This is a genomic window from Bacillus sp. CDB3 (assembly GCF_002081505.1).
Lineage (GTDB): Bacteria > Bacillota > Bacilli > Bacillales > Bacillaceae_G > Bacillus_A > Bacillus_A cereus_AT.
The window spans coordinates 1-57,671 of sequence record NZ_ALBR01000102.1 but is presented as its reverse complement, the minus strand read 5'-3'; the positions used below and the strand labels follow the sequence as shown (position 1 = coordinate 57,671).

Here is a 57,671-nt window from a genome sequence, read left to right as displayed (position 1 = left end):
CAATAAACAAAATGCCTCCATGTGCATCTGTTACAGCCCCTTTTTTCGGTTGCGGGATACCCGCTTGCCCCATTGCACCCGCTCCTTGATAAATTGGATCATGGACTGAACCAATTAAAGGATCTGCAATACCACGTTCATCAAACCTAGCTGTCGTCGCATCAAGTTCAATAAATGTTGCATTCGTACGAAATGGCGATTTCGGGTTTCGTTTCGCTTCTTCTAATACAAGGCGTGCTGCCGCTGTCTTTCCGACACCTGGCGGACCATATATGATCACATGTTGCGGATTAGGACCACAAAGAGCCGCTTTTAACGACTTAATCCCGTCTTCTTGCCCTACAATGTCTAAAAAGGATGTAGGACGCACCTTTTCCGCAAGTGGCTCTGTTAAAGAAATCTCACGCATTTTACGAAGCTGCTCCAATTCTTTTTTCGATTCTCGATCAATTGAAACTTTTTGTGTTCGCTGATTTCGAAGTAAATGCCAAAAGTACAATCCGACAATTACACCAAAAACAAGTTGAACAAGTAAAAATATATTTGTCCAGCTCATAATTCATTTCCTCCCGCTATGTTTTATCATTTAGTATTTCCTGGGAGGAATAGTGCTAAACATAAAGAAAAACAGCAATTATAAAAATTGCTGTTTCTTCTTCGCATTATGCAGATGTTTTTGTATCAAGTACAGTACCGTCTTGTAACACCAATTTTGGCGGTGCATTATCAGCTACTGTTTCTTTTGTAAGAACACACTTCTCGATATCTTTGCGAGATGGAAGTTCGAACATTACATCAAGCATTAAGCCTTCAATAATAGAACGAAGTCCACGAGCACCTGTCTTACGTTCAATTGCTTTTTTCGCAATCTCAACTAGTGCACCTTCTTCAAACTCTAACTCAACATCGTCAAGCTCCAATAATTTTTGGAATTGCTTAACAAGTGCATTTTTCGGTTTAGTTAAAATATCTACAAGAGCATCTTCATCAAGCGGCTCTAGATTCGCAATAACTGGAAGACGACCGATAAACTCCGGAATTAAACCGAATCTTAAAAGATCCTCTGGTAAAACGTGAGATAAAACATGCTTCTCATTTACATCAGCATTTTTCTTCTCAGCACCAAATCCAATTACTTTCTCACCAAGGCGACGTTTAATAATAGGCTCGATGCCATCAAACGCTCCACCACAAATGAATAAGATGTTCGTTGTATCAATTTGAATAAACTCTTGATGCGGGTGCTTACGACCACCTTGAGGTGGAACGCTTGCTACAGTACCTTCTAGAATTTTCAGAAGTGCCTGCTGTACGCCTTCACCAGATACATCACGTGTAATTGATGGATTTTCGGACTTACGTGCCACTTTATCAATCTCATCAATATAAATAATTCCTTTTTCCGCTTTCTCTACATCATAATCAGCCGCTTGAATTAGTTTTAGTAAGATGTTTTCTACATCTTCCCCAACGTATCCAGCTTCAGTTAAAGATGTTGCATCCGCGATTGCAAATGGAACATTTAAAATACGTGCTAATGTTTGTGCCAATAATGTTTTACCACTACCAGTTGGCCCAATAAGTGAAATATTACTCTTCGCTAATTCTACATCATCAATTTTGCTGTTAGAATTAATACGTTTGTAATGATTATATACCGCTACCGCTAGTGCTTTTTTCGCGTTATCTTGTCCGATGACATACTCATCTAAGATTTCACGAATTTCTACCGGTTTCGGTACATCTTTGAATTCTACTTCTTCGTCCTTCGCAAGCTCCTCTTGTACAATTTCAGTACAAAGCTCGATACACTCGTCACAAATGTAAACACCTGGACCTGCAACTAACTTTCGAACTTGCGTTTGTGTTTTACCACAGAAAGAACATTTTAATTGACCTTTTTCATCATTAAATTTAAACATATTTTCACACCCCTTACAAAGTGCTAACCTCTTGCCTTCGTATGTACACGATAAATGTATCGTATGTAAATACATATTATGTCACTACGTGGCGAGAAATACAAATAATATGACTAGTTATGTACAAATAAAAAATTTTAAAACTTTTGAAGTATGTATATTCGACTTATGAAGAAACTTTTCCTTCTTCATCGAAAAGTTTTATAAATATATTTCTATATTTATAAAACAAGGCACGATTAAAATCGCGCCTTGTTATTTTATTATGCAGCGTTGTCTACTAAGAAGTCTACAGCTTTACGCACTTTAAGATCTTCAGATAAAGCGTCTACGCTTCCAAGAGCTTGCTTGATAGCGTCTACTGGCATACCGTACATTTCAGCCATTTTTTCAACTTCTGCAGTTACTTCTTCTTCAGTAACTTCGATGTTTTCAGCTTCAATGATAGCTTCAAGAACAAGATTGATTCTTACACGTTTTTGTGCATCCTCTTTCATTTGCTCTTTTAACTTGTCAGCGTCAGTACCTGTGAATTGGTAGTAAAGCTCAAGGTTCATACCTTGTTGGCTTAAACGTTGCTCGAATTCACGAACCATACGATCTAACTCAGTGTCGATCATAGCTTCTGGAATGTCGATTTCAGCGTTAGCAGCAGCTAATTCTACTACTTCGTCACGTACTTTGTGCTCAGCTTCGTGCTTTTTGCCTTCTTCTAAGTTTGTGCGAAGTTTTGTTTTTAATTCATCAAGAGTTGCAACTTCTTCGTCAGCATCTTTAGCGAACTCGTCGTTTAACTCAGGAAGTTCTTTTGTTTTGATTTCGTGAATTGTTACTTTGAATGTTGCTGGTTTGCCAGCTAATTCAGCAGCATGGTACTCTTCTGGGAATGATACTTCAACGTCTTTAGAATCACCAGATTTAAGACCAATTACTTGCTCTTCGAAACCTGGGATGAAAGTACCAGAACCGATTGCAAGAGAGTAGTTTTCGCCTTTTCCGCCTTCAAATGCTTCGCCATCAACGAAACCTTCGAAGTCGATTACAGCTGTATCACCGTTTTCAATAGTTCCTTCTTCTTTAACAACTAGTTCAGCTTGACGCTCTTGTAAAGCTTTTACTTCGTTCTCTACATCTTCGTCAGTTACAGTTGTTTCAACTTTTTCTACTGCTAAACCTTTGTACTCACCTAATTTAACTTCAGGTTTCACTGTAACTTTTGCAGTGAAGATAAGGTTAGCATTTTTTTCGAACTTCTCGATGTCGATTTCAGGATGATCAACTGGGAAGATACCAGCTTCATCGATTGCTTCACCGTATGCTTTTGGTAAGATGATATCTAAAGCATCTTGGTATAAAGATTCAATACCAAAGCGTTGTTCGAATAATGGACGAGGCATTTTTCCTTTACGGAAACCTGGTACATTAATTGTTTTTACTACTTTTTTGAACGCAGCGTCGATAGAGTTGTTTACTTCTTTAGCATCAACTTCGATTGTTAAAACGCCAACGTTACCTTCTAATTTTTCCCATTTTGTAGACATTTATTCTTTCCCTCCAACTATAATAATGTATGCACATACCTCTATAGATTAAGACCTTCATTATCTCTTTTTTGAAATAACAAATGTACAAATAATCCTCTAGCAAAAGCTTTCAGATATAATGTTCCAATCTACTAATTGTCTAAAAGACAATTACGGTATATTTTGTTCGAGAATAATATGAAACATATTAAGTAAGAGAATTATACTTCTCTTCTCTTACAAACAGGCAGATTTCTGCCTTTTGCAACCCTTACATTATAACATAGAATATGCTCGTTTCAATAACTGAACGATTCTTTTTCATAATTATACGGGCAAATACCCTTCTCTTTCAATGCGTAATAACCATTGATAAGCAATATGAAATTCCTCAAATTCAATATTGTATGCTGTCATAAGTTCTTCTTCATCAATAGCCAATCCGAAACGCTTTCTTCCAATTCTCTCTAAGACGGCAGCCCAAATTTCTACTTTATCCATTAATAGAGGGAATGGGAAGGTGCTAATTTGTAATTCTTTCCAGTATGTAACCATTGCATCAAATATATCCGGATAATTTTGCTCTAATCGGCTTGATAATTTATGTATTATTTTATCGGATTGCTCCTCATTATGACCTGTAAATGCCGGGATTACCTTTATCGTATTTCCAAACTTCTCTACTTCTATCTCTTCTTCTATTTGATTTTCTACCATCTTATACAAAATAGAAGTTTTCAAATAAGGGTGTTGCTTTTCCTCTATTAAAAATTTCTTTAAAGCAGGAAGTGCAAGATCTAGGTCTTTTAATGAAAGTTTCTGGATCACTCTTAGCTTTTGACCAAAGTTCCCTCCAAAAAGTTCATTAGTAAACTCGTCTAATTCAAAATTTGAATCAACTAGCGACGCGTCTTCCTCATTTAGCATACCTTCTGCAAATAAAGCGAGCTGCGCTAATTTTTCCTTTTGCTCGGGCATTATGTCTTTCGTTTGCAAAACTTTTTCGACAGTTTCAATAACACCTTCATAATCATTTGTTTGAACTAAAATCGTCACATACGTTTCAAGAATGTCACCAAATAATACAGCTCCCGTTTCAAGCAGCTGCTCACATTTTTCTTTCGCTTCTTCCATATGCTTTAATTCTAACAAACAAATAACTGAAGCTAATTCTGTTTGTTCCGTTTCCGCATTATACTGACGTAATATTTCAAAGCAGCGCAATGCATCTTCGAATTTCCGCTCTTTCAACGCTAAAAAACCTTCATCAATATAGCGTTCTGATAGTTGCGGAAACAATACGACCGTATTTTCTTTTTTATCCATACGTTCGCCTCTTTTTCTAGATTTTAATTATCTTCAAAGTAAATATATCAAATGCGTAATGAGAACACAACATTCCAAAACCATTCGTTTGAAATATGAGAATATTTAATTTTTATATCAGGAAATCAACAACATTTTAAATGAAATTCATTTTTCACAAACAAAAATCCTCAGCAACAGAAGCAGAGGATTCATCATTAATGGAAAGCATTTATAATTGTGGGGTATATAACAAGGGTAATAATTTGGAGAACAATAATTGCCATAACAATCATGCTAAAGTAGAAGATTGGTTTACTTCGCTTCATTAAAAACATAATAATAAGCATCGTACAAGCAAACAAACTTAAGAAGAACAAACTCGTTGTCGAACTAAGTATACCACTCGGGACAAAGAACAATAATACTACACTACAAGTACCTATAATTCCGAATAACCATTCCATTCATTCACTCATTCCCTTTCCCTCTCATGGTAGTTTTTTCTAAGCGATTAAATGTTTTACAACATCAACTACATACGTTAATTTCTCATACGCTACAAATCCAAAAGCAACTGTTAAACCCGTTACGATTAATCCCTTCATCATTTCTTCCTCCTCGTTTTATCGTTGTTACCTTCATTATAGAGGATTAGTAATTTGTTACCATCGAACTTCCTTACACTTACCTTACAGAATTGTAAGATTTCCAAAAATGAAAAAAACACCTGATATAACTCGAGGCGTTTTCCGGAATTTCTCTATATTCATTTACAATTGATGCATTTTTATAGTCTTTTATTTCACGCTATTAATTAACTCACTCATGCTGCGTGAATGAACCATCATTATTCAAATCGGTAACTTTTACCACCTTTGATCTCGGATTATATATAGAATGAATCGCAGAGTACAGTTTCCCATCGATATAATTAACAGTCACACTCGTAATTGACGCAGAATATTCATACCGAACAGCTTCTTTTCCATCTACTGTAGCCCACGAACTAGACTCCGCATTCTTTTGCAACTTTCCCGTGACTTCTTCCGCCGTCATACCTACGGATAAAGCATTAAAACTTCCAATGTTTAGCATACCACGATCACAGTACTTCCCGTTCGAATCACACGTATTGAACGTTTGAAGTTCAGGCTTTAGTTTCACCGATTCCTCGGAATTTTTTACATTTTTTTCTTCATCCACCTTTTTATCAGTAGACTTCCCCTTCTTTTCAACCTGTTCACTCTTCTTTGGCGTTTCCTTTCCCATAGAAGTGTTATCTTGTGCGCATCCGACCAATAAACTTAACATCAGCACCCCTACTACAAAATACTTTTTCATATTCATTTCTCCTGTTTATGTTGTTAATTATGTAATAATAGCTATTTACTCCTAATAGCACCTTAATTTCTATATAGTAGTATAAAAATATATATCCAAACAATCACTATAGCTACAGCGATTCCAAATGTTTTTATTACGACTCATAGTTTAGTTATTTCCAATTTTTATTTACACACATCACTTTTAGACAAACAAAAAACCTTGTTATCAAAAGATAACAAGGTTTTTTTAGCGTCCCAGGAGAGATTCTAACTCCCGACCCGTCAATTACCTACGATATATAAACGATTCTTTCATCACTTGCTAAACGTTCATTTGTGCGGTCAACTGACCGTTTTTGTTAATTACTATTATACGCTATATAGTAGTCCTACGCCAATGTTGAATGCCTTTTTGTTCTATCGATTCCCTATTGAAAATTCTGACGTATTTAGATGATATTCCCTATCCACGGAATAAAAAATAATCGTCTTAAAATGCGAATCTCGGCGTACCTTTCCGCACTATTTTATATATTTTGATCGCAGTCTTAATATATCTTCCTCTTCGCGAATGCCTGCCGATCCCTTCCTTACATTTTTTACGACAGTCCAACTCGGGTTAGTTTCATCACCGATGTTCTGTACTGTAAAGTTGCCGTCACCATATTTTCGTTGACCTTCTGCCAATTTCTCCGTTAAATCATTTTCTTTTGATCTCGCCATATTTGCGCCATCTCCCTTTTTTATACAACCTTCTTAAACTGTCCAATCAATCACACGTCCAGTCAATTGGAGATCCTCGCTTTCCACTTCTATTAATTGTAACACACTGTCGGGGATAAGTTCCGATAACGGCTGTTCAATCGTACTAAAAACGTTATTTTCTTTGAATTTGAATGATCTGACGCCAGTTACGCTAAATGATGCGATTCCTTGCCGCTGCATTTTGTTTGTATCGTTATAAACAATTACTAAGTATGCGTTGAATTCATATATCGCAGTAAGATCCGCAGCTGCCGCAGCCATTGCAAATACTACCGCGAGCCCACCTAGTATTGGATTTCCTACAATACCTGTATCAACAGTACAATTGTCATTAGAATGACGGTACCCTCTGCCTAGACCCTCTCACCATACCTCTAGCCGAATCAAATATGTAACTTAATCACGCGTCTTATTCTACGGAAATAAAGACGCACAATTGTATTTCATTATTTATCTCATAACAACTATCGTCGGCTAAGCCGTTTAATCAACGATATGTAGTTTATTATTTTTTCTATATAATTATTATCGTATATTCTATTGTAATAACCTTCCACTATTTACACACAAATCAATTTTTAGACAAACAAAAAACCTTGTTATCAAAAGATAACAAGGTTTTGTTAGCGTCCCAGGAGAGATTCGAACTCCCGACCGACGGCTTAGAAGGCCGTTGCTCTATCCTGCTGAGCTACTGGGACATGGAGCGGGTGAAGAGAATCGAACTCTCGACCAGAGCTTGGAAGGCTCTTGTTTTACCACTAAACTACACCCGCATATGTTATTTTATTTTTCTTCGTTAGCGCCGTTGCCCTATCGACAATATTTATTATATTCATAACCACTTATAAAGTCAACACTTTTTTAAAAGAGGATAATTTTTATTATCCTCTTTTAAAAATTGCTTGTTCAACTAGCTGCCCGTCTAATGTTTCAAAACGAACTTCTATATGATTTTCATCCATTGCTAATAAAGCGAATGTCTTTTCCACACGAGAGCGCGGGAGCAAAATACTTCCTGGATTAATAAATAAAATCCCATCAAGTAATTCTGCCCCTAATACATGAGAATGTCCAAAGCACGCTACTTGTGCTCCTACTTCTTCTGCATGATACGCTAAAGTTTGTAACGTCATTTTCACATTATGACGATGACCGTGTACAACTAAGAAACGAATTCCATCTACATCAGTTACAATTTCATCTTGAAAGTTAGCATAATCACAATTCCCTTTTACAACATGGAAACCTTGTAGCTCTTCGTGAGCAGGCGTTAGCTCTGAATCACCACAATGAATCATGACATCTACTTTCCCTTCATATTTCTCTTTTAACTGCTGTAATTCCTTCACAGAGCTATGACTATCGCTTACGATTAAAGCTTTCATCAATTTCTCTCCCTTATTCTTCTAAAAACCATTCTGGGATTTTCTCTTCTAATTTACGAAGAGCGCGTCCGCGGTGGCTAATGGTATTTTTCTCATCTGAGCTTAGCTCCGCCATCGCTTTTTTATATTCTTCTACATAAAAAATCGGATCGTATCCAAAACCATTTTCCCCGCGGCGCTGTTCTAAGATTTTTCCTTCACACGTTCCGTTTACAATAACAGGCTCTTTATCTGCTTCAGGGAAAGCAACCGCTAGCGCACAGTAAAAACGAGCTGTACGTTTTTCTAAATCGATGTCAGTTAACTCTTGCAACACTTTATCGATATTCGCTTGGTCATCTTTCGGCTCTCCAGCAAAACGAGCTGAATATACACCTGGCTTCCCGTTTAAGGCATCTACAATAAGACCAGAGTCATCCGCAATTACGATGGAATTCAACTGTCTACTAAGATTGTCCGCCTTCAAAATTGCATTTTCTTCAAATGTTTCACCAGTTTCTTCGACTTCTTCAATATGAGGAAAATCGTGTAAAGATTTCACTTCTAAGTCAAATCTCTCAAATAACTCAGCAAACTCACGTACTTTCCCAAGATTTTTCGTCGCTACAACAACTTGCTTCATATTTTCCACCTCTACTCTATATGAGATACGATGTCACCTAACGCTTCTTTTTGCTTTTCAACAAGTTGGAAGATCCCTTGTTCCGCAGCATCAAGTAGTTCATTTAATTCTGCTCTGCTAAACGTCGCTTCTTCTCCAGTTCCTTGCACTTCAACAAACTGACCTTTTCCAGTCATAATAACGTTCATATCAACGTCTGCTTTAGAATCTTCGGCATAATTTAAATCTAAAACGACACCTTGTTCTTCAACAACACCTACTGACGTTGCCGCTAAATAATCTTTTACAGGAATTTTAGATACTTTGTCTGCTTGCAATAATTTTTCAAAAGCTAATACCATCGCTACATAAGCACCTGTAATTGAAGCTGTTCTCGTTCCGCCATCCGCTTGAATTACATCACAGTCAATCCAAACCGTTCTTTCGCCAAGCGCTTCTAAATCAACAACCGCACGTAATGCTCGTCCAATTAAACGCTGGATTTCCATTGTACGCCCTGTTACTTTCCCTTTGCTTGACTCCCTGATTGTACGTTGCTCTGTCGCACGTGGAATCATTGAGTATTCTGCTGTTACCCAGCCTTTTCCTTCTCCACGCATAAACGGCGGTACACGCTCTTCAATTGTTGCTGAACAAATTACCTTTGTATCCCCAACTTCAATTAGTACCGATCCCTCTGGATGTTTTAAATAATTTGTATGAATATGTATATGGCGTAGCTCTGCTTGTCCTCTACCATCTACTCGCATAAAAATAACCCCCTCATAACTACTCTTATTAGTATAGCCAAATTTAAATGTACGATATGTATAACAATAAAAGAAGGGGAACTCAAAAAGCAATTCCCCTTTCTTACATAAGTATATCAAATTATTCGCGATTAAAAACTACCTGTATTCACGTTTTGTGGACGATTAACAGGTTTTGTTAACTTTTCACCTTTTTCATCCATCAGATTCGCTTTCCCATTCACTTCAATAGAAACATTTTTCACACCTTGTTTTTCCGTTAAAGATAAGACTAACGACTTCAATACGTAATTTGAAATCACACTCTTGTCTTGGTTCGCAAATATATTTTCATTAAAGTTTAATGTAATATTTCCGTTCTCCACTTTCGGGTTCGTAATAAGCTTAGCTCCCGGATTAAAATCATTTAGTAACGAACTGTGAATCGGACCTTTTACAAGCTCATCCACAATTGTCGCGTAATCATTTTCTTTTCCTTCTGCAACGCGTCTTGTTACCGGTACGTAATATTGCTGCTTATTATTATTTTGCGCCATAAAGTAAAGTGTAACCGGTTTTGTATGCGTTACATCTGCTACTTGTTCATCATCAAAGTTAATTCCATTCGCACGACTTACACCTTCACCAAGCGGTGTACCCGCAACAGGCATCTTCGCTAACTTTTCACCATTTATTTGGAACTGCACTTGTTTTATTTCTGTAAATTGAGTCAAAGTCCACGCTACTGATTCAACAATTTGACGCTCTTCTTCCTTTGAATAATTTTTCATTTCTTTAGAGAAATCAATTACTGCTGTCCCACCTTTTTTCAAATCCAAGGTCATCGTCGTATTCGCTGGAAGGACTGCTTGAAATCCATTTGGCAATAAATTTGTGACTGGTCCATCTTTCACAAGATACTCTAACGTTTGCTTTACAACTTCATTCGCTTTCGGAGTAGGCATTGCAATAGTTTGCGGTACGACATATCCATTTTTATCAACGAGGTATAACTCTCTATTTACTGTTTGCCCTTGTTTATCTTTTTTAGCTGTTTCTTTCTTTTCACCATCTGTATACGTAACTTTTTTCGGTGGATCAATTTGTTCTGTTGCTTTCTCTTGATTTAATAAGCCACACCCTGATAATAAAATCGCACTCACAGTAGCACCAACAACCCATTTAAAAGTGGATTTAGGCATGCCATTCCCCCCTAAAATCTAAGTTTGTACTATTATGTATACGAGCTGTTTCATATTTTAGAACAAGCTATAGCTACTTACACAGAAAAAACCCCTGATTTCTCAGGAGTCCTCTTATATGAATCTACTATTATTCTGTTTCTAAATTAATATGCTTCACATTTTCAATCGGCTGACCGAACCACTTTGATGCAATTTCTTTAAACAGACCTATTTTACCAGTCGTTAAGAAGAGGTGATCACTTTGTTCCTCTCCCTCATTCAACATTTTACTATGGTATAAAATTGTACTTACCTCACGCGCTGTTTCATCACCCGAACTAATTAATTGTACTTGATCTCCCATTACCTTTTTTATAACAGGACCTAAAATAGGATAATGTGTACACCCTAAAATAAGTGTATCAATGTCAGTACTTTTCAACGGTTGCAATGTTTCTCTTACAACTTCATACGCCATTTCACTTTCGAAATTCCCACTCTCTACAAGCTCAACGAAAGGTGGGCACGCTAAACTTTCTACCATCACACGGTTATTAATAGATTTTAGCGCCTCTTCATAGGCACCACTTTTTACTGTTCCAATCGTTCCAATAATCCCAACATGGTACGTATTTGTCACTTTTAAAGCTGTACGTGATCCTGGATGAATAACTCCTACCACTGGAATTGGTAATTGTTTCTGCATCTCTTCTAATACAACCGCAGTTGCTGTATTACACGCAATCACTAACATTTTGATATTTAAATCTAATAAATGCTCCGTCATTTCCCACGTAAATTGACGCACTTCTTCACGAGAACGCGGACCATAAGGGCAACGTGCTGTATCCCCTAAATATATAATACGCTCTTTCGGCAACTGACGAATTAATTCCTTCGCTACTGTTAAACCGCCCACTCCTGAATCAATAACACCGATCGCTCTATTCAACTTAATCACCCGTTTTCTCATTCATCATCTTATTTTATCCCGCGTTAACGGGCAGTAAAACTCCCACCTCAAAATTCGGCTGCAGCAAAGAAGTTAGGCGGGAGATCCACTGCCCGTAAACGCCCGATTGGTGAAGGCTAATAATCAGCGGGGGATGAGCAAAACCCCCACTGATTAAAGTTTCACTTTATGTTTATCATTATATTTTACACACTTTAAGTTCGCTAACTTAAAATGCCCCTGTATAAAATTTTTCATTTGTACCTGTATAGATCAGGACCTTTTTTATTTTGCTCCTTTTTTTCATAATTTGCAAGACAGAAAAACAACCGACCTTCTATATGAAAGTCGGTTTCTTCTATATAAAATGCATATTCATTACGCCACTTTTCTCTGAATAGAAGACATTCCTATTAAATAAGAAGAAATGTGCAGAAATTAAAAAGACGATAATTTATTTACAGCTCTTTTTATAGCCTTACCTATTTCCACGCTAGACTGCGGATTCTGTCCTGTAATCAAACGCCCATCTACTACGACATGCGGCGTGAAATTAGGAGCTACATAAAATAAAGCTCCTTCTTCTTTCAATTTACTTTCTAGCAAAAACGGAACTCGCTTTTCTAAATGTACAGCTTTTTCCTCATCATTTGTATAACCTGTTATACGCTTACCCGCAATAAAAAAAGAGCCATCTTTATTTTTCACACCGACTAAGGAGCTTACTCCATGACAAACAGCCGCTACAATCCGGTTATTGTTATACATATTTACAATCAAATTTGCTACATATGGATTCCCCGGAAAATCTACAATCGCCCCGTGCCCACCACCAAATAAAACCGCATCATACTCCGAAAAATGAACAGTTGAGATCGGCTTCGTATTTTGCAATAAGGAAGCGACATGCTTAAATTCACGGGGGATCCCGTTTGGAATAGACACTCTATCAATAGGTACTCTACCGCCCTTTATCGACACAATATCAACATCGAACTTAGCTTCTTTAAATAAATTATAAGGAGCCGCGAGCTCTTCAAGCCACAAACCAGTCGGGTGTCCATTCATATCATGAGCGCTTGTTGAAACTAACAATATCCTTTTCAACATATCCCCTCCTTACTACCTATTTATGTATGAGACATTATTATCATTCATATAGAGCATGAAACAAACAGAAAAATAGCCGACTCTTTGTATAAAAGTCGGCTTTCTTTTTTACTCTTATTTTAATTTTCCCACTTCAGTTAACACAGTATCTAAATCTTCTGCTGCTTTATTTAGAGTTTGTGCATCAAGCGGTTCAGCTTTTGCACCTGCTTCAATTGTATGAAGCGGTGTTTCTAATTTTTCATATAAATCAGCATTCTTTTCTTTTACTGTATCTTCAAACATTTGCCATGTTTTCTCTAATTGTTCTGCATCGTCTTTTACTTTAGCAGCATCTTTTGCCTGTAATTGAGCTTTCAAATCGCTCACTGTTTTTTTCATGCTAGCTGCCCCATCGGCAATGGAGACTGTTTTTTTCTCAGATGCCTGCTCCGTAATTTTCGTGCTTTCAGCTTTCTTTTCTCCTTGCGTTCCGCAAGCACCCAATGCTAGGGATGTTGCTACTATAACTGGAAAAATTAATTTACGAGATTTCATATCGTTGCCTCCTATTATGCCTGTTTTTTTTGTTGTTGTGGTTCTAATTTTGTATCTTTTTTCTTATTCCATACTGCCAGTATTACTGCAACCACAAGAAGAATGACTTGTGGAATCGTACTTTCCCATGATGGATAAATCGCGAAAAAGTCTATAGTTGGAATTGAAAGGTGCGTAGCTGGCAATAATCCAGCAAGTTGCAAGCCATGAATCCCCATTCCCGTGAATTTAAAGCACAAGTAAAACATGAGAACACTTGAAACTAGGAAAAATGGACGCATCGGAATTTTCAAGCCTACCTTTAAAATTAAATACGATAGGATGATGAGTATAAAGACTCCAATTATAATGCCTATTAGCAGGCTCGATATCTCAATGGAAGATGCCATACCAATGAAAAATAATACGGTTTCTGTTCCTTCACGAAATACCGCAAGGAATGACAAAATCGCTAATGACCACAAACTTCCTGTATCCAATGCTTTTGTACTTTGGGTACGAATATACCGTTGCCACTCCGCGATACTGGATTTACTATGAAGCCAATAACTCATGTACATCAGCATCACTGCAGCAAATATCCCCGTCCATCCAGCAATGAGAAAGTTATTATTTCCAAATGCCCCTGCGGAGAAAAGCATATTTACAATCACACCGAGAATGATACTAACACCAAGCCCTGTTCCAACACCAATCCAAATCCATTTACTTTTTTCTTCATGTCCAGCCTTTTTCAAGAATCCGAGTAGCGCTACAACAACCAATAGCCCTTCCAATCCTTCTCGTAACAGAATAGTAGTTGCATCTAACATGTTGTAGCTCGTTTTCTCAACAAGCGGTGTTAAGTAATTACGCATGTTTTCGATTGTTTTTTTAGCTCCTGTTATATCAGGAGACTCAGAAGAAAGCATAGCATACGAAGTAACCATGTCACGCTCAGCATCTCCATATATTTTGGAAGACTGTGTCAGCACCACGCCTTCTACATCCAACCATGAGGATCGGAATGTCTCAATATTCTTTTTCGCTCCTTCAATATCATGATTGTCAATTTTAGAAAGCGAATCATCTAAAAGGGCAATCAAGCTAGCCACATCCGCTTTTTTTGTATTTCCCTCGTCTTTTTGAGTAGATGTAGCAGAGAACTTACCAGCAATAAATTTTTCATCTACGTCCTTTAAATTTTGAAGTGCTGTCTCTACTTTTTCTTTATTTGCTGGTTGTTGAGCAAACGCAAATTGCACCTGCCCCATTGCATCTTCAATATCGCGATACGCTTGTGAAGATTGTTTTTTGATTCCCTCCTCAACGGAAAGCCAAGTGGACCTAAAAGCTTCATATTGTTTGGAAGCTCCATTTATATCCCCTTCTTGTACAAGCTGAAGTGCTTGTATAACGGATTTATTTGCTTTTCCTAAATCATCTGCCGCTGTTGCAGCAAACCCACGGAATGGAAAACTTATGAAACCTAATAACATAATTAGTAAAAAGATATGTACTTTCCACCTCATGCTAACCCCTCATTTCTATATATCAACAATTTCCCATAAAATGAAATATAATCAATATTGAAAATCATTATCATTGAAATCGCTAACAAAAGTATAGGTCTTTACATTTTAGATGTCAATAAACAATTATCACTTGTCAGAATTTACCGTAAATTGATACAGAATCTCCTCATTGGCAACGTATATGTAATTTTATTTCCTTCAAAATAAGCATTTATAATATCCCCTTTTTTTTTGCTCCTTTTCTCCGCAATTTGCAAGACAGAAAAATAGCCGACTCCTTATATAAAAGTCGGCTTCTTCTATTATAGTTCGAGCTCTCCCATACGAAGAAGCTCTACAACTGCTTGTGAACGTCCTTTAACCCCTAGCTTTTGCATTGCGTTTGAGATGTGGTTGCGTACTGTTTTTTCACTTATAAAAAGTTCACCTGCAATTTCCTTCGTCGTTTTATCTTGAACGAGCAATTCAAATACTTCTCTTTCTCTCTTTGTGAGTAACGGTTTAGATTGATACGCTTTTTCCTTCAACTGGTATAACCCTCCTTGCTTAAGCCAGAGCCGTGTATGTGTAAGTTGGGTGTTTATTTAGTCAAGATATTGTATGAACGAAATGTGCAGGTGGTGAATGAAAATGGGCTTTATTTCTTATGTTATTTTAGACTTTTATACAGTGCGTGCACTCATTTTATCCACTTACTTTCCAATGCGCCATATTTGTTCTAGCAATATACTTGCAACTGTACCTACGAACAAACCATTGCCGAATATATATTGCATAACAGACGGCAAGGATTGGAGTGCTCCAGACGGTAAAAACATAACACCGCTGCCAAATAATACTGCTACTCCTAAAATTGTTACATTCCTTTCATTAAGCTCCACTTGTTTTATATTGTTTAACCCAATACCAATTAGCTGTACGAATGAGGCCATTAAGACTGCAGATGCAACAGCGGATGGTAACGACGCTAAGTAACGAATAATACTTGGAAAAAGCGACATAACGACTAGTAGTACACATGCAAATAAGAATGAACGCATATACTTTTGATTTGTTAAACGTATGAAACCTGCCGTTGCTGGTAAAGGAACGACACCTACAGTTGAAAATACGGAAGAAATGATGTGTGAAATCCCCCCAACCCACGTACCATCTTTCAACTGTTTTTGTTCAATAGTCGCTTTATGAATGGTAGCTTGATTAATTGCTATAATAGCTGCCACTGTATTTGAAACTAAAATACATACCATAACGAAACTTGATACAGCCATACCTGTATTCCATTTTGGAAGTCCCCAAGCAAATATATGTGGAAGTTGCACAAAATGAGTTACTTGAGACGGAATCGTCACTTTTCCTGCAATTAGAAAAATAATCCATCCACTAATTAATCCTATTAAAACTGCATAACTTTTGACAAAACCTTTTCCAAAATTAGATAGTATAATAACGAACAGAAATATACTAAACGCGATTATTGCTGTAAATCCATCGATTTGAGAAACAGTAGCTGTAATTCCTAGCATTCCTTTTAAAAACACACCGCTTAATTGTAAACATAATAAAAGTAAAAATGTGCCTGTCACAAGCGGCGTAAACAAAAATAAAATACGTCCTATAAAACCAGTTACTCCTAATCCGATTAAAATAATACCGGAAATCATCATTCCTAATTCTAAAATTTGCAACGTACTATGTAATTGATCTTGCCCGACAGTTGCATAAGCAAGTACAGTAAATACACCAACCCAAGATCCAGCTGGCCCATCCGCAATTGGTAATCTATGCCCAAGCCATCCTTGTAAAAAAGAAGATATACCAACTACAAAAAACGTGCGCTGCATTAAATAAAATACTTCTTCCGTCGTAAGATGAAATAATCCGCCAACGACAATTGGTAGTGCGATCGAATTCGCTAATAAAAAAATAAACCATTGCAAGGTTCCCATAATATGATTTTGGTTATGTTGATTGTCCAAATTTTTCATCCTTTCTAGCTTTCCTATAAGGAAGTATAGCGTTATCCTGCTTCTACTAAACAAAAAAGAAGAGTTCTATTTTCACGATTAGAACCCTTCTCAAAACATTTAAATGATTCCTCTATACAAGATTATCCGATTTTACTTTCTTTAAATCCCCTATAACAACATTCCCTTTATGCATAACTACACACTTATCGGTTTGACGTGCTACTGCTTCAGCGACACATGTTGCATTCGTCAAAACAAAGCTCGCTTCATCCCCTACATTTGGCCATACTCGCTTCCCTTCATTATTTAACGTTTCTTTTCCTCCCGTAATAAAGCGCAGCGCTTTTCCTAAAGATCTTTCGTCACTCCATCCAAAACGCTCTGCTAATCGATTTACCTTTTGAAGCATATCACCTGTTCCGAACGGTGACCAATGATCTGTAATACTATCATTTCCTAATGAAACTTTAACACCCTTTTTATCTAATAACGGAATCGGGATTACCTGCTTACCAATTGGAACGGTTGAAGTAATATCAATTTTTAAAGCTGCTAGTCTTTCTGCCACTTCTTCAGCTTCTTTATCAGTAACACCACCAAGTCCAAGCGCATGACTAATTGTTACACGACCTTGCCACCCCGCTTCTTCTGTTAGGCTTGCCAATCTTTTCATCGTAAACGTTCCAAGATTATTCGCATCATGCAGATGGATATCAACATTCGCATTAAACTCTACTGCGATATCCATAATCGTATGTAATGATTTTTCAATGTCATTATCTACTGTAGCTGGATCCACTCCGCCGACTAGATGCGCACCCATACGCATCGCATTTTTCACAAGTTGCACAGAATTACTGCGCAATAATCCATGTTGCGGAAAAGCAACGATTCTACCAGACAACCGATCTTTATATGTTTCTAAAGCCGCTAACGTTGCTTCCAAATTACGAAGTCCAATAATTGGATCAACATTACAATGTGTTCTAATATTCGTTGCACCGTTTTGGAGCAATAACTCTAACATATTTTCCGCCCTATGTTGAGCAGTTGCTAATTGCTTTGGCAAAATCGTTTCTTCTTCTTTAAAACGCGTAAAAATATTTTCTGCTGGCACACTAGCTTTCCAAGGACCACTATAATATGTTTTATCAATATGAATGTGCATCTCTTCGAAAGCAGGTAAAATTAACAAGCGATTGGCATCAAGAGTTACTATCCCTTCCTCTTGAACAACACCTGCTATAATTTTTTTAATTCGCCCACCTTCAATGAGTAAACTACATAATTCTGTTTCTGTTTGTGAAATTTCCCCTTCTTCATATGTATACCCTGATTCAAGCATTACATTAGTCAACCAATATACTGTCATCTCTATTTCCCCACCCTTTATTAAAAGTCATCTTACATCTCTTATCTATAATTTTAATATCAACTGAAAATTAAGACAATTAATACGACCGTTTCCTAAAATAAATGTAATACAACCTCATAGTCTTCTCATAAATTTCCATATAGAATAGAAGTATATAGTTTGATATAAAAAGGAGTGGATTGGACAATGTCAAAAAGATTATATAAATCCGAAACTGATAAAATGTTATTTGGTGTATGTGGTGGTTTAGGAGAATATTTTGATATTAGCTCTACTCTCATTCGCATACTTTGGGTTATTGCTATTTTATGTTTTGGAACGGGTTTTTTAGTTTATTTCATTTGTTTATTACTTATGCCACGCTCTTACTAATAACTTCATTCAATACATTTGAACAAAACGTATAAAAAATCCCCTATAGTTTTTTCTATAGGGAATTTTTTCATGAAGAGTATTTCATCGTTAAATGTAATACTGCCACTTCATCTTCTTCATTCTTATAACTATGTTTCTTATTCGCTTCAAATTGAATGGAGTCAAACTCATTTAGCTCATACACATCATTCTCCACTTGAATAGATACTTTCCCTTTCATTACCGTTACAAGCTCAATAGCACCTTCATGATGAGCTTCAGGTTCATATATACTATTCGCTCTTAAACAAGCACGGTGCATCTCCATCCCTGTTTCTTTCGTGTAACGGAACATCGTTTCTAAATGCCATGCTTGTCCTACATCTACTGCAAATCCTTCTCCGCAGCGCGCAACAGCTACAGGTTCTCCAACAACCATTAATCTCGATAAAGGAATTGATAACCCTTTTGTTATTTTCCAAATGACAGCTAACGTCGGATTCGTTTCTCCTCTTTCGATCTTTCCCAGCGTTAATTTACTCACACCTGTCTTTTGGGCTAATTCTTCTAAACTTAGTTTTTGTTCATTTCGAATTTGTCTTAATAACTGACCTACTTGCTGAATGACTTCTTTCGTTTGCATATCTTCATTTTCTTTCATCTATAAAACCACCTTAAAGTATAAAATAGTTTACTTTCATCACACTTAAGTATATTATACTATACATAATTATTCATTTCCAAAAGGAGTGTTATATTTCATGCGCGCAATATTATTAGGGCTTTTATCATCAGCCTTCTTTTCTGCAACCTTTATTATTAATAGAGCGATGAATGTATCTGGAACAAGCTGGGCTTGGACAGCTTCCTTCCGTTTTTTATTCGCTCTCCCTATTTTATTCCTTATCGTTTTATTTCGCAAAAACTTAAGAGGTTTATGGGTAGAGTTAAAAAAACATCCATTTGCATGGATCGGATGGGGTTCCGTTGCAGGGATTGGTTTCTATTCTTTATTAAGTTTCGCCGCTGTCTTCTCTCCAGCTTGGCTCGTTGCTGGAACTTGGCAAGTTACGATATTAGCAGGTTTACTTTTATCACCACTATTTTTCGTTAAAATAGAAACAAAGTCAGGTACAAAACTTGTACGCGGAAAAATTCCACTTCGTAGTTTATATGTAGCATTATTTATTTTACTTGGTGTAATTTGTATGCAAGCAACTGCAGCAGGTCATATTACAATGACGCAGTTCATTTCGGGTTTTTTACCTGTCGTATTAGCTGCATTCTTATATCCCTTCGGCAACCGAAAAATGATGGAACTTGTTGGCGGACGTCTTGATACATTCCAACGTGTATTAGGAATGGCAATTGGAAGTCTTCCTATTACAATTCTCCTTGGGATATACGGATTTTCCACTACTGGTATTCCGTCATCAACTCAAATGCTTCAAGGATTTTTGTTAGCACTATGTTCTGGAGTTATTGCGACGATGACATTTTTCTTTGCTACTGATTTAGCAAAAGACAATCTTGCTTTACTTGGAGCTGTTGAAGCAACACAAGCTGGAACGATGGTCTTTACTGTGCTTGGTGAGATTATTTTCTTAAATGGTTCATTCCCTAGTGGTCTGTCACTGATTGGGATGATTATTATCATGTTAGGAATGGTCGTAAATAGCGTTTTAAACCGTTCTGTTCCAGTTATTAAACAAAAAAATCGGCATAAAAATAGATATGGTTCTTCTTCATAGAACCATATCTATTTTTATTGTCTCCCTATTTCGCCTTATCAGAATAGTATTTCATTAGCTGTTTATACTAAAACCTATGTTATAATACGTTTCATGCGCATTAATAGGAGGTAAATTATGTTAAAAAAAGCAATCGCTGAATTTATTGGTACATTTGTACTTGTATTATTCGGAACTGGAGTAGCTGTTACTGGCGGCGGAATTGAAGGAATTGGAACACTAGGTATCGCTATGGCTTTCGGTCTATCTATTGTAGCTATGGCATATAGCATTGGAACAATTTCTGGATGTCACATTAACCCAGCAGTATCAATCGCTATGTTCATCAACAAAAGAATGAACGCTATGGAACTTTGTTATTATGTATTAGCTCAAATTTTAGGTGGTTTATTAGGAACTGCAACGTTAGTAACAATTTTACGCTCTGCTAAAACACCTTTAGATAATTTAGGACAAAATAGTTTTGGAACTCTTGGTTTATCTGGAGCATTTCTAGTTGAATTCATTTTAACTTTCGTATTTGTTTTAGTTATCGTTGCTGTAACTGGTAAAAAAGGAAGTTCTTCTTTAGCTGGACTAGTAATTGGTTTCACATTAGTATTAATTCACTTATTAGGCATTCCGTTAACTGGAACATCTGTTAACCCAGCTCGTAGTATCGCACCAGCTCTATTCGCTGGCGGAGAAGCACTTTCTCAACTATGGGTATTCATCGTTGCCCCAATTCTTGGTGGTATCGTAGCAGCTGTTGTAGGAAAGTTTATTTTAAATACTGAAAAATAGAATTTTCAATATTTCCGAATAAAAAAAAGCGAGCCCTCATTATGAGGAAGCTCGCTTTTTTATTCTTTAATTTTCGACTTTAAATTTGTAACTAACTGCTCTACCGTTACATTTGCAAGTACGTTTTCCATCGCTTCTTGCGATTGCATTAAAACAATCTCTAATACCGATTGAATATTAGCTCCTACTGGACATTCAATGTTGGGATTTTCATGGAAAGAAAATAGATGTCCTTCTTCTACAACTTCCACAGCTTTATATACATCAAGTAATGTAATTTCATCTAAATCACGAGCAAGTGTCGTACCACCTTTACCAGCTTGTACATCAACAAGTCCTGCTCTCTTCAACATTCCTGTAATGCGACGAATCACAACTGGATTTGTATTCACACTACCAGCAATCCATTCAGAGGTACAGCGAGAGTTTCGATCTATCGCAAGTAACGTTAACATATGAACACCTACTGTAAAACGACTACTAATTCCCATCTGCACACCCTCCTTTTTATTCATTCTATTAAAAGACAACTCCTATTATTATATACTATTTTTAATTTATACATAAAGAAAAAGCATGATTCCATTAGAAAATCATGCTTTTCTCCCATTATTGACGCTTTATAAATTTCGCTAAATCTTTAAACTTCACTTTGTCGGAGTAATTCATTACACCGTTTACGTAGATACGGCTTGTAACAGCGTTTAATATACCGATCGTCGCCAATAAGACTACTAATGTTATCGTAATTTCCAACATACCTGCTTCACCGGCTACAATCCGTGAAAATGTGACCATAGGGGTAAAGAACGGAACATATGAACTTACAACAACGATAGTACTATTCGGATCACTTAATGATTTAATACTAATAAAGAAGGCGGCCATGATTAAAATCATTACCGGGAAAGATACAGCTTGTAAATCCTCCGTCTTAGACACGACAGCTCCAGCAGCTGCATACATCATCGCATATAGTAAATACCCCGTAATGAAATACACAAGGAACATGCTTATAACCTTTGCATCTAATTTGGTAAAGTCAATTGGAACACCAAATAATGAGGCACTTTCTAAATCGACCCAACCTAACAAATAAGGAATAAGGTAACCACACGCCAATATTACAAGTTGCAATAACGCCGTTGAAACAACCGCTAAGATTTTCGCATACATCATCGTAAGTGGCTTTACTTTCGGAAGCATTACTTCCATTACACGTGACGCCTTTTCAGATGCAATATTCATTGCAATTGTATTTCCGAAAGCTACAATAAACATATACAAAGCAAATGTAAAGAAATACGCAATTCCGAAAGAAGATGTACGATCTTTTATCGCTTCTTGCTTCACTTGAATTTCTGCTTGTAATTGCTGCGCAATTTCTGGTGAAACATTATTTTTTGCAATCGTCACCATCGTATATTGTTGTTTTAAATAGCCTGCCATAATTGCAGAAGTTGCTTGGCTTGGAAATCCATTATACATATATGTAACCGCTGGAGCCCCATCCTTTTCCGTCACATGGAATAGACCATCTAAATCGCCTTCTTCTACTTGCTTATGCAGTTTATCAAAATCATCCTTTGAACCAACCGTTATTTTTGCTGATGGCAATAGCTTATTTAGCTCTTCTTTTTGTACTTTGTATGTGGAGCTCTCTACTACAACTGCAATTTTATCTTTATCCTTATTTTTATCATCACCTGAAGTAAAATGATTAAATGCAAAAATCCCAAATACAACTAAAAATAAAATCGCACTCGTAATTAATGATTTTTTAGATAAAAACGCTTCCCTAAAATAAAATGAAAATACATGAGAAAATTTACGCATCGTTATTTCGCCCTCTCTACAAAGATTTCGTTCAACGTTGGCTCTAACATTTTAAATTGTCGTAAGCTAACACCTTGTTCTTGCAATTGTTGTAAAATCTTTAGAGCTTCTGCATCATCTTGTACTTGCACATAAAGAAGGCCTTGTTGTTTTTCATACGATACATGAATAGCTTCTAATCCCTTCTCATTCTCTTCTGTATCTTCAATCGTTAAATTGCGGAAACCGTATTCTTTTTTAATATCACTTAACTGGCCTTTTACGACTGCTTCCCCTTTTTTCAAAATACATACATGTTGGCAAAAGGCTTCCACTTGTTCCATACGATGACTAGATAAAATAATTGTCTTTCCGCTCTGTACTTGTTCTCCAATAATACTAGCTAGCATTCCAGCATTAACTGGATCAAGTCCGCTAAAGGGTTCATCCAAAATAAGGAGTTCTGGATCGTGAAGAAGAGCAGCTATCAATTGAATTTTTTGCTGATTCCCTTTTGAAAGTTCTCCAGCCGTTTTAAATTTATATTCTGGAATTGCTAAGCGTTCTAACCAGTACTCAATTGCAAGATCCACTTCTTTTTTCGTCATTCCTTCTAATCTACCAAAATATCGCAACTGATCTATTACTCTACTTTTTGTATATAGTCCTCTTTCTTCTGGTAAATATCCAATTGTTACCCCGCTATCACCAAATGATTTTCCATCCCACGTAATAGAACCTTCATTTGGCGTTAATAAACCTAGTAACATTTTAATTGTCGTTGTTTTCCCTGCACCATTTCGGCCAAGTAACCCTAACACTTCACCTTTCGGTAACGAGATTTGCAAACCATTAACTGCTTTAGATTCTCCAAATATTTTTGTTAAGTTTTGAATTTGTAAACTCAATGTATAAAGCCTCCCCTTTAGTATCATTCGTACACTCTGTTAAAGCCTATGATTGTTCAGGATGAAATATAGTACTATATTTCATTCTCTTATATGTATCACTACTCCTAACCCATCATTTGTTTCATTTAGTTAAAATTGTAAATAAAAATCCTGTTTTTATCAATTATAATTGTCATTACGACAATAAAACTTGTCAAAACAATTATTATTATTTAACTCATCTTTCTAATATAGGACAAACTACTACATATACAAAAGACAATATGCAAATGTTCATATAAAAATATTATATTTTAATATATAATATAAAATGATTTTCTAACATCAAGGAGGATACATATGAAGATGAAGAGGGGTATTACCACTTTATTATCTGTAGCCGTTCTTTCCACATCGCTTGTAGCATGTTCAGGAACAGCTGAGAAAACAGTGGCGAAAGAAGAAAAAGTAAAATTAACAGACCAGCAATTGATGGCTGATTTATGGTATCAAACAGCTGGTGAAACGAAAGCACTTTATTACCAAGGATACAATATTGGTCAATTAAAGCTTGATGCAGCTCTTGCAAAAGGCACAGAAAAAAAACCTGCTATCGTACTTGATTTAGATGAAACTGTTTTAGATAACAGTCCTCATCAAGCTATGAGCGTAAAAACAGGAAAAGGCTATCCTTACAAATGGGACGATTGGATTAATAAGGCTGAAGCTGAAGCCCTTCCAGGCGCAATTGATTTCTTAAAATATACAGAGTCTAAAGGTGTAGATATTTACTACATCTCAAATCGTAAAACGAATCAACTAGATGCAACTATTAAAAACCTTGAGCGCGTAGGTGCTCCTCAAGCAACGAAAGAACATATATTACTACAAGACCCGAAAGAAAAAGGAAAAGAAAAACGCCGTGAACTCGTTTCTCAAACACATGATATTGTTTTATTCTTCGGTGATAACTTATCTGATTTCACTGGTTTTGATGGAAAATCTGTAAACGATCGTAATCAAGCAGTGGAAGAATCAAAAGCACAATTTGGTGAGAAATTCATCATTTTCCCTAACCCAATGTACGGTGATTGGGAAGGCGCTTTATATGACTATAATTTCAAAAAATCAGATGCAGAAAAAGATAAAATCCGTCGGGACAACTTAAAATCATTTGATGCAAAATAACAAAGAGGATGGCTTTCGCCATCCTCTTTTATTTTCCCTTCTCTGTTAAAGGCAAGATAAACACTTCCACACGTCTATTCTTTGCCTTTCCTTCTTGTGTATCGTTCGGAGCAATTGAACGATATTCTCCGTAACCAATTGCACTAAATTTTTCTGGTTGTAATTCTTTATTTTGGAGTAATACTTGCATAAAATTAACTGCACGCTGCGTACTTAATTCCCAATTCGATGCAAACTGCGCATTGGCAATCGGGACATTATCCGTATGACCAGCTACTGTAATTTCACGAGGTGACGCTGAAACAAGTAGGTTAGACATCTCTTTTGTAATCCCTAAAGATTCTAATTTCACATCTGCTTTCCCCGAATCAAATAGCACATTCTCTAGTATTGTCATCATTAATCCCTTTTCAGTTAATTCAGTTTGAAAAGCAGAGGATAATTGCTTCTTATTAATATATTGATCAATCTTTTTTTGTAATGATTTTAACTCATCCATTTCTTTTTTTTCTTCGGCTCTAGCTTCTTCTTGTTTTTTTTCTCGTTCCGCCTCAAGGCTACTTGCTGATAATTCTTTTTCATCATTTGGCTTTTGATCACTTAAAAACTCTTTATTTCCTGTTCCACCTGCTAGTTCACTGCGAAAAGCAACTGCCATCTGTTTAAACTTCGCAGCATCTATACTACTCATTGCAAATAAAACAATAAACAATGCAAACAACAGCGTTAGCATATCAGAATACGGAATTAACCACGTTTCATCAATATGTTCGTCATGCTTTTTCTTTTTATTTCTTCTATTCTTCCTACTCCGCATTCTTTTCCGCTCCTTTTTCTAGCTTTTTACGCTCAGTCGCAGAAAGCGCACCTAAAATGCGGTTTTTCATAATAAATGGATATGTACCTTCTTGTAATATTAATAAACAATCAATAATTAAACGTTTCTTCTCTAATTCAGCGGCAGACTTTTGCTTTAATTTATTTGCAAATGGATGCCATAACACGTAACCTGAAAAGATACCGAAAATCGTTGCAATAAATGCACCTGAAATAGCATGTCCTAACTTTTCAATATCAGTTAAATTTCCAAGTGCAGCTACAAGACCAATAACAGCACCTAAAACCCCTAATGTCGGTGCATATGTACCAGCTTGAGAAAAAATTGCCGCTCCTTTTGCATGCCTTTCTTCAATTGATTCTAATTCAGCTTCTAAAATTTGTTCTAAATCTTCTGCAGATACGCCATCAATCACAAATTTCATACCACGTAAAAGAAACTCATCCTCAATTTTATCTAATTGTTGTTCTAAAGACAAAATACCGTATTTTCTACTCTCGGATGTCCAATGAACAAATAACTCTAGTAACTGTTCATAGCTTAAATCTTTTTTATTTGAACCAAAAAGAACTTTAAATAATTTTGGAACTCTTTTTAGTTGATTCATCGGAAATGCAATACATACTGCAGCAAATGTACCGACAAAAATAATTAGTGCCGCGGCAGGATTCAGTAAGGCCATTACGTCAGCGCCCTTGACGACCATTCCTACTACTACCGCCAATACTCCTAAAATGATTCCAATAATTGTTGCAAAATCCATTCCCATTCACTCCTAGTCTATACAAGAAGTCCTTCACTCTCATAATCGTTATATCTTCTTATATATATATAACATAAAAAATGAATTTCGTGAAAGATAAGAAATGAATTTATATGAAAAAACACTACAATTCCACACATTTTCTGACATTTTCTTTGCATTTCTATTACGTTATGACTCTTATATTTCTTTTTCAATAAACTAGACTTATAATAACAACGATACATATTTTATTAAGAAAGGACTGTGATTACAAGGCATCATGAAAAAGATAATAATTGTTTCTGCCGCTACTATTGTAATCGGTATCACATCTTTCGCTTACTTTGGTTCTAAATCACCACTACAAGACGAGGCGAAGGCTGCCGAAAGTCAAAAACATAGTAACCATCAAAAAGAAGAGATTCCTGCTTTTCCAAAAGCTAATCATAATGCAAAGAAACTAGACAATGATTTTTCAGTTGTAACAAATCCAGATTCTGCTCTTGTATTAGTTAATAAACATCGAAAACTACCAGATGGGTACATTCCAGAAGATTTAACGAAACCGAACGTACCATTTACTAGTCCAAAAGATAAAGAGAAAACATTACTTCGTAAAGATGCTGCAGATGCGCTTGAGAAAATGTTCCAAGCAGCGAAAGACGAAGGATTAGAACTTACAGCAGTTTCAGGTTACCGTTCTTACAAACGTCAACAGTCATTACATAATACATATATTAAGCGCCAAGGAAAAACTGAGGCTAATTCGGTAAGTGCAATTCCTGGAACAAGTGAGCATCAAACTGGTCTAGCAATGGATATTAGCTCAAAATCTGCTAAATTCCAATTAGAACCAATCTTCGGAGAGACAGCAGAAGGAAAATGGGTCGCGAAACATGCTCATGAGTTCGGATTTGTCATCCGTTATTTAGAGGATAAAACAGAGACTACAGAGTATTCATATGAACCGTGGCACTTGCGCTACGTTGGTAATCCATACGCTACATACATATATAAACATCATTTAACACTAGAAGAAGCGATGGAAGGCAAAAAATAAGAGAGCAAATTGCTCTCTTATTTTTCTTTCACTCTATCACTGTAGTAATTTTCTCTTCCATTCTTCAGGCCACGGTTCGCCTCTTCCCGTTTTTTTCGATGCTTGAACCATCATACCGCGTCCAACTAAACACACTTCTCCTTCTGCATTTTTGACCATATAGTGTAAATCTAAAGAGGAATTCCCAACCGCTCCAGCCTTTACATATACTTTCAACTGCTCATCAAAATAAATTTGTTTAATAAAATTACATTGTAGATCTGCAACAACGATCATCGTTTCTGATGATTCATGTGTCCATTCTTGCATAAATCCGAGCTCTTTAAATAATGCGATACGAGCTTCTTCAAAATAAGTAAAAGCAACGACATTATTTACATGTCCAAACATATCGACTTCACCAAAACGAACTTTCACAGGATTGTAAAATGAAAAACCACTTTCCCATTGTTCAAAGTCTTCAATATAAGAAATCCTCTTCATTGCTACCTCTCCTTTTCATCTTTAAAATAACAGAATAAACAGAAAAATAAAGTTATAAATATTGCCTCTTCAACATGAAGAGGCAATATTTATTAATAGTTATTATCGCTACCAAAGAAATCTTTGAACGATTGAATTGTTGTATCACGGTTTAATGCTGCAATTGAAGTTGTTAATGGAATACCTTTCGGACATGATTGCACACAGTTTTGAGAGTTACCACAGTTGGCAAGTCCTCCATCTCCCATAATTGCACGTAAGCGATCTGCTTTATGCATTTCACCCGTTGGATGTGAGTTGAATAAACGAGCTTGTGATAACGGTGCTGGTCCAATAAAGTCAGATTTACTGTTTACGTTTGGACATGATTCTAAGCAAACACCACATGTCATACATTTTGAAAGCTCATAAGCCCATTGACGCTTTTTCTCTGGCATTCTTGGCCCTGGTCCTAAGTCATACGTACCATCAATTGGAATCCAAGCTTTAACGCGTTTTAGAGCATTAAACATGCGACTACGGTCAACTTGCAAGTCACGTACAACTGGGAATGTCTTCATCGGCTTTAAGCGAATTGGTTGTTCTAACTGGTCAATAAGAGCTGTACATGATTGACGTGGTTTTCCGTTAATCACCATCGAACAAGCACCACATACTTCCTCTAAACAGTTCATATCCCATGCAATCGGAGTCGTTTGGTTCCCTTTTGAATCAACAGGATTACGACGAATTTCCATCAACGCTGAAATAATATTCATATTTGGACGATACGGAATTTCAAACTCTTGGTCAAATTCTTGTGCATCTGGTCCATCTTGTCTCGTAATGATGAGGCGGATTGTTTTCTCAGACATGTTGCTTATCCCCCTTCTCTTCACCCTTAGCAGCTACATCGTGTTTTGAAGAATAGTCACGTTTACGTGGTTTAATTAATGAAACATCCACTTCTTCGTAATGGAATGCTGGTGCATTTCCTTCTCCTTCAAATTTCGCCATCGTAGTTTTTAAGAAGTTTGCATCATCACGATTTGGGAATTCTGGTTTGTAATGAGCTCCGCGGCTTTCATTACGGTTATATGCCCCAATTGTAATAACACGTGCTAACTCAAACATATTTGCAAGTTGGCGTGTAAACGAAGCACCTTGGTTGCTCCATCTTGCAGTATCGTTAATGTTAATACGTTTGTAACGAGCCATTAACTCTTCAATTTTCGCATCTGTTTCTAGTAATTTTTTATTTTCACGAACTACTGTAACGTTATCTGTCATCCATTCTCCAAGCTCTTTATGAAGAACATATGCATTTTCATTACCATCAAGCGTTAAAATATTGTTAAATTTCTCTGTTTCGATTAATTCATTTTGCTCATATACAGTAGATGAAACAGCATCAGATGATTTAGAAAGACCTTTCATATACTCAATTGCGTTTGGTCCTGCTACCATACCACCGTAAATTGCTGATAATAGTGAGTTCGCACCTAGACGGTTACCACCGTGCATAGAATAATCACACTCACCTGCTGCAAATAAACCTGGAATACTTGTCATCTGCTTGTAATCAACCCATAGTCCGCCCATTGAATAGTGAACCGCTGGGAAGATTTTCATTGGTAGTTTACGAGGATCATCACCTGTAAACTTCTCATAGATTTCAATAATTCCACCAAGTTTAATATCTAGTTCTTTCGGATCTTTATGAGAAAGATCTAGATATACCATATTTTCACCGTTAATACCTAGTTTTTGCTCTACGCAAACATCAAAGATTTCACGCGTTGCAATATCACGAGGTACAAGGTTTCCATAAGCAGGATATTTTTCTTCTAAGAAGTACCATGGCTTACCATCTTTATATGTCCAAACACGCCCACCTTCACCACGTGCAGATTCACTCATAAGACGTAACTTATCGTCTCCAGGAATTGCCGTTGGATGGATTTGAATGAACTCACCGTTCGCATAATATGCACCTTGTTGATATACAGCAGATGCTGCTGTACCTGTATTGATAATAGAGTTAGTTGATTTTCCAAAGATGATACCAGGGCCCCCTGTTGCCATAATCACGGCATCAGCTTGGAAACTTTTAATCTCCATAGTCTGTAAGTCTTGTGCGACGATTCCTCGGCACACACCTTCATCATCAACAACAGCTCGTAAGAAATCCCAACCTTCGTATTTCGTTACAAGTCCTGCTACTTCATGACGGCGTACTTGCTCATCTAATGCATATAGTAATTGTTGACCAGTTGTTGCGCCAGCAAATGCTGTACGGTGATGTTGTGTTCCACCAAAGCGACGGAAATCAAGAAGTCCTTCTTCCGTACGGTTGAACATAACACCCATGCGGTCCATTAAATGAATAATACCTGGTGCTGCTTCACACATTGCTTTAACTGGCGGTTGGTTCGCTAAGAAGTCCCCACCATAAATTGTATCGTCAAAGTGGATCCATGGAGAATCCCCTTCACCTTTTGTATTTACGGCACCGTTAATTCCACCTTGGGCACATACAGAATGTGAACGTTTTACTGGTACTAAAGAAAATAGTTCAACATTTACTCCTGCTTCTGCCGCTTTAATCGTTGCCATTAAGCCGGCCAAGCCACCGCCGACTACTATAAGTTTCCCTTTCATGCTCTCCCACTCCTTACTGGTTTGCTAGCTGTGGATCGATGAACGCTAATAATGCACTCACACCTACATAAGATAGACCTAAGAAAATAGCTAATGTTACATAAGTAGAGATTCTTTGTGAACGTGGAGATACTGTAATTCCCCAGCTTATGCAGAATGTCCATAGTCCATTTGCAAAGTGGAAAATCGTTGAAACAACACCAACTAAATAGAAACCAAACATAAATGGGTTGTTTAAAATATCTGCCATCATATCATAGTTTACCTCTTTACCTAACATTGCTTGAATACGAGTTTCCCAGACGTGCCAAGAAATGAAGATCAGCGTAACGATACCTGAAATTCGTTGGAAGACGAACATCCAGTTACGGAAATAACCGTAAGATACCGCATTGTTCTTAGCTGTAAATGCAATATATAAGCCATATATAGCATGGTACAGTATAGGTAAAAAGATGATGAAAATTTCTAGCGCATACCGGAATGGAAGGAGCTCCATAAAGCCTGCAGCTTTGTTAAAAGCCTCTGCTCCTCTTGTTGCAAAGTTGTTTACAATTAGATGTTGCGTCAAAAAGACACCAACCGGGATGACCCCCATTAATGAGTGCCACTTACGAAACGTATACTCGCGGCCTTTCATGTCCCCATTACCCCCTTGAATGTTTGACTGCTGTTTTCAGATTAATTTACAACAATAATGTTTTTTCACTATTGGCATAAGAAAAACTGAAAAAATTATTCGAAATATTTCAGCATAATTTGATACCAAGTTCATTTTACCCCTATTTTTGTCGAAGCGTCAAGAAAACGTATACATAATTTGCATATAATTTGCCAATTCTTTTTTTCTTCTTATATATTCAGATTTCCCTAAAGAAAAATCTGTTTTTATAAATGAAAAATGTTATATAATAATCCCTATAGAAAGAGGGGAATATTGTGAGCAAAAATACAATCGATATAACATCTTTAGAAGATGTTTCATTGAACGCCTTCGCTTATGAATTGCTACGTGAAGAATTACTACCTGATTTAATTGGTAACGATTTAGACGGTATTTTATACTGGTCCGGCAGAAACCTTGCAAGAAAATATCCGCTAGAAACAATTGAAGAAGTCATTCAGTTTTTTGAAAAAGCTGGTTGGGGCACTTTAAGCATCATTGAACATAAACGTCGTGAAATGCAATTCCAACTTAAAGGCACACTCATTGCTGAACGTCAAAAACAAAAAGACATTCTTCTTATCAATTAGAAGCTGGATTCATCGCTGAGCAAATTCAGAAGCAACGAAACGTCGTTGCAGAGTCTTATGAAGAAAAGAAAAAGCGTTCAGACTCTATTACATTTCTTGTGAAATGGGATATAAAAGATCTCATTGAAGTGTAACCTTGCCTACGGTCAACTAGACATATAAGTTTAGTTGACTTTTTTGTATTTTCATTCATATGTATTTATTTTAAATCTTCAGAAATTATACCAAAAAACAGAAGACGTTGTAAACTACAACGTCTTCTTATCTGTTAAATACGTATAAATCGTCTCTGCGACATTTTTCGGCATACCTGCTTCGACAAATTCTGCTACAGAAGCTTCTTTCATCTTTTTTAATGAGCCAAAATGTTTTAACAATACCTTTTTCCGTTTATCACCGATTCCTGGAATATCATCCAATGCTGATTGAATGACCGATTTCCCATGCAACTGGCGATGGAATGTAATTGCAAATCTATGCACTTCATCTTGAATGCGTTGCAATAAATAAAATTCTTGGCTATTCCTCTCAAGCATCACAGGTTCAGGCGGATCTCCAATAATTAAATGTGATGTTTTATGTTTGTCATCTTTTACAAGCCCTGCCATTGGAATATATAATCCTAGTTCATTCTCCAGAACATCACTTGTAGCGGCCAGATGGCCTTTTCCACCATCAATAATGATTAAATCTGGTAAAGGTAAATTCTCTTTAAGCGCCCTCGTATAACGGCGTCTTACAACTTCCCTCATAGATTCGTAATCATCAGGACCTTGAACCGTTTTAATTTTATATTTCCGATATTCTTTCTTTGCTGGTTTCCCATCGATAAAAGCAATCATTGCGGAAACGGGATTTATCCCTTGAATATTCGAGTTATCAAACGCTTCAATACGATATGGGGTTTCAATACCAAGCTGCTTCCCTAAATTATCAATAGCTTTAACCGTCCGCTCTTCATCACGTTCAATTAAGTAAAATTTCTCTTCTAGTGCAATTTTTGCGTTTTTATTTGCTAATTCTACAAGGTCTTTTTTCTTACCACGTTTCGGCTGTGTCGCTTCAACTTCTAAAAAGCGTTCTACTAATTCTGAATCTATACTTCCTGGAACGACAATTTCCTTCGGTTTAAAGTGACTACTGTTTTCATAAAATTGACCGATAAACGTTAAAAATCCCTCTTCTGGTTCATCATAGATTGGAAACATAGAAACATCACGCTCAATTAACTTTCCTTTTCTAACAAAGAAAACTTGAACACACATCCATCCTTTATCAACCGCATATCCAAACACGTCACGATCCACTAAGTCACTCATAATCATTTTTTGTTTTTCCATAATTGCATCAATATGAGCAATTTGATCGCGCAACTCTTTCGCCCGTTCAAATTCTAGTTTCTCTGAAGCCTCATACATCTTTGTTTCTAATTCTGATCGAACTTCTTTATGTCCACCATTTAAAAACTTAATAATTTCATCTACAATTTCTTTATTTTGCTCTTCCGTTACTTCTTTCACACAAGGCGCTAAACATTGGCCCATATGATAATATAAGCAAACTTTATCTGGCATATTTGAGCATTTACGAAGCGGATACATACGATCTAATAATTTCTTTGTTTCATGAGCTGATTGCGCATTTGGATAAGGACCAAAATACTTTCCTTTATCCTTTTTTACATTTCGCGTAATGAGTAAGCGCGGCTGTTTTTCAGCTGTAATTTTAATGAAAGGATATGTTTTATCATCTTTTAATTGAATATTATATTTTGGATCATATTTTTTAATTAAATTTAACTCTAAAATAAGAGCCTCCAAATTTGAGGAGGTTACGATATATTCAAAGTCAACAATTTCTCCTACAAGCCGAAGTGTTTTCCCATCATGCGAACCAGTAAAGTACGAGCGCACACGATTTTTTAGTACTTTTGCCTTACCGACATATATAACCGTTCCTTGCTTATCTTTCATTAAATAACAACCAGGTTGATCTGGTAAAATAGCCAACTTCTCTTTCAAATGTTCGTGCACTCGTCACCCTCCATTTCTACATGCTTAGCATTTTTATTTTCACATGAAAACATACTATGCCAAAACACCCAACATACGTTCTTTTATTGTAACGGAAAGGTTATAAAAAAGAAAATAAAAAAAGCTACCAAATGGTAGCTTCTTTATTTTAGAAGTGTTTAGAAACTAATTCTACTAACGCTTCTTTCGGTTTATAACCTAACGTTTGATCAACTACTTTACCGTCTTTTAATACGAAAAGAGCTGGAATACTCATTACTTCGAATTGACGAGCAGTTTCTTGGTTCTCATCAACGTCTACTTTTACTACTTTTACTTTCTCGCCTAACTCTGCATCGATTTCTTCTAATACAGGAGCGATCATTTTACAAGGTCCACACCAAGGTGCCCAGAAATCTAATAATACAACACCTTCGCCAGTTTCAGCTGCGAAGCTTTGGTCGTTTGCATTTACAATTGCCATTTTATTTCCTCCTTCAAGTATATTCTACCAAGAGTATAACATTAACTTATATACGTGGCGAATATTATGTATCGTTATGTATTGTAACAAAAAAATGTCCCTTTATACTATATAAAAATACGGATGAAATACTAAAAAGGTGAGAGACAGGGGATCCCTCACCTTTTTCTATATATAGGGGTACTTCACTTAGAACTCAAGGGTACTCAAATCATGAATGTACTTTTAACTTTTTAAATTCTTCTGTTAAAAGAGGTACAACTTCAAATAGGTCACCAACAATACCATAGTCAGCTACTTTGAAGATACTCGCTTCTGGATCTTTATTAATCGCAACAATTATTTTCGAGTTAGACATACCAGCTAAATGCTGAATCGCACCAGAGATACCGCACGCAATGTATAGGTCTGGCGTAACAACTTTACCAGTTTGACCAATTTGTAATGAGTAATCACAATACTCAGCGTCACAAGCACCACGAGATGCCCCAACAGCGCCGCCTAGCACGTCAGCTAACTCTTTTAATGGTTTAAATCCTTCTTCACTCTTCACACCGCGTCCACCTGCGATAATAACTTTCGCTTCAGAAAGATCTACACCTTCTGCAGTTTTACGGACGACATCTTGAATGATTGTACGTAAATCTTTTACATCAACTGTAATAGAAGATACATCACCGATGCGAGATTCATCTTTTTCAAGCGTTGTAATGTTATTTGGACGCACTGTCGCAAATAAGATACCATCTGTTACAATCTTCTTCTCGAACGCTTTACCAGAGTAAATTGGACGAGTGAAGATAACATTTCCACCTTCAACTTCTAAAGCAGTTACGTCAGAAACTAAACCAGCTTCAAGCTTCGCTGCTAATTTTGGTGATAAATCTTTACCAAGTGCTGTATGTCCAAATACAATACCTTCTGGATTTTCTTCAGCATATACAGCTAAAAACGCTTGCGCATAACCATCAGACGTATATGATTTTAATTTATCATTTTCAACTGTCACAACGCGATCTGCACCGTAATGAATCAATTCATTTGCAAAAGAGGCAACGCTGTCTCCAACTAGAAGACCTACCACTTCACCGCCTTCTGCAATTGTTTTTGCTGCTGCTACCGCTTCAAATGAAACGTTACGTAGCGATCCATCACGAACTTCACCCATTACTAATACTTTACGAGCCATAGATTTTCCCTCCTGCATATATAATTTCGTATTTTATTAGATTACTTTCGCTTCTGTGTGGAGCAACGATACAAGTTCTTTTACTTGATCTTGCAGCTCGCCTTGTAACACTTTTCCTGCATCTTTCTTAGGAGGCAAATAGATTTCAATTGTTTTTGTTTTTGCTTCCACATCATCTTCTTCTAGATCTAAATCATCTAATTCTACTTCTTCTAGTGGCTTTTTCTTCGCTTTCATAATACCTGGAAGTGATGGATAACGTGGTTCATTTAAACCTTGTTGCGCTGTTACTAAAACTGGTAATGATGTTTCAATTACTTCTGTATCTCCTTCAACATCACGCTCAATCTTCACATTTGTACCGTCAATTTCAAGCTTTGTAATTGTCGTTACGTATGGAATGTTTAACGCTTCAGCCACGCGTGGACCAACTTGTCCAGATGCGCCGTCAATCGCAACGTTCCCGCCTAAAATTAAATCTACTTCTTTATCTTTTAAATATTCAGCAAGCACTTTTGCTGTCGTGAACTGATCACCATTTTCAACATCATCTTCAATATTGATTAATACCGCTTTATCGCAGCCCATCGCTAACGCAGTACGAAGTTCTTTCTCACTATCCTCGCCACCAACTGTTACAACAGTAACCTCTCCACCTTGTGCATCTCTTACTTGAATTGCTTCTTCAATCGCATATTCGTCGTAAGGGTTGATGATGAATTCCGCTTCGCCATCGTAAATTGCACCGTTTTTAATTACGATTTTTTCTTCTGTATCAAATGTTCGTTTCATGAGTACGTAGATGTTCATTCCATTTACCCCCTTATTTTTCAGAAAGATTCTATCAATTTTAAAATTCTGTTAATTTATATTAAAAAAATAATTGGACTACCTACCACTAAATGAAGGCTTACGTTTTTCTAAAAACGCTGCTACACCTTCTCTTCCATCTTCACTCGTAAACACTTCACCAAAAATCTGTGATTCACGCTGTACACCTTCATAATAATGAGACGATTTTGTCGTTTGTAATAACTCTAGCACAGCACGAGTTGTTGCTGGACTTTTTCCAGCAATCTGTTTTGCAATTTTAAGCGTATCTTCTAAAATAGATTCTTCAGAAAATACCCCGTTAACAAGCCCCCATTGTAATGCTTCTGCACCAGTAATTGGTGTACTTGTTAACATCATTTCACAAGCTTTCGCTTTACCAACATAACGCGGTAAACGCTGTGTACCTGCAAAACCAGGAATTAATCCAAGTGTTAATTCAGGTAAACCAAGCTTTGTACTTTCAGTTACAAAGCGCATGTGGCAAGACATAGCAAACTCCAGGCCACCGCCAAGTGCCGCTCCATGAATTGCCGCAATAACTGGTTTTGAACATTTTTCAACACGCTCAAACGTAACTTGTCCAAGCTGTGCTAATTCTGTCGCTTGCTTCGCTTCAGTAACAGATGTAAATTCTTTAATATCTGCTCCTGCTGAGAAGAAACGCCCTTCACCATGTAGAACAACAACACGAATGTTATCATCCTTTTCCACTTGATCGATTAATTCAGTAACGTCATGCATAACTTGTGAAGACATTGCATTAGCTGGCGCATGATTTAGCGTCGCCACCGCAATATGGTCTTCAACTTTTACAGATAGGAATTTCAACATGATCCCTCCCATTATTGACGATAACCACAAGCTGCACTAAGTAGCCCATGTACCGTTTTCGAAAGTGCGACCAGATCATACTTATGATCGCTCATTACCCAATTGGTCACAACTTCATCCACTGTTCCAAAGATCATTTGTCTTGCCACGCGAACATTTAAATCCGCCTGGAATTCACCTTGCTTTATACCTGTTTCTAAAATCTCATCCATAACTTGTAAGTAGCCTTTTAACACTTCATTTATTTTAAGGCGCAAGTCTTGATTGGACTGTCTTAGCTCTAATTGCGTAACTATAGCAAGAGGATCATTTTGCGACAACAGCAAGAAGTGCGTTTCTACCAACATGAATAACTTCGCTACAGCGCTTTCAATTCCTGCTGTTTTTTGACGAATTGTTTCAACAAATTCTCCCATCTTCTCTTGGAATAAGGATATTAATATATCTTCTTTATTTTTAAAATATAAATAAATCGTGCCATCAGCTACCCCAGCTTGCTTTGCAATTTTAGAAACTTGCGCTTGATGGTATCCATTCTCTGCAATCACAATGACTGCTGCATCAATAATTTGATTGTATTTCGGTCTATTTTTCTTCACTTTACTGTCCCCTTCAAGAAGATGACTGAATGAATAGTCATTCATATTCTTATAATACTGACTATTTAGAAAAGTGTCAATCCTATTTTTTCAAAAAGAAAGGGCCTTAGCCCGTTTGCTCATCCTCATTCTTTCTCTTCTCTTCATCTATTAGAACACGGCGTAAAATTTTTCCGACTGTCGTCTTTGGCAACTCACTTCGAAATTCATATATTTTCGGAACTTTGTAAGCTGCTAAATATTTACGTGCAAACTGATCTAATTCTTCTTCAGAACATTCTACACCTTCTTTCAAAACAACAAACGCTTTTACAGTTTCTCCTCGATATGGATCAGGAACACCGATTGTTACTACTTCTTGCACCTTTTCACATTCATATAATACCTCTTCTACTTCACGAGGATAGACGTTAAAACCACTAGCAACAATCATATCTTTCTTACGATCTTTCACATAGAAAAAGCCATCCTCATCCATGTAGCCTACATCACCTGTATGGAGCCAGCCATCTTGCAGTACAGCTGCCGTTTCCTCTGGTTTATTCCAATACCCTTTCATGATTTGCGGACCCTTTACAACAATTTCACCAATTTCACCTGGAGGTAATGCCTCTCCTGTTTCAAGTGACATAATGATTGCCTCCGTATCCGGCCACGGCACACCAATACTTCCTGGCACACGTTTTTCCCATAAGAAATTCCCATGTGTAACTGGTGATGACTCCGTTAATCCATATCCTTCTACTAATTTACCACCTGTAACTCTCTCAAACTCTTCCTGTACTTCTACCGGAAGTGGTGCAGAGCCACTAATACAAGCCTCAATAGAAGAAATATCGTATTCTTTTAAAAGAGGGCTATTTAAAAGAGCAATATAAATAGTTGGTGCTCCTGGAAATAGTGTGACTTTATGCTTCTTAATTGCTTCAAAAACCATTTTCATATCAAACTTCGGAATAAGAACCATTTTATATCCTTGCATAATACTTAAATTCATTACAGCTGTCATCCCGTACACATGAAAAAACGGAAGAACACCAAGAATTACTTCTTCTCCTTCTTTACAATTATATAACCAATGCGCTCCCATTAAAGTGTTCGAAACGAGATTTTTATGCGTTAACATAACCCCTTTTGGAAATCCAGTTGTTCCTCCTGTGTACTGTAAAAGAGCTAGATCATTTTCAGGATCACAAGGCACTTCAACATCTGTATTCACTTCTCTTTCTACTGAATTCCAAAGATGAATCGTTTCACTTTCTGATACTTTCACAACTAAATTCGACTGTTTTTTCTGCACAAATGGATACAATAGATTTTTAGGGAAAGGTAAAAAATCAGCAATACGAGTTACGATAATGTGCTCAAGCCTTGTAGCCTTTTGAACGTTAGTAACTCTAGGAAACACCAAATCAAGACAAAGAATAACTTTTGCCCCTGAGTCATGAAGTTGATACTCAAGCTCTCTTTCTGTATAAAGAGGATTCGTTTGTACGACAATTCCCCCCGCAAGCAATGTACCATAATAACCTATTACAGATTGCGGACAATTTGGTAGCATAATCGCAACTCTATCACCTTTTTCAATACCAAGCCTTTGAAGGTAATTCGCAAATTTCTTCACCTTGTCATGGAAATCTGAAAATGTAACATCTTTACCTAAAAAGTGAAGCGCTTTCTTTTCTGGATAACGAGAAGCCATTTTCTCTAAATATCCATGAAGTGGCTGAATATCATATGAAATCGTCCCTGGAATTTCCTCTGGATAACTCTGCAACCAAGGTTTTTCCACTCTCATTCCCCCTTCCAATACTTGTTAAAATAAATGAATGTTCATTCATGATGATTGTTTTCATTATATTATAGTCAGAACAGCGTTACAATCATAATATTCTTACTTTAATATAACTATGCTTTACTTCATTAACTTCTTATTATATGTATAAACTCTCCTAATTTTAAAAGAATAAGAGAGTTATCATTAATTAGCTTAATCTTATAATCGTTAAAACTGCACCAGGTGTAGTCGTTGATAATGTTGCAATAGCCACTAAACCAAACAACTGCAAACTAATTGCACTCCCCGCTGCAAGAGTCGTAATAATTGTTGCACTAAATGAAGTCGTTGCTAATGCAGGAGCGTTGATAGTTCCAGCAAGTGGTGCCCCATTAATTGTAATTCGTGAACTAACTAATAATGAAGCCGTTATATTAATTGTATATGAAATGTAATAATTCCCAGCATTTGCGGCCGTAAATACTGTGTTTCCCCCCGATACTGTAATTCCCGGACCGATATTCTGATTATTTGGAAGTGGGACATTTGTCCCACCAAGTAATACTGATATTGCCGTACCCGATGTATTATTCGCAAATGCATACGTCGCAGTTATACTTGTACCTGTTGCTCCTGTATCTCCTGTTGCCCCCGTTGCTCCTGTTGCTCCCGTTACTCCCGTTGCTCCTGTTGCCCCCGTTGCTCCTGTTGCTCCCGTTACTCCCGTTGCTCCTGTTGCTCCCGTTGCTCCCGTTGAACCTGTTGCTCCTGTTGCTCCTGTTGCTCCCGTTGCTCCCGTTGAACCTGTCGCTCCCGTTGGACCTGTTGCTCCCGTTGCTCCTGTTGAACCTGTCGCTCCCGTTGCTCCCGTTGAACCCGTTGGACCTGTTGCTCCCATTGAACCCGTTGGACCTGTTGCTCCCGTTGCTCCTGTTGCTCCTGTTGCTCCCGTTACTCCCGTTGCTCCTGTCGCTCCCGTTGAACCCGTTGCTCCCGTTTCTCCCGTTGCTCCCGTTGCTCCTGTTGAACCTGTCGCTCCCGTTGCTCCTGTTGCTCCTGTTGCTCCCGTTGCTCCTGTTAAACCTGTTGGGCCTGTTGGACCTGTTGCTCCCGTTGGACCTGTTGCTCCCGTTGCTCCTGTTGAACCTGTTGCTCCCGTTGCTCCTGTTGCTCCTGTTACTCCCGTTGCTCCCGTTGCTCCCGTTGCTCCTGTTGAACCTGTCGCTCCCGTTGCTCCTGTCGCTCCTGTTGCTCCTGTTGAACCTGTTGCTCCTGTTACTCCCGTTGCTCCTGTTGCTCCTGTTGCTCCCGTTGCTCCCGTTGCTCCCGTTGCTCCCGTTGAACCCGTTGCTCCCGTTGCTCCCGTTGAACCCGTTGCTCCCGTTGCTCCCGTTGCTCCTGTTGAACCTGTCGCTCCCGTTGCTCCTGTCGCTCCTGTTGCTCCTGTTGCTCCTGTTGAACCTGTCGCTCCCGTTGGACCTGTTGGACCGAGCTTAGGAACTGTCCCATCACAACTAAAACAGCACGAATCAACATGTAAACCATTTTGATTATTACATCCACAATATCCATTTGCATTATTACTCCATAAAGACATGTTGACCCTCCTTCGTGTTCGATCTTTTAAGTACAGCCCACTAATTAAAAATATCTTTCTAATAAAAATCAGTTTTTATTTTCCTTATCAACTACCCGCTCTGGAAAAAACCTTTTATAAACAAAGTTTTTTTCCTTACATTCTAATAAATATTACATGCAATACGCTCTCCTTTCGCTTGTACTTTCGCCTTCCTCATTAAAGGAATTTCAGCTCCTTCAACCTTGATACACGTATGCATTTTAATACGATATATTAAAATCCGTATAAATCGTTATTTTTTCGTCAAAATTCCCAAAAAATATTAACACTTAAAATGCCCTCATATTTTGTTAAATTAACATTTTTTCCTTCTACATATATGTCTTGCTGAAACTCTTGTAATTGATAGACCTTATTACTTTTCGTTTATAATCAATGGCTTTAAATTTCGCAACAGATATAAGCCAATTTCTAAACTTCCCACGATTTTCATCATAACTATTAATGTTGTACCAAACGATTAATAAAATATCATCAACACATTCATCCACTAGCACCTTACTCTGTGCCGTATCTAAAACACTATGAACCACCTTATAAATTAAACCTCCATATTGATCAATGACTGTACGTAACGCTAACATGTCTTGTTTTCGAAGACCTTCTACTATTTCTATGTCCTTCACCCTTATCACCACTCTTTACTCTATTCTTTATTCATTACATATACGAATGAAAAGATTGATTTTCTGACACTTTTACAAATATTTTCTAATTATTTTTATATCGTATCAATATGTATTGAAATTTTTTCTATAAAAAGGGAATGAATTAAGTATCTCGAATTTAATCTATGAACATAAGTAGGGGGTGTACCAAACCATTGAAGGTTTTCTACAATCATGGAAATACGAGGCTGAGTCTACCCAAAAGATGCTCGATACATTAACAGATGAATCTTTATCACAAGAAATTGCACCTGGGCACTGGACGTTAGGGAGAGTCGCTTGGCATATCGTTACAGCACTTCCTGTTATGCTATCTGGCACAGGGCTTAAGTTTGAAGGAGAAACAAAAGATTATCCTGTACCAACTTCAACAAAAACAATTGCAGATGGGTATCGCAAAGTGAATACGGCTTTTATTGAAGCACTGCAAAGCGAATGGACTGATAAAGACTTAACTACTATTAATGACTTCTTTGGTCGTCCTATGCCGAATTCTATATTTTTAATGACACTCATCAATCATCAAAATCACCACCGCGGACAGATGACTGTTTTAATGCGTCAAGCTGGCTTAACAGTCCCTGGCGTATATGGTCCTGCAAAAGAAGAATGGGCTGCAGCTGGAATGGAAGCTCCTAAAATGTAATGACAGAAAAAGACAAGGTGTCCTATTTTTATTAAAAGTCAAGATATTGCTTCAAATGTATGATAATAAAATATCTCTATTTAATGTCAGACATTATATGTGAAAATAAATGAAGGATAGATGAGCATAATAAAATTTACTCTATCTATCCTTTTTTTGTACTACAAATGACCTTATTTGTTACAACAACTTCATTTTTTACCACAACGGTGTCACTTGTAGCTTTAGTGTCCTATAAAAAAATGTGCTATTATCATATAAATAACACCGTTCAATTGACTTGGTGTACAGAGATAATAAAGTTGTTTAATTTACAATAAAGTCATTTAAAAAATAATATAGTTGTTTAAAAATCCTTCTTCTACTAACGAGGCAGGTTAGTGAAAGAAATAGCAAGTGGGTTTAACTAGGAGAAGTGTCGATGACATTAAAGAAGACACCGAGGTGTCTTCTGTTTTTTAAATTAAGAATATCGATAAATTAGGATTTATTTACTTAATATTATACTTATTTTCGGACCGAGGCATCTAATCGGTGAGTATATACAAACCAAGTAATGCTTGCTGTTAATAATGTTGACGAAATTAAAGCTGTAAGAACACTATATGTTTGCCAAATAAGTATCGTTGACCAATCGAAGGCAAAAAACATTATACACTGGGCAATCGTAGCGATTAGGAAAATAATTGTTACGATTGTTCTCTTTTTTGTCATTGGCTGCTGCTCATTCGTTTTCCTTTTTCTTAATCCTAAGAAAAATAACAGAACGGCTAATAGACAAAGAATAATTGTGGTAGACGACAAAATGATGTCCAAAAGCTGTGTGCCGCTTATCTCATATGACTGAGCTAGATTGCCGTTTAATATATTTTTAACTTTTAGTACCAGGTTTATATTGGTATTTGCGCCGTTGCTCAGTAAGCAGATGGCTGTTCTTTCATTTGGCAGTATGGCTACTTCGGTACTAAAATTTGGATTACCCCCAGTGTGTTCTATAAACGTTTGTTCGGCGTTTACCGACCAACCTGCCGCATAATACATATCATTGACAGCCGAAACAGACATATCACCCCTATGTGATTTTTCGATGGCCCTGTGAAATATTTCGGGTATGTCCTGCACGAGACCCATCTGTATGCCCATCCAACGCGCCATATCTTTTGTATTAGAAATGATATAGCCGGCAGGTTTATTCCCAGCATAATCCGGAGCGTTAAATGGAGTTGTTATAAAAAAGGAAGAACGGTAGCCCTGTGCTAACTGTCCAGTGGCTTGAGCATCTTCTTTATAAACATACGTCTGGTGAAGACCTAAGGGTAGAAATACCTGTTCCTTCATAAAGTCTTCATAGCTTTGTCGTGATACAATCTCAATAACCAAACCCAATACGTCATAATTAACGGTTCCATAGTTATATTGTTCACCGGGAGAGAACGCCAATTCTGCATCTACCAGCGTTTCCACAGTCTTTTGCAACATATCAGGCGTATTACCTTGTGGAATATTTTGAATATGTCTAATATTTGTTAGGCCGCTGGTATGGTGAAGAAAGTTATTTAGTGTAAGGTTTTGCATATCAACAGGTTTACCTTGATACTTTAACGTAAACCAAGGTAAATATTTTTGGATAGGGTCAGTCATTGATAGCAGCCCTTGCTCTTCCAATAGCAAAATCCCCATACCAGTAAAAGCTTTACTCACCGAGGCCAACTCATAGAGTGTATTTTCACTTGCAGACAACCCCTTTTCACGGTCAGCATACCCTGAAGAAAAGTAGAACACTTCATCATCAGCAAGTATTGAGATTGACATTCCCGGCACACCTGATATACGAGAGGCATCATCTAGCAACGCTTGTATTGCCGCAGATTTCGAATCAGACAACGCATAACTTTGTGTTGCGAATCCTGAGAATAATATAAATATCGTTAATACAAAAACAATAATCTTTTTCATAAACTCTCCTTTTCGAAAAATTATAATAGAATAATATAAATAACCTACTTTTACAACTACTAAACTAAATTTTAATTTATCTTTCTATTCACCTATATAATATCAAGTAATTGGGAAGAGTTACACTTAACGAACAGATGCGTTAGTTCAATAAGAAAAACGATCTTCAACAATCGGGCGCGATTGTTGAATAAGAAAGGAGATTACATATTAGTCATATAAAATATGTAATCTCCTTTAATTTATTTATCTTTTTTAAATTTAGGTCTTGATAAATAATTCACCTTGTCTTTTTCTGTAACTTGTTTCATGTGAAACTATTTTCTACTAAATGGTATTTTATGAGAAAATACATTAAGATAAATTCATATTAATTGGAGGGAACTAAATTGAATACAAAAAACAAAAAAATAACAATAAGAACTCTCTTACTAACTTCTATCATTGGAGTTATCGGTGTATCTCTTTATTTCACAAGTTATGGTACCCCTTGGGGAAAACAAACCGCAATTGCTGAATCAAAAGAGTATATTACAAAATACTTTAATCTAGATGCAAAAGTCAAAAATACTTCTTACGATGCTAAAATGAATAGCTATGCAATCGCCTTTGAAACAATTGAAGATGGAGAGTTTACTATCGAATATAAAAGTCCTAATAACTTTAACATTTCTCCAGGAGTTCAAGAGTATTTAAGCAAACATTACAAATTTACGGAGTAGTAACGAAGCATACATATACAAAAAAGAGTTGGTGTAACGCCAACTCTTTTTTTACGTATTCTTGTCATACTGTTATATCTTCCTTCTCTATATTTTTAATTCCGTAATATGCAATCGCAACTCCAATCGCTGCAAATGTGAATTGAAGCGGAAGAAACGTCGCTATAGGAAATATGGGCTGGTTATTAATTGCAATTAATACAACGATAATAGAAGAAACGATTGTAGCTGGCACAGAACGTTTACGCATCCCGAAGTATAGAGGAATTAAGCTTATTCCAGCAGTTGCAATGGCTAAAGGAACGAGATTTATCCCTTCTTGAATCAATTGATCTACTGTGAATGGATTAGAAAGAATCGAAAAATAACTATCCATTCCAATGAAAATTCCTACTACAAAAATATTAGATAAAATAACTGTTATGAATGTTAATATTGCTGTAATAGCCAACTTACTAATCATTATTTTCTTTCGATTAATTGGATAAGAAAACATGAGTAATATTGTTTTGGTTTTATATTCATCAATTATTAACTTAGCTATTAGTACAGCACCAAAAATAATAAATGTTGCTCTTACTATTGCACTAGCCATTAACAAAATCGCCTGCGGATCTCTTATTTCTGGATCTCCCTCTATTTGAGAAACGATACTAACAAATATTAATAGTGTCAGTATGACGAGATTTGCAATAACTGCTCTCTTCACATACCATCCGAGCTTAAATTTTTTCAGTTCTAGCTTCATAAGACGTAGCATGATGGTCCTCCTCCCGGTTAAGACTTAATCAATATAGATTGCTCCTGATTTACTTAAAATCTTCACTTCGTTTGTTGCATCACCGATGGTTCCTTCTATTATCTTTTCAGTATTCTTGTCTTTCTTTAATCCATTTACATTCACCATTATGTCATTCGAATTACTTTTAGCTGTAAGTTTCAAAGAAGTCGGAACACCTTTATACCTTACGCCAATATCTCCTGATTTTGTTTCTACAAATAATGATTTTCCTTCTGTCATATCTTTCAGTAATACTTCACCGGATGTTGAATTGATGTTCATATTTAAGTTGTTTACATTTGTTATATAGTTACCACCAGTCGTAGACTTTATGTTTAACTCTTGTACTGAACTATCTTTTACAGCTAACTCTCCACTTTGCGATATGAATTCGCCTTTCTCTGCCGATAGTCCTACAATCATTTCATCTCCAGATTTTCCTTTTGTCACGATACTTTTTACTACTATATCGCTTATTTTCACGTCACCCGATTTATTATTTAATACAATTTTATCTATTTTATTCTTCGGAATAGATATAGAGATGCTATTTTTCTTCTTAAACGTAAAACCATTAAAAAATCTGGTCATTTTTTGTTTTTGCTTAACCACAATTTTATTTCCGTCATTTTCTATTTTGACGGGATCTATCTCTTTATCTACTCGTTCACCTTGAGCAGAAATTACTATTTGGTTAGAATCTGTACTTTTAAATTCAATATCCCAGTTTTCATTGTCCACTTCTATTTCTTTTATATTGTTTATCTCAAAAGAAGTTTCTTTCTTAAAATCTTTCACATGAAATGTCTTAAAACCAAAAACTACACTAGCAATTGTAAGAAATAAAATAGAAATTACTATTATTTTCTTCACTGATCATACCCCAGTTCGTCGTTGTTTTACGCTTGTTTTACGCCACATCAATCTTGTCGATTTTTCGATACGAAAGATAACTAATAAAAATCCCTAATAAACAGAGCACAATTGGGATAACTATAAAATCATAAAAACTTACTTGATTGTTTCCAATGTTACTGATCATTATCATCCCGATTATTACTGCCGAAGTAATCGTTGTCGGTGTCGATTTCTTCCTCATCCCAAAAAATAAAGGGATTAAACTAATACCGGATATCATAAATGCATTTATAAAAATAGCTGGAATGGTAGCTATTATTTCACCCATCGTAACAGGCGTTTCAATTACTCCCATCATTGGATTCATAAAAAATATGAGAAAACTAATAATGAAGGTAGCGATAATCATGCTCACAAAGCAAAAACTAAAAACAATTGTTAATTTCGCCCTCATTAACATTTTCCTTTGCAATGGATACATAAACAATAGTTGCATTGTTTTGTTCTTATACTCATCAATTACTAAACGTGATAAAATGACCGAACTAAAAATAAGAAATGTCATCCTAATAAAGATGTTTGCTAAGGTCATATATTTTGTAAAATCAGTGAGCGCCGCATCTCCTTCACCTTTCGCTCCCAGCCCCATAAGACTTACCGCAGCAAAAATTGCTATAATACAAATCGTTACCCCTTTAAAGTAACTAGATAGTTGATGTTTCTTCCATTCGAGCTTCATTAGTTTAAACATATAAACCACCTCCATTAAGCATGAATGCCTTCTCCATCCATTACATTTAAGAAATACTCTTCTAAGGAACTATGTTTCTTATTAATACTTTCTATCTCTATATCGTTCATAATGAGTGCTTTTGAAATGGCTTGCTGAGTCGCTGCCAATTCATAAACACGAATCATGTTTCCACTCATTATTTTGTAATTTTTTATACCGAGTTTATCTTCTAGAATATAAGCTGCACGTTTTACATCAGGAACAGTGATTTCAATGTACTCTGTTTGTTTTCCATTAATACTCTTCATTGAAACTTCTTTTATTAGTTTCCCATTTTGAATAAAGCCAATTGTATCTGCCATTTGTTCCATCTCACCTAAAATATGACTAGAAACTAATAGAGTGATTCCATATTCCTTACACAACATTTTAAATAGATCTCTTAATTCTTTAATACCAATTGGATCTAAACCGTTAATCGGTTCATCTAAAATAAGTAGCTCTGGTTTTGTCATGATTGCCCTTGCAATACCGAGTCGTTGTTTCATCCCTAATGAAAAATCTTTTACTTTTTTATTATCAATGCCGTGCAGTTTCACTAAATTTAAAGCATGATCAATTGCATTTTTATCGTAATAGCCCATATATTCACAATGTAATTCTAAGTTTTCCTTTGCTGTTAGCTTCTCATAAAAAACCGGATATTCAATAATTGTTCCCATTCTTTTTAATACTTCATAAGAAGTGTCTGTTAACTTCTCACCGAAAATTTCAATATCACCGCCCGTCGGTTTAATTAAATTCGTAATCATTTTCATAATCGTTGTTTTACCAGCACCATTTGGTCCTAAGAAACCGTATATCTCTCCTTTTTTCACATGCATGTTAACGCTAGAAATAACTTCTTTCCCTTTAAGCACTTTCGTTAACTGATTCGTTTTTAATATATATGTCATGTCACTGTCTCCTTTCGCACTACTTTATATTTCTATAATAGACAACGGAAATCTCTTTTTTCTTACCCGTTCCTTACAAATTTCTTACACTGAAAAAAAAGCTTGTAGAATCTACTTCTCTACAAGCTAAAACTGCATCTTTGTTAATACAACTGTAAAAATTGTTTTTTCATACGGCTTACTAGAAAGATGAATTTCTCCATCCATCGCTTCCACAAGTCTTTTCGTAATCGTTAACCCTAGACCGCTTCCTTGGTACAATCTATTTCTCGAATCTTCAAGTGTGTACATACGCTCAAACACTTTATCAATATGAGATTCATCAATTCCTTTTCCTGTATCCCATACGTCTATATACACGTTCGTTTCATCATCTCTTAAAGTCATACCTAGTCTCTTTCCATCGTCTCCATATGTAATCGCATTTGATATTAAATTATTCAATACTCTACCTAATACTTCTACATTTCCACGTGCATATATATTTCTTTCTGGTATATCAATATGAACTTGAAACCCTTTCGTCGTCACTAAATCATAAAAAGATAAAATCTTCTCGCGACAAACTTCATTCATATTTACTTTTGTTATCTCGATTGCCTTGTCACCAGATTCTAATTTTGCTAAATCAAAAAACTTATGAATCAGTTCCATTACTTCTAGTGTTTTCACATGCACCTTTTCAAGTAACATTTGCTGTTCTTCTTTATTTATCGTTTTATCCTTATTTAACATTTCTGTATATCCAAGAATAACGGTTAGTGGCGTCTTTAAATCATGTGAAATATTTGAAAGCATTTTTCTCATCGAAATTTCTACTTTCGCATGATCTGCATTCGTTTTCTGTTTTGCATCTAATAAATGATTAATTGCCACTAATAACTTTTGCAATTCTAGATTATCTGTCATAGTTAATAGCTTCTCACCAGTTTGTTCTTTTACAATTCGATTTAACTTCTCATACGTGTAGCGTAAATTCCTACTACTATTTTTCCTAATTTTATATTGCACGTAAATAACGATAAGCAATATAATAATCACCACTGTTAAAAATACAACCATACTACATCACTTCCAACTTATAGCCGATGCCCCATAATGTTTTAATATATTCTGGATTAGATGGATCACTTTCAATTTTCTCACGTAATCTTCTCATATGAACATTAATAACATTATCATCACCATAATATTCTTCATTCCAAACAAGCGTATATATTTGTGCTTTCGTAAAAACACGATTTTGATTCTTCACGAATAGCTTTAAAATCTCAAATTCTTTTAAAGTAAGTTTAAGCTGTCTTCCCTTTTTCTCCACAGTAAAATTAATTGGGTCAATTATTAAATCACCAATCTGAATGGCCTCATCTTTTGATTCCACAGCTGAATACTTTGTAGACCTTCGAATAGCGGCTTTTACACGTGCTGCCAATTCAATCATAGAAAATGGCTTACAAATGTAATCATCTGCTCCAAGTCCTAACCCAACAGCTTTATCAACATCTGTATCTTTTGCCGACATCATTAAAATCGGCACCGCACTTTTTTCTCGAATGATTCGCACAACCTCTAAGCCATCTAACTTCGGCATCATAATATCGAGGATAATCAAATCAAATGAACCTTTTAAAAATGCGTTAACTCCTTCTTCTCCATCAGATGCGATTGTAACTTGAAAACCTTCTTTTACTAAATATGTTTCAACCATCTCTTGAATTGAGATGTCATCTTCAACTAATAAAATATGATGTGACATATTTCTATCCCCTTTTTTTACAAACATTAACATTTTAATTGTATCGTAACGAAGGAATGCTGGAAAGAATTATATGAATTTTTAAACCAACTTCCCTTCCTTCCCTAACAATGATATGATAAAATTCACTACTATTGTTCATAATTAACTTTATATAAAGGAGACTTATCATGTCAGAAAACAAAAAAGTAAGCTTAGCTGATTTAATGCGCGAACAACTTGCAAAGAAAAAGCAAGGAAATGGAAATGGTTCAAATAATACAAATCAAAGCCAAGCAACGAAAAAATTACAAAACCAACAAACGAAGAAAACAAACAACCAACGTAGACGTACAGGTGTATAAATGAACGGACAAAAACGATCTAACATTTCATCAGGTCTTGAAGTTGATATCGTATTAAAACAAGATCAACGTACAGGCAAGCTAACAAGAGGAATTGTAAAAGATATTCTAACTAACTCACCCTCTCATCCGCACGGTATTAAAGTACGATTGCAGGATGGGCAAGTTGGCAGAGTGCAAAATATCGTTCAATAAGAAAAGGAGCTCATTTAAACTTGAGCTCCTTTTTCTTTATTAACCTTTAATTTTCTCGATGAAAACTACTTTTAAATAGTCTCCCTCTTTAAACTGATCAATTGTACGGAAATCTTCTGGTAAAGAATGTTCTTCTAATATTTTATATTTGCCATTCATTTCTTTAAATGCTGTATCGATAAAACCTTTAAACTTTTTCATATCGAACGCGCTACAATTTGTAGAAGCAACGATAATACCGTTATTTTCTGTAATCGCGATTGTTTCTTTTAATAAGTTTTTATAGTCTTTCGCTGCGCTAAATGTATATTTTTTAGAGCGTGCAAAACTTGGAGGATCAAGTACCACCATATCAAATTTCATCTTTTTCTTAGCTGCATATTTGAAATATAAAAATACATCTTCTACGATAATGTCTTGTGCTTCGTAATCAATTTCATTTACACTGAACTGCTCAATCGTTTTACTTAAACTACGATTGGCAAGGTCAACACTTGTTGTTTTACTTGCGCCGCCAAGTGCTGCAAATACAGAGAACGCTCCTGTATAAGAGAACATATTTAAAACCGTTCTTCCTTGTGCATATTTATCACGAATTTGTTTTCGAACGTTACGCTGATCTAAAAATACACCAACCATCGCCCCGTCATTTAAATATACAGCAAAGTTTACACCGTTTTCTTTTACGATAAGTGGGAACTCACCGCGCTCTCCTGCTACGAAATCATCATCTTCAATGTATTTCCCTTTCGTATCAAAACGCTTTTTCTCATAGATACCTTTAAAGTTCGCTACTTTTTGAAGTGCTTCTACGATTTCATCGCGGAAAGTATAAATCCCTTCACTATACCAACTTATTACGTAATAACCGTCATAATAATCGATGATTAAACCACCAAGGCCATCACCTTCACCATTTAGGACACGAAAAGCTGTTGTATCATTTGATTTATAAAAATGTTTTCGTTTATGTAAAGCAGATTTGATTTTACTTTCAAAGAAAGGTTGATTAATTTGCTCTTTCTCTTTTCTTGTTAAAATCCATCCATATCCTTTATTTTGTTTTCCGTAATAGCCTTTTCCGATGAATTGGTTCTTCTCATCTACTACTTTGATGATTGTCCCTTCTTCACGTACATCATTTAAATTTTGAATGGCATCTTTTAAAATAAGTGGATATCCACTTTTAATTTCTTTTATAAATTTCGGTTTTATTTTTATAGTTACTTCAGATCGCATGTAATGTCTTCCTTTCCATTTGAATGCTTTCTAATTAGTAGGAAGCATTTAAAAAAACAAGGCTAAAAAACAGCCTCGTTTCACTATACCATATTATTGCTTTGCTAGTACAACTAGCTCATCCTCTCGCATAACCGCTATATATTTACTACATTTTGAAATGGAAATCTTACTGTCCAAAATAATAAAAAAAACCTATTTATTTCACATTTGCCATTGACAATGATAATGATTTTCATTATCATTTAATGTATATGAGTTCTCGAAAATAAAGGAAACATTTATAGGAGGAATAAACATGATTATTGTTACAAATACAGCTAAAATTACAAAGGGAAATGGACATAAATTAATTGAGCGTTTTAATAAAGTAGGTCAAGTCGAAACGATGCCAGGCTTTTTAGGATTAGAAGTGCTTTTAACGCAAAATACAGTTGATTATGATGAAGTAACAATTAGCACACGCTGGAATGCAAAAGAAGATTTCCAAGGTTGGACGAAGAGCTCAGCATTTAAAGATGCTCACTCACATCAAGGCGGGATGCCAGAATATATTCTTGATAATAAAATCACTTACTACAATGTTGAAGTTGTACGTATGCCAATGGCTGCAGCACAGTAAACATATTTCTTTTTTAAAGTATAGAATATGAGAAGCGTTACCACTTCTCATATTCTATACTTTTTTATTTACTGTCTTTTTACTAGTTTCGCATGCACGACTAACCTTCCTGCTTCTGGATCAAGTGCATAGTCACACGTCGACAGTGTTACGATTTGATCACTTGCTGTCACTTTTGTATCCGTTTTGTACAGCGATTTTTCTTGAATTTTCTCCAAAAATGATGTGTATTCCGTATCACTGCTAAAATCCGTTTCAATGTAATAAAAATCAGTTGTTGTCGTATACACTGAAAATACTTCGACATCGTACCCCTCAAATAAAGTATCGTAATATAATTTGCGGTGCGACATAAAAAACTCTTCATCTAACATTTTTTTTAGGCTTGCAAACATAGAACCATCTTTCATACGATGACCGTATAAAATTGTATTTCGATTTTGCGACTTCACATCATTACGATAGTCCATAAAGATACTGCCTGCTCGCATATCCTCCCCTTTATAATTACGGTATAAATAGTAATCATTGTCTTTAGCTTGAACAATTGGATAATTAATTTGTGTATCATCCATCGTAATCCATCCAACTATTTCTGGGTTGATTTTTTGTAACGCTTGAAACTGTTTTCGTATCTCTCCGTCTTTTGCCTTTTCTTCTACCGGGCTCCGCTCATAAATTTCTTGTGCCTCAGCCATTACTTTACGATTTTCATAGTAGTCCATAAAAATGCCGCCTAATTCATACATTGAGTAGAAAAAGACACCTAAAAAAACAACTGTAAGTATTCGTTGAAAAAAAGGATTCTTTTTCCGTTTTTTTGTACTACTCAAATTATCACCTCAAAACAGATTGCGATCAGCGCTTAAATTCCCAGCGGTACCATATACAATCCTGTATCTTCATCATGCTTTACAACAACATCTACACCGTATATCGCTTTAATCATATCCTCTGTTACTACATCATTCGGATTACCTTTCGTAACGATTTCACCATCTTTCATAACAATAATGTGATCACTATAGCGAATCGCTTGATTAATATCGTGCAGTACCATTACAATCGTCAATCCATACACTTCATTTAATTCTTTCACTAACTCTAATATTTCAAACTGATAATAAATATCTAAATATGTTGTCGGCTCATCTAAAAAGAGCATCGGTGTCTTTTGCGCTAAAGTCATCGCAATCCATACCCTTTGTCTCTCACCGCCAGATAAAACATGAATTGGCTTATCTCGCTTACTCTGTAAATTCGTACAAGTAAGTGCCTTTTCAATAGCTTCTCTATCTTCATCATTGTGTGAAGAAAAAATATTTTTATATGGCATACGACCAAAACTCGTTAATTTTTCAACAGTAATATCTGCCGGCGCCTCATTTTGTTGATGAACAACCGCTAGTTTTCTAGCAAACTCTTTCGGTTTATACGCACTAATTGCTTTTCCATCCAATATTACTTCCCCACTACGAGGAGTGTGATTTCTTGACATAACACCAAGTAATGTCGATTTCCCGCAACCGTTTGGGCCAATAATGGTTGTAATTTTCCCCATTTCTATTTCACTACTAACAGACTTTAAACGATCTGTTACATTGTCATACGAAAAGGTTACATTTTTAATTTCCATGAACTTTATCACTCTTTCTAAGCAAGAATATTAAGAATGGACCACCAATAACCGCCATAATTGTTGCTGCTGGAATTTCATTAGGTGGCACAATTAACCTCCCGATCGTATCCGCCGTCAAAATTAATAATGCACCTGCAAGCGCTGAAAATGGAATCAATACTTTATGGTCTGAACCGACTAGTTGTCTTGAAATATGCGGAACAAGTAACCCAACGAAAGCAATAACACCTGCAAGCGCTGTCGATACTGCGGCTAAGAGTACTGCAATGACAGAAATAATAAGACGAACTCTCGTCACATGCAAGCCTAAGTTTTTCGCAGTCTTATCTTGTAGCGATAATAAGTTACACCAAGCTCCTACAAACAGAGCGAGAATAAGGCCAATCGTCCCATATGTAACCATTATTTCTACATCTCCCCACGTCTTCATCGTTATATTAGAAGTCGTCGTTTGCTTAATACTCTTAATAAAGTATCCGCAAATCGTAATGAACGATTCATTTAATCCACTAAACATCGCATTAATAGCTATACCAACTAAAATAATGCGAAGTGGACTTAACCCTGACTTCCATGAAAATGCATAAACGAGATAACATGCAAACGCACCACCTAAAAAGGCGAATACTGGTGTCCAGAAAAAGAATTGCGGGAACAACGTAATAATAACGAGTGTCATAAAACTTGCTCCAGAAGATATACCGATTACCCCAGCATCAGCAAGTGGATTTTTCATAACAGCTTGAAAAAGCACACCTGAAACAGCCAGAGCTGCTCCAGTAAATAGTGCAATAATAATACGTGGGAAACGTAAATCTTTAATCACTTCAACATCTTCATTTCCCCCTGTAAATATCCCTTCTACAAGCTCAACAATACCTACTTCTAAACTCCCTTTCATCGCTGACAATGATGTCATAACAATAAGCAATGCAGTAACAATGAGGAAACTCCAAGTTTTTTTATTCATTCCACTCTTCCTTTATATTAAAATGCATCACGGATACATCATTTTTTTCAATTCATCTAACGCTTCAATTGCTGCTAAATTACCTGTCGTTCCAAATAAACGCTCTTCTAAATCGTAAACACGGTTATTTTTAACTGCAGCGAAGTGCTTCCAAATGTCATTTGTTTTAAATTCTTTATCAAACATTTTTACAACTTCATCAGGCATACCATGAGCTGCTCGTAAAATAATATCTGGATCAGCTTTCTTTAAATACTCTGTATTAGAGGCTAAATACTCTACTTGTTCACCTTGCACAATATTTTTACCACCTAGTTGTTTCACTAAATCTCCAATATAAGAATGCTCTGTTGCTACTAAATAACTCCCCGGCACACCTAATAAAATAAGCACTGTCGGTTCTTTCTTTTCTTTTACTTCTTTTTGAATGCTAGCAACCTTTTTATCTAACTTAGTTACAACTTCTTCAGCCTGCTTTTCGCGTCCATATTTCTTACCTAAATTGCTAATGGAATTTTGCATATTTTTCAAGCTTGTTAAATCTAAAAAGTTTGCTTTCATACCCACACCATCAAAAACTGGCTTTAATTCATATTTAAGTGTTGTCACAGATAACACTTCTGACGGCTTTAATGATTTTACCTTTTCCATATCAGGACTCATCGGATTCCCAACTTCAGGTAAACCTTTATATCGCTTCGGTAAAGTTTTAGAACTTGTTGGGACACCAACTAACTCTACTTCTAACGCATCCATAATTTCAGTAACAGCAACTGTCGTTGCAACAATTCGCTCTTTACTATCACTCTTTACCTGCTTCGCTGTTTCTTTTTTTGGTGATGAGCACCCAGCTATACTCATTAACAGAATGATAGCCATTAGTACACTTGCGATTTTCTTCACTCTCAATCACCACTCCTTTCCAAACAATATGAAACAAGTCTTGATGCACGCGAACACGCATCAAGACTCCAAAAATTACAATCTACCAGTTCTATATTTACGAACTAATAAAGCAAATGACCCTAGCAGTAGCACCATGTATAAACCAAGTTGTGCTGTATCTGCAGTTTTTGAGTTTTTCTCTTTTTTCGAATCATTTTTTTGATCTTCTTTTTTCTTCTTATCATCCGCATTTCGGTTGAAATCAGGAGTACTTACTGTTTTTACATTATCTACTTTCGGTGTAGTCACTGGGGTTTTCGGTTCATTCTTTGGCTCTTCTTTTACCGTTCCTATAGCACCGATCTTCGTCGTATCAAATTGAATTTGTACGTCATAGAAGTGATGGTAGTTCATTGAATCGATATCTACTTTTACTTTTGCATTTAATTTTGCAAATAAATCAGCTACTTCAAACTCTACTACTCTTGTATTGGCAGCCTTATCTTCACTTACTACTTTTGCATCAACAAATGCACCAGCGTTTTCTGTTTGGAACTTCGTAATCCATGCACTATCTTTCAGTGTCACCGCAACATATTTTTTGCCATCTTTCACTGTTAATCTCGCTGGATTTAGAACATATTGATTCATCATTGAAATCTCATCAGTTTTATCTTTTAACACTTTAAAAGCAATATCGTACTGACCGTCTTTTAAATTTTTCGGATCAACTGTTGGGTTTTCATTTAGATTATTCGTTCCATCTTGGTTATTGTTTCCACCTTGGTTATTGTTTCCGCCTTGGTTATTGTTTCCACCTTGGTTGTCATTTCCGCCTTGGTTGTTGTTTCCGCCTTGGTTGTCATTTCCACCTTGGTTATCCACCGACTGAATGCTATCTTTATCAAACGCAAATTGAATATCGTAAGAATGATGGTAATTCATTGAATCGATATCTACTTTCACTTTTGCATTTAATTTCTTAGATAAATCAGCTACTTCCACTTCCACTACACGTGTATCAGCTTGCTTATTCTCACTTAGTACATTTGCATCAACAAATGAATTATTCTTTTCAAATTCAAACTTTGTAATCCATGAGCTATTCGTTAACGTGAAGGATACATACTTCTTACCATTTTTCACTTTTAACACACCTGGACTCTTCGTATACGTATTCATCATTGAAATTTCTTCAGTCTTATCTTTTAACACTTTAAAACCGATACTGTATTCACCATCTTTAATTGATTCAGTATCTGGTTGCTTGTCTCCATCTGGTTGCTTGCCTCCGTCTGGTTGCTTGCCTCCA

60 protein-coding genes, 2 tRNA genes and 2 pseudogenes (1 of these 64 running past the window's edge) are annotated in these 57,671 nt (G+C 36.2%); 11 read left to right on the top strand and 53 right to left on the bottom strand.

Annotated elements, in window-relative coordinates; all coding sequences use genetic code 11:
* The 21 genes from lonB to CDB3_RS28120 form a co-directional block, all read right to left on the bottom strand.
* A protein-coding gene (gene lonB / locus CDB3_RS28225; RefSeq protein WP_128856736.1) for an ATP-dependent protease LonB crosses the window boundary here: on the bottom strand, positions 1-556 show its start. The gene continues 1,115 nt to the left of window position 1, outside the view; the window shows 556 of its 1,671 coding nt (coding positions 1-556); the start codon lies at positions 554-556; its stop codon lies beyond the left edge, outside the window.
* A 106-nt stretch (positions 557-662) separates the two neighbouring features.
* Positions 663-1,922, bottom strand: coding sequence for an ATP-dependent protease ATP-binding subunit ClpX (clpX, locus tag CDB3_RS28220; RefSeq protein ID WP_097830545.1), 1,260 nt, complete (start codon positions 1,920-1,922; stop codon positions 663-665).
* A 263-nt stretch (positions 1,923-2,185) separates the two neighbouring features.
* A complete protein-coding gene (gene tig, locus CDB3_RS28215; protein WP_097830544.1) occupies positions 2,186-3,463 on the bottom strand; it encodes a trigger factor in 1,278 nt (425 codons plus the stop codon).
* A gap of 309 nt (positions 3,464-3,772) precedes the next feature.
* The gene (locus tag CDB3_RS28210; protein ID WP_128856735.1) at positions 3,773-4,771 is read right to left on the bottom strand and encodes a hypothetical protein; all 999 of its coding nucleotides are present in this window, start codon (positions 4,769-4,771) and stop codon (positions 3,773-3,775) included.
* A 197-nt stretch (positions 4,772-4,968) separates the two neighbouring features.
* Positions 4,969-5,217 carry a hypothetical protein gene (locus CDB3_RS28205; protein WP_002094402.1) on the bottom strand — a complete coding sequence of 83 codons (249 nt, stop codon included), beginning with the start codon at positions 5,215-5,217 and terminating at the stop codon, positions 4,969-4,971.
* A 355-nt stretch (positions 5,218-5,572) separates the two neighbouring features.
* Positions 5,573-6,094, bottom strand: a complete 522-nt coding sequence (locus CDB3_RS28200) for a hypothetical protein (RefSeq protein WP_128856734.1) — start codon at positions 6,092-6,094, stop codon at positions 5,573-5,575.
* A gap of 506 nt (positions 6,095-6,600) precedes the next feature.
* Entirely contained in the window at positions 6,601-6,801 is a 201-nt protein-coding gene (locus CDB3_RS28195; protein ID WP_128856733.1) for a cytoplasmic protein, read from the bottom strand.
* A 33-nt stretch (positions 6,802-6,834) separates the two neighbouring features.
* Positions 6,835-7,104, bottom strand: coding sequence for a hypothetical protein (locus tag CDB3_RS28190; RefSeq protein WP_128856750.1), 270 nt, complete (start codon positions 7,102-7,104; stop codon positions 6,835-6,837).
* Between the two features lie 366 nt (positions 7,105-7,470).
* Positions 7,471-7,544: transfer RNA gene (locus CDB3_RS28185), tRNA-Arg, on the bottom strand.
* A gap of 1 nt (position 7,545) precedes the next feature.
* A tRNA-Gly gene (locus tag CDB3_RS28180) sits at positions 7,546-7,619 on the bottom strand.
* A 108-nt stretch (positions 7,620-7,727) separates the two neighbouring features.
* Positions 7,728-8,231: a metallophosphoesterase gene (locus CDB3_RS28175; protein ID WP_128856732.1), complete on the bottom strand. Its 504-nt coding sequence runs from the start codon at positions 8,229-8,231 to the stop codon at positions 7,728-7,730.
* Between the two features lie 13 nt (positions 8,232-8,244).
* A complete protein-coding gene (locus CDB3_RS28170) occupies positions 8,245-8,853 on the bottom strand; it encodes an XTP/dITP diphosphatase (protein WP_128856731.1) in 609 nt (202 codons plus the stop codon).
* An 11-nt stretch (positions 8,854-8,864) separates the two neighbouring features.
* Entirely contained in the window at positions 8,865-9,602 is a 738-nt protein-coding gene (gene rph / locus CDB3_RS28165) for a ribonuclease PH (protein ID WP_001261778.1), read from the bottom strand.
* A 131-nt stretch (positions 9,603-9,733) separates the two neighbouring features.
* Positions 9,734-10,783 (bottom strand): GerMN domain-containing protein, encoded by a 1,050-nt coding sequence (locus tag CDB3_RS28160; protein WP_128856730.1) that lies wholly within the window; start codon positions 10,781-10,783, stop codon positions 9,734-9,736.
* 130 nt (positions 10,784-10,913) lie between these two features.
* Positions 10,914-11,726 carry a glutamate racemase gene (gene racE / locus CDB3_RS28155; protein ID WP_002015338.1) on the bottom strand — a complete coding sequence of 271 codons (813 nt, stop codon included), beginning with the start codon at positions 11,724-11,726 and terminating at the stop codon, positions 10,914-10,916.
* Between the two features lie 429 nt (positions 11,727-12,155).
* Entirely contained in the window at positions 12,156-12,827 is a 672-nt protein-coding gene (locus CDB3_RS28145) for a type 1 glutamine amidotransferase domain-containing protein (RefSeq protein ID WP_128856729.1), read from the bottom strand.
* A gap of 114 nt (positions 12,828-12,941) precedes the next feature.
* Positions 12,942-13,364 carry a hypothetical protein gene (locus tag CDB3_RS28140; protein ID WP_128856728.1) on the bottom strand — a complete coding sequence of 141 codons (423 nt, stop codon included), beginning with the start codon at positions 13,362-13,364 and terminating at the stop codon, positions 12,942-12,944.
* 14 nt (positions 13,365-13,378) lie between these two features.
* Complete coding sequence (locus CDB3_RS28135) at positions 13,379-14,875, bottom strand: FTR1 family iron permease (protein WP_128856727.1); 1,497 nt, start codon at positions 14,873-14,875, stop codon at positions 13,379-13,381.
* A gap of 305 nt (positions 14,876-15,180) precedes the next feature.
* Entirely contained in the window at positions 15,181-15,405 is a 225-nt protein-coding gene (gene gerE / locus CDB3_RS28130; protein ID WP_000659484.1) for a spore germination transcription factor GerE, read from the bottom strand.
* 165 nt (positions 15,406-15,570) lie between these two features.
* Positions 15,571-16,866, bottom strand: a complete 1,296-nt coding sequence (locus CDB3_RS28125; RefSeq protein WP_128856726.1) for a purine/pyrimidine permease — start codon at positions 16,864-16,866, stop codon at positions 15,571-15,573.
* A gap of 112 nt (positions 16,867-16,978) precedes the next feature.
* A complete protein-coding gene (locus CDB3_RS28120; protein WP_128856725.1) occupies positions 16,979-18,220 on the bottom strand; it encodes an amidohydrolase family protein in 1,242 nt (413 codons plus the stop codon).
* Positions 18,221-18,409: 189 nt separating this feature from the next.
* Here CDB3_RS28120 and CDB3_RS28115 point away from each other — a divergent pair, with 189 nt between their 5' ends.
* Complete coding sequence (locus CDB3_RS28115) at positions 18,410-18,595, top strand: PspC domain-containing protein (protein WP_097830535.1); 186 nt, start codon at positions 18,410-18,412, stop codon at positions 18,593-18,595.
* Positions 18,596-18,665: 70 nt separating this feature from the next.
* On the opposite strand, the gene CDB3_RS28110 is transcribed toward CDB3_RS28115, so the two are convergent.
* Positions 18,666-19,238, bottom strand: a complete 573-nt coding sequence (locus CDB3_RS28110) for a helix-turn-helix domain-containing protein (protein WP_097830534.1) — start codon at positions 19,236-19,238, stop codon at positions 18,666-18,668.
* A 100-nt stretch (positions 19,239-19,338) separates the two neighbouring features.
* On the opposite strand from CDB3_RS28110, the gene CDB3_RS28105 reads away from it, so the two are divergent.
* Together CDB3_RS28105 and CDB3_RS28100 are read left to right on the top strand one after the other, a co-directional pair.
* Positions 19,339-20,328: a DMT family transporter gene (locus CDB3_RS28105; RefSeq protein ID WP_128856724.1), complete on the top strand. Its 990-nt coding sequence runs from the start codon at positions 19,339-19,341 to the stop codon at positions 20,326-20,328.
* Between the two features lie 117 nt (positions 20,329-20,445).
* Positions 20,446-21,111, top strand: a complete 666-nt coding sequence (locus CDB3_RS28100; RefSeq protein ID WP_097830532.1) for an MIP/aquaporin family protein — start codon at positions 20,446-20,448, stop codon at positions 21,109-21,111.
* A gap of 59 nt (positions 21,112-21,170) precedes the next feature.
* On the opposite strand, the gene CDB3_RS28095 is transcribed toward CDB3_RS28100, so the two are convergent.
* The 3 genes from CDB3_RS28095 to CDB3_RS28085 form a co-directional block, all read right to left on the bottom strand.
* The gene (locus tag CDB3_RS28095; protein ID WP_128856749.1) at positions 21,171-21,602 is read right to left on the bottom strand and encodes an Rrf2 family transcriptional regulator; all 432 of its coding nucleotides are present in this window, start codon (positions 21,600-21,602) and stop codon (positions 21,171-21,173) included.
* A 118-nt stretch (positions 21,603-21,720) separates the two neighbouring features.
* Positions 21,721-22,947, bottom strand: a complete 1,227-nt coding sequence (locus tag CDB3_RS28090) for an ABC transporter permease (protein ID WP_128856723.1) — start codon at positions 22,945-22,947, stop codon at positions 21,721-21,723.
* Positions 22,948-22,949: 2 nt separating this feature from the next.
* Entirely contained in the window at positions 22,950-23,834 is an 885-nt protein-coding gene (locus CDB3_RS28085) for an ABC transporter ATP-binding protein (RefSeq protein WP_128856722.1), read from the bottom strand.
* Between the two features lie 342 nt (positions 23,835-24,176).
* Here CDB3_RS28085 and CDB3_RS28080 point away from each other — a divergent pair, with 342 nt between their 5' ends.
* Positions 24,177-25,004 (top strand): 5'-nucleotidase, lipoprotein e(P4) family, encoded by an 828-nt coding sequence (locus tag CDB3_RS28080; protein ID WP_097830528.1) that lies wholly within the window; start codon positions 24,177-24,179, stop codon positions 25,002-25,004.
* Between the two features lie 28 nt (positions 25,005-25,032).
* On the opposite strand, the gene motB is transcribed toward CDB3_RS28080, so the two are convergent.
* Positions 25,033-25,821, bottom strand: a complete 789-nt coding sequence (gene motB, locus CDB3_RS28075) for a flagellar motor protein MotB (protein ID WP_128856721.1) — start codon at positions 25,819-25,821, stop codon at positions 25,033-25,035.
* The gene (motA, locus tag CDB3_RS28070) at positions 25,811-26,605 is read right to left on the bottom strand and encodes a flagellar motor stator protein MotA (RefSeq protein ID WP_128856720.1); all 795 of its coding nucleotides are present in this window, start codon (positions 26,603-26,605) and stop codon (positions 25,811-25,813) included. Before motA ends, motB begins: the two co-directional genes overlap by 11 nt.
* A gap of 262 nt (positions 26,606-26,867) precedes the next feature.
* Between motA and CDB3_RS28060 the strand changes: the two genes are divergently transcribed.
* Complete coding sequence (locus CDB3_RS28060; protein ID WP_128856718.1) at positions 26,868-27,647, top strand: M15 family metallopeptidase; 780 nt, start codon at positions 26,868-26,870, stop codon at positions 27,645-27,647.
* Between the two features lie 36 nt (positions 27,648-27,683).
* Here CDB3_RS28060 and CDB3_RS28055 read toward each other — a convergent pair whose 3' ends face one another.
* From CDB3_RS28055 to sdhC, 4 genes are all read right to left on the bottom strand, one after another.
* Positions 27,684-28,130, bottom strand: a complete 447-nt coding sequence (locus tag CDB3_RS28055) for an acyl-CoA thioesterase (RefSeq protein ID WP_097830523.1) — start codon at positions 28,128-28,130, stop codon at positions 27,684-27,686.
* 92 nt (positions 28,131-28,222) lie between these two features.
* On the bottom strand, positions 28,223-28,984 hold the full coding sequence (sdhB, locus tag CDB3_RS28050; RefSeq protein ID WP_001291830.1) for a succinate dehydrogenase iron-sulfur subunit: 762 nt from the start codon (positions 28,982-28,984) through the stop codon (positions 28,223-28,225).
* Positions 28,977-30,770 (bottom strand): succinate dehydrogenase flavoprotein subunit, encoded by a 1,794-nt coding sequence (gene sdhA, locus CDB3_RS28045; RefSeq protein ID WP_000676749.1) that lies wholly within the window; start codon positions 30,768-30,770, stop codon positions 28,977-28,979. Before sdhA ends, sdhB begins: the two co-directional genes overlap by 8 nt.
* A 13-nt stretch (positions 30,771-30,783) precedes the next feature.
* On the bottom strand, positions 30,784-31,410 hold the full coding sequence (sdhC, locus tag CDB3_RS28040) for a succinate dehydrogenase cytochrome B558 (RefSeq protein WP_000678357.1): 627 nt from the start codon (positions 31,408-31,410) through the stop codon (positions 30,784-30,786).
* A gap of 299 nt (positions 31,411-31,709) precedes the next feature.
* On the opposite strand from sdhC, the pseudogene CDB3_RS28035 reads away from it, so the two are divergent.
* Positions 31,710-32,158 (top strand): annotated as a pseudogene (locus CDB3_RS28035) (YslB family protein).
* Between the two features lie 114 nt (positions 32,159-32,272).
* Here the strand turns inward: CDB3_RS28035 and uvrC are convergent.
* The 9 genes and pseudogenes from uvrC to CDB3_RS27990 all read right to left on the bottom strand — a co-directional run.
* Positions 32,273-34,057: an excinuclease ABC subunit C gene (gene uvrC / locus CDB3_RS28030; protein ID WP_128856717.1), complete on the bottom strand. Its 1,785-nt coding sequence runs from the start codon at positions 34,055-34,057 to the stop codon at positions 32,273-32,275.
* 148 nt (positions 34,058-34,205) lie between these two features.
* Entirely contained in the window at positions 34,206-34,520 is a 315-nt protein-coding gene (gene trxA / locus CDB3_RS28025; RefSeq protein ID WP_097830521.1) for a thioredoxin, read from the bottom strand.
* A gap of 211 nt (positions 34,521-34,731) precedes the next feature.
* Positions 34,732-35,709: an electron transfer flavoprotein subunit alpha gene (gene etfA / locus CDB3_RS28020; RefSeq protein ID WP_097830520.1), complete on the bottom strand. Its 978-nt coding sequence runs from the start codon at positions 35,707-35,709 to the stop codon at positions 34,732-34,734.
* 36 nt (positions 35,710-35,745) lie between these two features.
* Positions 35,746-36,519 (bottom strand): electron transfer flavoprotein subunit beta, encoded by a 774-nt coding sequence (gene etfB / locus CDB3_RS28015; RefSeq protein ID WP_001029036.1) that lies wholly within the window; start codon positions 36,517-36,519, stop codon positions 35,746-35,748.
* Between the two features lie 78 nt (positions 36,520-36,597).
* Complete coding sequence (locus CDB3_RS28010) at positions 36,598-37,374, bottom strand: enoyl-CoA hydratase (RefSeq protein ID WP_002088868.1); 777 nt, start codon at positions 37,372-37,374, stop codon at positions 36,598-36,600.
* An 11-nt stretch (positions 37,375-37,385) separates the two neighbouring features.
* Positions 37,386-37,973: a fatty acid metabolism transcriptional regulator FadR gene (locus CDB3_RS28005; RefSeq protein WP_000742219.1), complete on the bottom strand. Its 588-nt coding sequence runs from the start codon at positions 37,971-37,973 to the stop codon at positions 37,386-37,388.
* A 106-nt stretch (positions 37,974-38,079) separates the two neighbouring features.
* Positions 38,080-39,765, bottom strand: coding sequence for a long-chain-fatty-acid--CoA ligase (locus CDB3_RS28000; RefSeq protein ID WP_128856716.1), 1,686 nt, complete (start codon positions 39,763-39,765; stop codon positions 38,080-38,082).
* 193 nt (positions 39,766-39,958) lie between these two features.
* Complete coding sequence (locus CDB3_RS27995) at positions 39,959-41,347, bottom strand: BclA C-terminal domain-containing protein (protein ID WP_128856715.1); 1,389 nt, start codon at positions 41,345-41,347, stop codon at positions 39,959-39,961.
* Positions 41,348-41,668: 321 nt separating this feature from the next.
* A pseudogene (locus CDB3_RS27990) lies at positions 41,669-42,024 on the bottom strand (sigma factor); the annotation flags it as partial.
* A 175-nt stretch (positions 42,025-42,199) separates the two neighbouring features.
* Here CDB3_RS27990 and CDB3_RS27985 point away from each other — a divergent pair.
* The gene (locus CDB3_RS27985) at positions 42,200-42,703 is read left to right on the top strand and encodes a DinB family protein (protein ID WP_128856714.1); all 504 of its coding nucleotides are present in this window, start codon (positions 42,200-42,202) and stop codon (positions 42,701-42,703) included.
* Between the two features lie 507 nt (positions 42,704-43,210).
* Here the strand turns inward: CDB3_RS27985 and CDB3_RS27980 are convergent.
* Positions 43,211-44,659: a serine hydrolase domain-containing protein gene (locus CDB3_RS27980; RefSeq protein ID WP_128856713.1), complete on the bottom strand. Its 1,449-nt coding sequence runs from the start codon at positions 44,657-44,659 to the stop codon at positions 43,211-43,213.
* Positions 44,660-45,048: 389 nt separating this feature from the next.
* Here CDB3_RS27980 and CDB3_RS27975 point away from each other — a divergent pair, with 389 nt between their 5' ends.
* Entirely contained in the window at positions 45,049-45,381 is a 333-nt protein-coding gene (locus tag CDB3_RS27975; protein ID WP_128856712.1) for a YfjL-like protein, read from the top strand.
* Positions 45,382-45,445: 64 nt separating this feature from the next.
* Here the strand turns inward: CDB3_RS27975 and CDB3_RS27970 are convergent, their stop codons facing one another.
* The 6 genes from CDB3_RS27970 to CDB3_RS27945 all read right to left on the bottom strand — a co-directional run bounded on the left by CDB3_RS27970 (position 45,446) and on the right by CDB3_RS27945 (position 50,465).
* Positions 45,446-46,141, bottom strand: a complete 696-nt coding sequence (locus CDB3_RS27970; RefSeq protein ID WP_128856711.1) for an ABC transporter permease — start codon at positions 46,139-46,141, stop codon at positions 45,446-45,448.
* Between the two features lie 24 nt (positions 46,142-46,165).
* A complete protein-coding gene (locus CDB3_RS27965; RefSeq protein ID WP_128856710.1) occupies positions 46,166-47,035 on the bottom strand; it encodes a DUF4097 family beta strand repeat-containing protein in 870 nt (289 codons plus the stop codon).
* 37 nt (positions 47,036-47,072) lie between these two features.
* Positions 47,073-47,771 (bottom strand): ABC transporter permease, encoded by a 699-nt coding sequence (locus CDB3_RS27960; protein WP_128856709.1) that lies wholly within the window; start codon positions 47,769-47,771, stop codon positions 47,073-47,075.
* Between the two features lie 14 nt (positions 47,772-47,785).
* A complete protein-coding gene (locus CDB3_RS27955; protein WP_128856708.1) occupies positions 47,786-48,709 on the bottom strand; it encodes an ABC transporter ATP-binding protein in 924 nt (307 codons plus the stop codon).
* Positions 48,710-48,835: 126 nt separating this feature from the next.
* The gene (locus tag CDB3_RS27950; RefSeq protein WP_128856707.1) at positions 48,836-49,771 is read right to left on the bottom strand and encodes a HAMP domain-containing histidine kinase; all 936 of its coding nucleotides are present in this window, start codon (positions 49,769-49,771) and stop codon (positions 48,836-48,838) included.
* 1 nt (position 49,772) lies between these two features.
* Positions 49,773-50,465 carry a response regulator transcription factor gene (locus tag CDB3_RS27945; RefSeq protein WP_097832059.1) on the bottom strand — a complete coding sequence of 231 codons (693 nt, stop codon included), beginning with the start codon at positions 50,463-50,465 and terminating at the stop codon, positions 49,773-49,775.
* A 170-nt stretch (positions 50,466-50,635) separates the two neighbouring features.
* Here CDB3_RS27945 and CDB3_RS31875 point away from each other — a divergent pair, with 170 nt between their 5' ends.
* Entirely contained in the window at positions 50,636-50,809 is a 174-nt protein-coding gene (locus tag CDB3_RS31875) for a hypothetical protein (RefSeq protein WP_001293584.1), read from the top strand.
* Entirely contained in the window at positions 50,810-51,004 is a 195-nt protein-coding gene (locus CDB3_RS27940) for a YwbE family protein (RefSeq protein ID WP_001014316.1), read from the top strand.
* A gap of 39 nt (positions 51,005-51,043) precedes the next feature.
* On the opposite strand, the gene CDB3_RS27935 is transcribed toward CDB3_RS27940, so the two are convergent.
* The gene (locus CDB3_RS27935; protein ID WP_098318882.1) at positions 51,044-52,243 is read right to left on the bottom strand and encodes a class I SAM-dependent rRNA methyltransferase; all 1,200 of its coding nucleotides are present in this window, start codon (positions 52,241-52,243) and stop codon (positions 51,044-51,046) included.
* Positions 52,244-52,541: 298 nt separating this feature from the next.
* Between CDB3_RS27935 and isdG the strand changes: the two genes are divergently transcribed.
* On the top strand, positions 52,542-52,865 hold the full coding sequence (gene isdG, locus CDB3_RS27930) for a heme oxygenase (RefSeq protein ID WP_000587825.1): 324 nt from the start codon (positions 52,542-52,544) through the stop codon (positions 52,863-52,865).
* Between the two features lie 68 nt (positions 52,866-52,933).
* Here the strand turns inward: isdG and srtB are convergent, their stop codons facing one another.
* The 5 genes from srtB to CDB3_RS27905 all read right to left on the bottom strand — a co-directional run.
* A complete protein-coding gene (gene srtB / locus CDB3_RS27925) occupies positions 52,934-53,698 on the bottom strand; it encodes a class B sortase (protein WP_128856706.1) in 765 nt (254 codons plus the stop codon).
* Positions 53,699-53,730: 32 nt separating this feature from the next.
* Positions 53,731-54,501: an ABC transporter ATP-binding protein gene (locus tag CDB3_RS27920; RefSeq protein WP_128856705.1), complete on the bottom strand. Its 771-nt coding sequence runs from the start codon at positions 54,499-54,501 to the stop codon at positions 53,731-53,733.
* Positions 54,491-55,474 carry a FecCD family ABC transporter permease gene (locus tag CDB3_RS27915; protein ID WP_128856704.1) on the bottom strand — a complete coding sequence of 328 codons (984 nt, stop codon included), beginning with the start codon at positions 55,472-55,474 and terminating at the stop codon, positions 54,491-54,493. Before CDB3_RS27915 ends, CDB3_RS27920 begins: the two co-directional genes overlap by 11 nt.
* Positions 55,475-55,501: 27 nt before the next feature.
* Entirely contained in the window at positions 55,502-56,383 is an 882-nt protein-coding gene (gene isdE, locus CDB3_RS27910) for a heme ABC transporter substrate-binding protein IsdE (RefSeq protein ID WP_128856703.1), read from the bottom strand.
* Positions 56,384-56,452: 69 nt separating this feature from the next.
* Positions 56,453-57,671, bottom strand: a 1,219-nt coding sequence (locus tag CDB3_RS27905; protein WP_128856702.1) for an NEAT domain-containing protein, incomplete at its 5' end; no start/stop codon positions are given.

Coding starts and splice junctions, on each gene's coding strand:
- CDB3_RS28110 (WP_097830534.1), bottom strand. CDS start 19,238: ATGAAAGAAAATGAAGATATGCAAACGAAAGAAGTCATTCAGCAAGTA.
- CDB3_RS28195 (WP_128856733.1), bottom strand. CDS start 6,801: ATGGCGAGATCAAAAGAAAATGATTTAACGGAGAAATTGGCAGAAGGT.
- CDB3_RS27955 (WP_128856708.1), bottom strand. CDS start 48,709: ATGACATATATATTAAAAACGAATCAGTTAACGAAAGTGCTTAAAGGG.
- CDB3_RS28120 (WP_128856725.1), bottom strand. CDS start 18,220: ATGACAGTATATTGGTTGACTAATGTAATGCTTGAATCAGGGTATACA.
- CDB3_RS28115 (WP_097830535.1), top strand. CDS start 18,410: ATGTCAAAAAGATTATATAAATCCGAAACTGATAAAATGTTATTTGGT.
- CDB3_RS27915 (WP_128856704.1), bottom strand. CDS start 55,474: ATGAATAAAAAAACTTGGAGTTTCCTCATTGTTACTGCATTGCTTATT.
- sdhA (WP_000676749.1), bottom strand. CDS start 30,770: ATGAAAGGGAAACTTATAGTAGTCGGCGGTGGCTTGGCCGGCTTAATG.
- CDB3_RS28055 (WP_097830523.1), bottom strand. CDS start 28,130: ATGAAGAGGATTTCTTATATTGAAGACTTTGAACAATGGGAAAGTGGT.
- CDB3_RS28105 (WP_128856724.1), top strand. CDS start 19,339: ATGCGCGCAATATTATTAGGGCTTTTATCATCAGCCTTCTTTTCTGCA.
- CDB3_RS28010 (WP_002088868.1), bottom strand. CDS start 37,374: ATGTTGAAATTCCTATCTGTAAAAGTTGAAGACCATATTGCGGTGGCG.
- sdhB (WP_001291830.1), bottom strand. CDS start 28,984: ATGTCTGAGAAAACAATCCGCCTCATCATTACGAGACAAGATGGACCA.
- rph (WP_001261778.1), bottom strand. CDS start 9,602: ATGCGAGTAGATGGTAGAGGACAAGCAGAGCTACGCCATATACATATT.
- CDB3_RS28160 (WP_128856730.1), bottom strand. CDS start 10,783: ATGCCTAAATCCACTTTTAAATGGGTTGTTGGTGCTACTGTGAGTGCG.
- CDB3_RS28100 (WP_097830532.1), top strand. CDS start 20,446: ATGTTAAAAAAAGCAATCGCTGAATTTATTGGTACATTTGTACTTGTA.
- CDB3_RS27920 (WP_128856705.1), bottom strand. CDS start 54,501: ATGGAAATTAAAAATGTAACCTTTTCGTATGACAATGTAACAGATCGT.
- isdG (WP_000587825.1), top strand. CDS start 52,542: ATGATTATTGTTACAAATACAGCTAAAATTACAAAGGGAAATGGACAT.
- CDB3_RS31875 (WP_001293584.1), top strand. CDS start 50,636: ATGTCAGAAAACAAAAAAGTAAGCTTAGCTGATTTAATGCGCGAACAA.
- CDB3_RS27935 (WP_098318882.1), bottom strand. CDS start 52,243: ATGCGATCTGAAGTAACTATAAAAATAAAACCGAAATTTATAAAAGAA.
- CDB3_RS28210 (WP_128856735.1), bottom strand. CDS start 4,771: ATGGATAAAAAAGAAAATACGGTCGTATTGTTTCCGCAACTATCAGAA.
- CDB3_RS27980 (WP_128856713.1), bottom strand. CDS start 44,659: ATGAAAAAGATTATTGTTTTTGTATTAACGATATTTATATTATTCTCA.
- CDB3_RS28190 (WP_128856750.1), bottom strand. CDS start 7,104: ATGGCTGCGGCAGCTGCGGATCTTACTGCGATATATGAATTCAACGCA.
- etfB (WP_001029036.1), bottom strand. CDS start 36,519: ATGAACATCTACGTACTCATGAAACGAACATTTGATACAGAAGAAAAA.
- trxA (WP_097830521.1), bottom strand. CDS start 34,520: ATGGCAATTGTAAATGCAAACGACCAAAGCTTCGCAGCTGAAACTGGC.
- motA (WP_128856720.1), bottom strand. CDS start 26,605: ATGGATTTTGCAACAATTATTGGAATCATTTTAGGAGTATTGGCGGTA.
- CDB3_RS27970 (WP_128856711.1), bottom strand. CDS start 46,141: ATGCTACGTCTTATGAAGCTAGAACTGAAAAAATTTAAGCTCGGATGG.
- CDB3_RS28080 (WP_097830528.1), top strand. CDS start 24,177: ATGAAGATGAAGAGGGGTATTACCACTTTATTATCTGTAGCCGTTCTT.
- etfA (WP_097830520.1), bottom strand. CDS start 35,709: ATGGCTCGTAAAGTATTAGTAATGGGTGAAGTTCGTGATGGATCGCTA.
- CDB3_RS28125 (WP_128856726.1), bottom strand. CDS start 16,866: ATGAAAAATTTGGACAATCAACATAACCAAAATCATATTATGGGAACC.
- CDB3_RS28175 (WP_128856732.1), bottom strand. CDS start 8,231: ATGAAAGCTTTAATCGTAAGCGATAGTCATAGCTCTGTGAAGGAATTA.
- sdhC (WP_000678357.1), bottom strand. CDS start 31,410: ATGAAAGGCCGCGAGTATACGTTTCGTAAGTGGCACTCATTAATGGGG.
- CDB3_RS27945 (WP_097832059.1), bottom strand. CDS start 50,465: ATGTCACATCATATTTTATTAGTTGAAGATGACATCTCAATTCAAGAG.
- CDB3_RS28090 (WP_128856723.1), bottom strand. CDS start 22,947: ATGCGTAAATTTTCTCATGTATTTTCATTTTATTTTAGGGAAGCGTTT.
- CDB3_RS28200 (WP_128856734.1), bottom strand. CDS start 6,094: ATGAAAAAGTATTTTGTAGTAGGGGTGCTGATGTTAAGTTTATTGGTC.
- CDB3_RS27950 (WP_128856707.1), bottom strand. CDS start 49,771: ATGGTTGTATTTTTAACAGTGGTGATTATTATATTGCTTATCGTTATT.
- CDB3_RS28095 (WP_128856749.1), bottom strand. CDS start 21,602: ATGGGAATTAGTAGTCGTTTTACAGTAGGTGTTCATATGTTAACGTTA.
- CDB3_RS28205 (WP_002094402.1), bottom strand. CDS start 5,217: ATGGAATGGTTATTCGGAATTATAGGTACTTGTAGTGTAGTATTATTG.
- tig (WP_097830544.1), bottom strand. CDS start 3,463: ATGTCTACAAAATGGGAAAAATTAGAAGGTAACGTTGGCGTTTTAACA.
- CDB3_RS28170 (WP_128856731.1), bottom strand. CDS start 8,853: ATGAAGCAAGTTGTTGTAGCGACGAAAAATCTTGGGAAAGTACGTGAG.
- CDB3_RS28060 (WP_128856718.1), top strand. CDS start 26,868: ATGAAAAAGATAATAATTGTTTCTGCCGCTACTATTGTAATCGGTATC.
- CDB3_RS27940 (WP_001014316.1), top strand. CDS start 50,810: ATGAACGGACAAAAACGATCTAACATTTCATCAGGTCTTGAAGTTGAT.
- clpX (WP_097830545.1), bottom strand. CDS start 1,922: ATGTTTAAATTTAATGATGAAAAAGGTCAATTAAAATGTTCTTTCTGT.
- motB (WP_128856721.1), bottom strand. CDS start 25,821: ATGCGGAGTAGGAAGAATAGAAGAAATAAAAAGAAAAAGCATGACGAA.
- CDB3_RS27960 (WP_128856709.1), bottom strand. CDS start 47,771: ATGTTTAAACTAATGAAGCTCGAATGGAAGAAACATCAACTATCTAGT.
- CDB3_RS27995 (WP_128856715.1), bottom strand. CDS start 41,347: ATGTCTTTATGGAGTAATAATGCAAATGGATATTGTGGATGTAATAAT.
- CDB3_RS28140 (WP_128856728.1), bottom strand. CDS start 13,364: ATGAAATCTCGTAAATTAATTTTTCCAGTTATAGTAGCAACATCCCTA.
- CDB3_RS28135 (WP_128856727.1), bottom strand. CDS start 14,875: ATGAGGTGGAAAGTACATATCTTTTTACTAATTATGTTATTAGGTTTC.
- CDB3_RS28145 (WP_128856729.1), bottom strand. CDS start 12,827: ATGTTGAAAAGGATATTGTTAGTTTCAACAAGCGCTCATGATATGAAT.